Consider the following 57,671-nt stretch of genomic DNA (forward strand, 5'->3'; position numbering starts at 1 on the left):
CTCGGCTCCTTCTGCCTCGGGCGCCGTCGGCATGGGCCCTGCCTCTGGCACGGACTCAGTCTCGGCCTCGGCCGCGGCTGAGTCCATGTGCTCCGACGTGGGGGACGCCTCTGAGCCGGATGTCGCCACGGACTCGAGCGGCTGCTCGGATATGGCCTCGACCTCGGGCTCAGGGATCGGCTCAGTCCCGTCGTCTCTCGCGGGCTCTGATGCGACCTCGGCCGCTGGCTCGGGTGCGGCTCCCTCGTCTGTCGTGGGCTCGGGTCGCGGTTCCGGCCTGGCAACCGTGGCCTCCGCGCATGCATGGTCGCCCATGACGTCGGTCGCGACGGCCCGTGCGATCTTCTCGGATGCGAGGGTCACGAGCTCGGGGAACGAGAAGGGCGTCTTCATGGCGCGGAGCTCCTCGGCGACCTGCGGCTCGAGGGAGGCCATCGTCTGGCCGAGCGGTACCAGACGGCTCTCGGGGTCGTCGTCGGCGAGCATCGCCCTGCGGTAGGCGAGCGCGATGAGCGTCTGCTGGCTGTTGACGTGCGCCACGCCCTCAGGGGCCGGGATGGGCTCCCAGGTGCCCTCGGGGGTGAGCCTCCGTGCCTTGACGTTGTCAAGTACCTGCAGGTTCATGTACTGGATGACCATGTCGCGGCAGACGGGGTCGAGCACGGGGTAGCAGATCTCGACGCGGCGCTCGGTGTTGCGCGTCATCATGTCTGCGCTCGAGAGGTAGACCACGTCGGTGTCCGCGCCGAAGGCGTAGACGCGCGAGTGCTCGAGGAGCCGCCCCACGATCTGGTGCACGATGAGGCCGTCGGTCTTTCCGGGGACGCCTGCCCTTATGCAGCAGATGCCTCGGATGATCATGATGACCGTCACGCCGGCCTCGCAGGCCTCCGAGATCTTGTCGATGACGTCGCGGTCGGTGAGCGAGTTGAGCTTCATGAAGACCTTGGCGGGCTCTCCGGAGCGCGCGCGGCCGATCTCGCGGTCGAGGCCCCGCATGATGAGGGGCTTGAGGCCGATGGGTGCCACGCCGAGGAACTTGTAGGTGCCGGCGAGGTTGCCGATGGAGAGGTTCCGGAAGAAGGAGTTGCCGTCCTCGCCGATGCCCTCGTGCGCCGTGAGCAGCATGAAGTCAGAGTAGAGGCGGGCGGTCTTCTCGTTGAAGTTGCCCGTCCCGAGGCAGGTGATGCGGCGGATCTTGCCATCGGCGTGATAGGTGATCTGGCAGATCTTGGAGTGGCACTTGAACCCCTCCGAGCCATAGATCACCGTGCAGCCGGCGTTCTCGAGGCGCTCTGCCCACTCGATGTTGTTCTCCTCGTCGAAGCGGGCGCGCAGCTCCATGAGGACGGTGACGTCCTTGCCGTTCTCGGCGGCGGCGATGAGGCTCTCGCAGAGGCGTGACTGCTTGGCCACGCGGTACAGGGTGATCTTGACCGAGATGCACTCGTCGTCGGTCGAGGCCTCGTGGAGGAGGTTCAGCAGCGGGTTCATGCTCTCGTACGGGTAGAAGAGCAGGACGTCATGGTCGAGCACCTGGTCGCGCACGGGCTTGGAGGCATCGACCATGGGGGACTGCTGGGGCTCGAACGGCTCCTCGACGAGCGTCGACCGCCGGGCCGTGGGGATCTTGGGCTCGAGCCCGAAGACGTAGCCGAGGTCCATGGGGAAGTCCTGGCTCGTCACGCGCTCCGGTGCGAGCTCGAGCTCGTCGAGGATGAAGTCGCGTAGGGCGGGGTCAAGCTCGCCTTCCATCTCGAGGCGGACCGGCTGCAGGCGCTGGCGGCGCTTGAGGACCTTCTTCATGTGCTGGCGGTAGTCCTCCTCCTCCTCGACGCCCTCGCCGTCCGGGTCGATGTCGGCATTGCGGGTGACGCGGATGACGGCCGAGCTCGTGGGCTCGTACTGTCCGAAGAGCGTGCCGAGGCGCGCGATGATGATGTCCTCGATGAGGGTGTAGCGGTAGTGCTCCTCGGTGGAGGGGAGCTCGACCACGCGCGGCAGGGTAGGTGGCACCTCGACCATGCCGAGGACGCCTGACTCCTCTGGGCCGTCGAGCGAGGCCATCACGTAGAGCAGGCCGTTCCTCAGGTTGGGGAACGGGTGGCGCGGGTCGACGACCATGGGCGAGATGATGGGGGAGAGGGACGACTCGATCCAGGTGTCGATGGTGGCCTTGTCGGCCTCGGTGGCCTCTGCGGGATAGACGTGCTCGAGGCCTGCGTCCGCGAGCTCGCCCTCGATGCCGTGGAAGGCCTTCGACTGGCGCTCGATGAGGTCGGGGAGCATCTCGAAGAGGACGGCAAGCTGCTCGGAGGGCGTCTCGTTGGACTTGTTGTCGGCGGGCTGGTGCTTGAGGGTCGCCAGGTCCGAGAGGCCGCCCACGCGGATCATGAACCACTCGTCGAGGTTCGACGAGAAGATCGAGCAGAACTTGAGGCGCTCGAAGAGCGGCACCGTGGGGTCATAGGCCTCGTCGAGGACGCGGTTGTCGAACCTGAGCCAGCTCACCTCGCGGTTCTGGGTGTAGCTGAAGTCGTACTGCTCGCTCTCGTCGCGGTTGTCCGCGAAGCGGGCCGCCTTCTTGGCAAGGCTCGTGGCCGTCTGCTCGTACTCGGCCGCGACGCGGTCGTAGGCCTCGAGGGTCTCGTCGTCCAGGACCTTCGTGCGGGCCTTCTTGTCCTTCTTCTTGGCCATGCCAGGGTCTCCTCTCGAAATGTATCAGCGCCTATTCTACCGTCTTGCACCTCGCCGAAGGGCCTCCGTGGGCATTCCCTGACATTTCTTGATGCGCCGCGTGTCCTTGCGACGCATGCATGGGCAGGGCCTTCCTGCTAGGGTTCTTGAGGTACGCCTCTGAGAGGAGAAGGCCATGGCACGTCATACGGGGCTGCACGTCCCGAGCGAGATAAGCCCGCTGCGCAAGGTCTGCCTGCATCGGCCTGGCGAGGAGCTGCTGAACCTGCCGCCCGACGACCTGTCGGCCCTCCTGTTCGATGACATCCCCTTCCTCGAGGTCGCCCAGCAGGAGCACGACGCGTTTGCCGACATCCTCCGTGGCGAGGGGGTCGAGGTGGTCTACCTCGAGGACCTCGTGGCACAGGTCTTCGACGCGGTCCCTGGAACGAGGGAGCGCTTCCTCGACGAGTACCTCGACGAGTGCGGCCTCAAGGGCTCAGAGATGCTCGAGGCCGCCCGTGAGCGGCTCGAGGACATCCAAGACAACCGTGCCTTCGTCTGCAAGACCATGGCCGGCCTCACCAAGGGCGAGGTCGACCTTCCTCTCTCGGCGACCTCGACGCTCGCCGCGCTCGTGGGCGACATGGGCAGCGAGTCAGACCTCCTCGTCCCCCCGATGCCCAACCTCTACTTCACGCGCGACCCCTTCGCCGTCGTCGGCGCCGGGGTGACGCTCAACCACATGTACTCGCGGACGCGCCGTCGCGAGACGCTCTACGGGAAGTACGTCTTCACCTATCACCCCGACTACAAGGGGGTGCCGCTCTGGTTCAGGCGCGAGTCGGCGTTCCATCTCGAGGGTGGTGACGTCCTGAACCTCAACGAGCACACCCTTGCCGTGGGCATCTCGCAGCGCACGGAGCCTGCCGCCATCGACATCCTCGCGCAGAACCTCTTCTGGGGCCAGGTGCCGTCCCCCATAGACACCATCTATGCCTTCAAGATCCCGTCCTCGCGTGCCTTCATGCACCTCGACACCGTGTTCACGCAGATAGACGTCGACAAGTTCACCATCCATCCCGGAATCATGGGTGGACTGCAGGTGTTCCGCCTGAGGCGTGGGGCCCACCATGGCGAGGTCGAGATCGAGGAGCTGTTCGACCGTCTCCAGAACGTGCTGGCGACGGCCCTCGGCCTCGACTCGGTCAGGCTCATCCGGTGCGGCGGACGCGACCCGATCGCCGCGGCACGCGAGCAGTGGAACGACGGTTCCAACACGTTGGCCGTCTCACCTGGTACCATATGCGTCTATCAGAGGAACTCCGTCACGAACGACATCCTCGACCATGAGGGGATGCACCTGCTCGTGGTGCCGTCCTCGGAGCTCTCGCGCGGCCGAGGCGGCCCTCGCTGCATGAGCATGCCCCTCTGGCGTGACTAGCCCTGCACGCACCTCTCCAGAAAGGAACCCCCATGACCCCGGACCTCAACGGTCGCAGCTTCCTCAAGCTCCTCGACTACACCCCTGACGAGATTCGCTACCTGATCGACCTTGCCGCCGAGCTCAAGCGCAAGAAGCATGCCCACGAGGCCACGCGCTTCCTCGAGGGAAGGAACGTCGTGCTCCTCTTCGAGAAGACGTCCACGCGCACGAGGTGCTCCTTCGAGGTCGGCGCCATGGACCTTGGGATGGGCGTGACCTATCTCGAGCCGGGGTGCTCCCAGATGGGCAAGAAGGAGTCCATCGCCGACACCGCACGCGTGCTCGGGCGCATGTACGACGGTATCGAGTATCGCGGGTTCGCGCAGGCGAACGTCGAATGCCTCGCCGAGATGAGCGGCGTGCCGGTCTGGAACGGCCTCACGACCGAGTTCCACCCCACGCAGATGCTCGCCGACATGCTCACGGTGCGCGAGCACTTCGGCAGCCTTGCGGGACACAGGCTCACGTTCATGGGTGACGCCGGCAACAACGTGGGCAACTCGCTCATGGTGGTCTGCGCGAAGCTCGGCATCGACTTCTGCGCGTGTGGCCCCGAGGAGCAGATGCCTGCCCCCGCGCTCGTGGCGACCTGCCGCGAGGTCGCTGCGCAGTCGGGTTCAAGCATCACGCTGACCTCCGACGTGGCCGCCGGCGTCGCTGGCTCTGACGTCATCTACACCGACATCTGGGTCTCGATGGGCGAGGACGAGTCGGTCTGGCCCGAGCGCATCAAGCTGCTCGAGCCCTATCGCGTGACCGACGAGGTGATGGATGCCGCTGCCACCGATGCGGTCTTCCTCCACTGCCTGCCGAGCTACCACGACACGAACACCCAGGTGGGAAAGCATATCGCCGAAGCCTATGGCATCAAGGAGATGGAGGTCACCGACCACGTCTTCGAGTCGGGACGCTCCCTCGTGTTCGACGAGGCCGAGAACCGCATGCACACCATCAAGGCCGTCATGTACGCGACGCTCGGGCATCCCGTGTCCGATCTTGGCGACGCCTGGGTGGGTGCAGCTCAGGCCTAGGGGGTCTTTGGCGAGATGACGTCAATCGCGGTCGCATCGTGGGTCGTCTTCGGCATCCTTGCCACGTGGTTCGTGCTCTCGTTCGCTCATGAGCGCAGGCTCTATGCAAATGCGATCCTGCTCGGCGGGACGCTCCTCGTGCTGCTCGTGTGCCTGCTCCTCACATTCGACTCCTCACCTGCCAGGACGGTCGTCCTACTGCTCGTGGCATTCGGGATGCCGCTGTTCCTCGTGGTCTTCTCGGTCGTCTTCGTGGTCGACGGCATCACGACGGTCAGGCGTGAGGGAGCCTCGCTCTCGAGCATGGTCGGCTTCCTCTTCGTCGTGGGGATGTGGGGCGCCTTCGCGGTCGCGCTGTGGCTCCTCTTCGGCTCCTGGGGGGCGGGACGTCTGGGCACGTTCGTGGCGGCTGTGGGGGCACTCCTGCTCTGCGCCTGTGCCTACGTCCTCTTCACGTTCTTCTCGCTCGTCATCTATTCGTGGTTCTATCGGCTGCTGCCCCGCCGCAAGGACTATGACTACATCGTGGTGCTGGGGGCAGGCCTCATGCCTGACGGCACGCCGACGCCGCTCTTGGCCGACCGCCTCGCGCGTGCTCTCGACGTGTGGGAGGGCTGCGGGCGCAGACCCTCGTTCGTGACGAGCGGTGGCAAGGGGTCCGACGAGGCCATGAGCGAGGCGGCCTCGATGGCTGTCTGGCTCGAGCAGAGGGGGGTGGGCGTCGACGAGGTCATCCTCGAGGACCGGTCGACGACCACGCTCGAGAACATGCGCTTCTCGAAGGAGGTCATGGACGCGCGTGGCCCCGAGTACTCATGCGTCTTCGTGACCAACGACTTCCATGTCTTCAGGGCAGCGACCTGCGCCCGCATGGTCGGCCTCAAGGCCGAGGGCGTCGGCTGTCGTACGGCCGCGTGGTTCTGGCCGAGCGCGTTCGTACGGGAGTACGTGGCCATCATGAGGCGTCACCTCGTGCTGCCCGTCGTGCTGCTCGTCCTCTGGGCCCTTCTCCTCATGGCGGCGCTGGGCTAGCCGGCAGGTCGACCGCTCCCTTGCTAGTAGACCATGCCCATGGCGTTGCGGACCTCGTCCAGGGTCTTGTCCGCGATGACGTTGGCCTGGGCGTTGCCGGCCATGAGGATGTCGTGGACACGGTCGGGGTCGGCGGCGATCGCCTCGCGACGCTCGCGGATGGGGGCAAGGTAGGAGTTCACCGACTCCGTGACGTAGGACTTGAGGGCGCCGGCACCGGAGGCGCCGATCTCGTCGGCGATCTCCTCGGGGGTACGCCCGGTGCAGATGGCGGCCGTCGTGAGGAGGGCCGAGACGCCAGGACGTCCCTCGGGGTCATAGGTGATGATGCGCTCCGAGTCGGTGGGTGACTTCTTGATGCGCTTGGCGGTCTCGGCCGCGGTCATCGAGAGGTCGATGGCGTTGCCGTAGCTCTTGCTCATCTTGCGGCCGTCGAGTCCGGGCAGCAGGGGGACGTCGGAGAGGACGCCCGACACCTCGGGGAAGACCTTGCCATAGCGCTCGTTGAAACGGCGTGCGATGGTGCGGGTCAGCTCGATGTGGGGGAGCTGGTCACGGCCCACCGGCACGATGTCGCCCTTGCAGAACAGGATGTCGCAGGCCTGGTGCACGGGATAGGTGAGCAGGAGCCCTGTGAGGGCATGGCCCTGAGGCCTCCATCTCGGCCTTGACGGTGGGGTTCCTCTGGAGCTCGGCCTCGGTCACGAGCGAGAGGAACGGGAGCATCAGCTGGTTGGCGGCGGGAACCGCGGAGTGGCAGAAGATCATGGTCTTGTCGGGGTCGAGGCCGCAGGCCAGGTAGTCGACCACCATGTTGAAGACGTTGTCGGCGATGTGCTCGGTGGTGTCGCGGTCGGTGATGACCTGGTAGTCGGCGATGAGGACGTTCGTGTGGACCCCGAGGTCCTGGAGACGCACGCGCTCGGCGATGGTTCCGAAGTAGTGGCCGAGGTGGAGGCGTCCGGTGGGGCGGTCTCCTGTGAGCATGCAGTAGCGCTCGGGGTGTATCGGCAGGTCCTCCTGGATGCGACCGCTGCGTTCGAGTGCCGCCTCGTAGCTTCCCTCGTTGGGCATGAAGGTCCTCGCTTCCCTCTGGCAGGGGAGATGGTCCCCGGCGTGTTCGTGTTTGTGGCGACCTCGTGGCGAGGCCGCGCGTGTGGTCGCGGACATGAGTCCGCCACACGGTCTCCCATGGTACGCCAAGGCGGCATCCTGTATGCCGAAGGCGGCGCGAGGTCCCTGCTTCAGGGCATGCACGAGGTCTTGGCCGAGGCCACGGGCACATTCGATGTCAATGACGCCAACCACAACATGTTGTGCCCCGTTCACCGATTACACCCATCCGCTTGGATGTCAAGGCTACCCTTTGGAAATTCTCGCCGTATCATTGGGACCGTTGAATCGGAAGCGGGCATGACGCCTGCCGGACCATATGAAGAGGCAACCATGAAGATCATCAAGCGCAACGGCTCGGAGCGAGAGTTCGATGCCTCCAAGATCGTCGCTGCCGTCAAGAAGGCCAACATCACGGTGTCCCAGGCGCAGCGCCTGAGCGATGACCAGATCCGCGATGCCGCCGATGCCGTCGAGGTGGAGTGCTCGGCCTGCGGGCACACGCCCACGGTCGAGGAGGTCCAGGACATGGTCGAGGACCAGATCATGGCCAAGGGGGCCTTCACGGTCGCGCGGAACTACATCACGTACCGCTACGTGCAGAGCCTGAAGCGTACGTCCAACACCACCGACGACCGCATCCTCTCGCTCATCGAGTGCAACAACGAGGACGTCAAGCAGGAGAACTCCAACAAGAACCCCACCGTGAACTCCGTGCAGCGGGACTACATGGCCGGAGAGGTCTCGAAGGACCTCGCCATGCGCATGCTCCTTCCGGACGACGTGGTCGAGGCCCACAAGGAGGGCATCATCCACTTCCATGATGCCGACTACTACGCCCAGCACATGCACAACTGCGACCTCGTGAACCTCGAGGACATGCTGCAGAACGGCACGGTCATCTCGGGCACGCTCATCGAGAAGCCGCACAGCTTCAGCACCGCCTGCAACATCGCCACGCAGATAATCGCCCAGGTCGCCTCCAGCCAGTATGGCGGCCAGTCCATCTCGCTCACGCACCTCGCCCCCTTCGTCGACGTCTCCCGCAAGAAGATCAACCGTGACGTGGTGAAGGAGTTCGCGGAGGTCGGCATCGAGGCCACATCCGAGCAGGTCTCCGAGGTCGTCGAGGAGCGGCTGCTCGAGGAGATCCGTCGTGGCGTCCAGACCATCCAGTACCAGGTCGTCACCCTCATGACCACCAACGGACAGGCCCCGTTCGTGACGGTCTTCATGTACCTCAACGAGGCCCGGGACGCCCAGGAGAAGCACGACCTCGCCCTCATCATCAAGGAGATGCTCCGTCAGCGTTACCAGGGCGTGAAGAACGAGGCCGGCGTCTGGATCACGCCTGCCTTCCCCAAGCTCATCTATGTGCTCGAGGAGGACAACATCCGCCCCGGCTCCAAGTACTACTCGCTCACCGAGCTCGCTGCCAAGTGCACCGCCAAGCGCATGGTGCCCGACTACATCTCCGAGAAGAAGATGAAGGAGCTCAAGATCAACGGCAACGGCGAGGGCGACTGCTACACCTGCATGGGCTGCCGCAGCTTCCTCACCCCTGACAAGAGCGGGGACGGCTTCGACAACGTGGCGGGGGCCCTCAACTACGACCCGGCAAAGCCCAAGTACTACGGCCGCTTCAACCAGGGCGTCGTCACCATCAACCTTCCCGATGTGGCACTCTCCTCGGGCGGCGACATGGACTCCTTCTGGAAGATCTTCGACGAGCGGCTGGAGCTGTGCTACCGCGCGCTCATGTGCCGTCACGACCGTCTCATGGGTACCCTCTCGGACGCGGCACCCATCCTCTGGCAGTACGGTGCGCTCGCCCGTCTCAAGAAGGGCGAGAAGATCGACAAGCTTCTCTTCGGTGGCTACTCCACCATCAGCTTGGGCTATGCCGGCCTCTACGAGTGCGTCAAGTACATGACGGGCCACTCGCACACCGACCCCGAGGCCACGCCCTTCGCGCTTGAGGTCATGCAGCACATGAATGACAAGTGTGCCGAGTGGAAGGCCAAGGAGAACATCGACTTCTCCCTCTATGGCACACCCCTCGAGTCCACCACCTACACGTTTGCCAAGTCCCTCCAGCGCCGCTTCGGCGTCATCCCTGGCATCACGGACAAGGGCTACATCACCAACAGCTATCACGTCCACGTCACCGAGAAGATCGATGCCTTCACGAAGCTCAAGTTCGAGAGCGAGTTCCAACGCCTCAGCCCAGGTGGTGCCATCTCCTATGTCGAGGTCCCGAACATGCAGGACAACCTCGAGGCCGTGATGAGCGTCCTGGCGTTCATCTATGACAACATCATGTATGCCGAGCTCAACACCAAGTCCGACTACTGCCAGTGCTGCGGCTACGATGGCGAGATCAAGATCGTCGAGGACGACGGGAAGCTCGTCTGGGAGTGCCCCAAGTGCGGCAACCGTGACCAGACCAAGCTCAATGTGGCGCGCCGTACCTGTGGCTACATCGGGACTCAGTTCTGGAACCAGGGCCGCACCGAGGAGATCCGCGACCGCGTCATGCACCTGTAGACACGGCCCGGAGGCCTGTCGAACGATTCCGGGGCGGCCGAGCTGGTCGCCCCGACCTGTGAGGAGCACGCGTGAACTACGCGACCATCAAGTACTGTGACATCGCAAACGGCGCCGGGGTCAGGACGAGCCTGTTCGTCTCGGGGTGCACGCGTCACTGCAAGGACTGCTTCAATGCGGTCGCCTGGCCCTTCGACTACGGCGAACCCTTCGACGACGAGGTCGCTGACGAGGTCGTCAAGAGCCTCGATGCCCCGTATGTCGCCGGGCTGTCGCTCCTGGGCGGGGAGCCCATGGAGCCTCAGAACCAGGTCGGACTCGTGGGCCTCGTCGAGCGCGTCCGTCGCGAGCGCCCGGACAAGACCATCTGGTGCTACACGGGTGACGTCCTCGACGACGTGCTCGTGGGTGGGCGTCACCACACGGACGTGACCGACCGGTTCCTCTCGTGCATCGACGTCCTCGTGGATGGGGCCTTCGACACCGAGCGCCATGACATCTCGCTGAGGTTCAGGGGCTCCGCCAACCAGCGCATCATCGACCTGCCAAAGACGCTTGCGGCAGGCCACGTCGTGGTCTGGGCCGACGACCCGGTCTTCTCGACGCACACCGTCTAGGCAGGGGCGAGGGCCGCCCCCCACCACGCCTGGACGCTAATGGGTGAGTATCACGTACCCTGCGCCTTCGACCACTTCCGTGGCGTCCGTCAGCCTGTCGCTGACCTCGTCGTAATAGTCGGTCGGCAGGATGATCATGGCCTCGTCGTCCCCGAGGAACCCGGATATCCCAGACTGCTCTGCCGTGACGTCACCATAGAGCTCGGCGATGGCGAGGGTCCCCTGGGCCAGCCCCTTGGTGGTCTGGCCGCGCTCCAGCGACGAGCTGCTGGCATCCTCGTAATAGAGGTCCATCCCCTGCGCGAGGCTCCCTGACTCGAAGGAGTCCTCGAGGACTCCCTGGAGGGCCTCCTGATAGCTCCTGTCCTCTAACGAGTAGCCCCAGCTCGCCGGGAGCTCGTCGTAGACGACGATTCGATAGGTCTGGTAGAGCCCGAGCCCGGCCACCGCGCAGACCGCGGTGAGCATGAGGGCTGGGATGATCCGTCTCGCGCCCATACGCTCCCTGATGGCATGCATGATCCGGGCAGCCTCGATGCCGCCGAGCGCGAAGAGCGCGATCACGGTGGGGTAGACGTACCAGACGAGCTTCGTGGAAGCGATGGAGAACAGCAGGAAGGGCACCGCGAACCAGAGGAAGAGCCCCCAGACGGTCAAGGCGTCCGGCTCCCCTCCCGTGCTCGTCGGCGCCGCATGGCGGACGTGCGCTCTGATGCGCCGTATGAGGGTCCCCACCAGGAGCAGCGACGCCAGCGCCGCGGAGGCGAGGAACCCCGGGTCACGAAGCATGATGGCTGCGTAGGTGAGGAAGTTCCCGGAATTGCCCTCGAGTGCCGTGGTCGAGCGCGAGAGCAGGTCGTAGGAGACCATGCTCTCGAAGAACGTCGTCCCATCGAACGAGTACCGTGCGATGGCCCATATGGCTATCGGTGCCAGGCAGCAGCCGAGGTAGCCCAGCACATCCCGCGGCCTGAGGGCGCGCCAGCGGCGCGTCGTCAGGAGCCAGACGAGGACCACTGCGGGGATGATGCCGGCATGCCAGCTCTTCTCCAGGAAGGCCAACGAGAAGGAGAGGCCCGAAAGGCATGTCCAACGCGTACCTTCGTCAGAGAGGAGCATGCAGACAAGGGAGCAGGTGGTGAGGAGCACGAAGACCGAGTCCGCGTCCCCCGAGCGGACCATATGGAAGCCGAAGAGATGTGAGCAGGTCAGGCCGAGCGCCATGGAGCACAACGCCGCGGTCCTCCCGAAGCGATGCCGTACGAACAGGCCGAGGACGAGCATCGTGAGCACGTAGGCGAGGGCCGAGTAGCAACGGAAGGCGAAGGTGGTGAAGCCGAGGAGCCTATAGAAGCCCATGATGAGCCAGAAGCTCAAGGGGGGCTTGAGGTTCCAGTAGTCGAGGTCGCCGCCGTAGCTGTTCGCGATGAGGTTGCCGCTCCGGAGCATCTCGTAGGCGTTGACGGCATGGCGCGACTCGTCCGAGTCCCATACCACGCCTGCTCCGAGGTCATAGAAGCAGAAGAAGGCGGTCAGGGCGAGGAGGCCCAGGAAGAGCACGACATAGAGCACCGAGCCACGGGCGGGTGCCATATGTCTGGCGGCGCCGTTGGTGGCCGAGGGGCATGTCTTGTCATGCACTCGCATCGCGTCTCCAACGCCCGCTACGCCATTAATATTGTAATTATAGCGTCCCAAACTGAAAATGGGCACGAGGCATGGTGTCGCGCAGACCTTGGATGTGCCCTTCGCTTGGCAGGCCCTCAGACTTGTGCGACTCCTGAGGAAGCGTCCGCATGGTCCGATCGCTCGCGTTCGTGGTCCCGTCCCTGGGTATGTTTGAAGTCGAGCACACGAGGCGAGGGAGAGCGTCTATGTCCGATGGGTTCTGGAGTGCGGTCGCAGGGGTCGATCATGCCGGGGTCGCGCAGGCCTCGGAGGTGAGCTCCCACGGCGACGTCGGCATCGCCCATGGTGCTGACGGCCGCGAGGTCGTCGTCTCTGACGGGGTCGCATATGCCTCCGGCGACGATGGTCCCGCGTCCCCGCTTCCCAGGGACGCCTCCCTCGAATCGTGCCAGGTCGCCTTCTTCGACCATTACGCACCGGTCTTCCTCGCCAACGACCTCGCGAGCCTCTCGGACCTGTTCCGTTCGCTTGATGCCAGGAGGGTGGTCTCGCGGTCGCCTGAGGCGATCTTCGTCCTCATGGCCACCGGTTCGTTCGGTGAGGTGGACGTCAAGTGTGACGATGGTCGTGTGCTCGACTTCATCGGGCTGGAGGGGACCCTCGTCGGGGTCAGGATGCCGGTGTCCTTGGGTTCGGTGTCAAACGTGGGATGGCACCTGCACCTCCTCTCGCAGGGGAGGAAGATAGCGGGTCACCTTCTGGGATTCGACGGGGCGAGCCTGGCGTGCCAGGTCTGTCGCTATGACGAGTGCTCGGTCCGGCTCCCGTCTGCCAGGTGCGCCGCGAGGTCGCCGATGGCCTTCGCGTAGCCCTCGAGGCCAAGGCCCATGATGGTCTCGAAGCATGCCGCGCGTACGTATGAGACCTGCCTGAAGTCCTCGCGTTCGTCCACCTTCGAGATATGCACCTCGACGCAGGGGATGTCAACTGCCTTCAGGGCGTCGAGGAGCGCGATGGAGGTGTGCGTGAGGGCGCCTGGGTTGATGACGATGCCGTCATAGACCTTCCAAGCGGCTTGGATCTCGTCGATGAGGTCTCCCTCGTGGTTCGACTGGAAGCACGTGACCTCCGAGAAGCCTGTGGCTTGGCCTGCGGTGTGGCAGAGCGCCACGAGGGTCGCATAGTCTGCGTTGCCATAGATGGCGGGCTCGCGGATGCCGAGCATGTTGATGTTCGGGCCATTGATGACGAGGATGCGACGGTCCGGAGGGGTGGTGTCGGTGACCTCATGTGAGGGCGCGATGGTCTCCTCCTCGGCCTCGCGGTCATCTACGTCCGCCTGGCCGTCCGGGTCGTCCTCGAAGAGATGGCGCAAGGCGTCGACATCCGAGTCGTCCGGTGTCGCCTCGACGCTGGTCGAGGCGACTTGGGCCTCATAGCTCCGGCGCTGACCGGGGCTGATCTCGACCCTCAACGGGTCTGCCGACGACTCGCGTCCACCGAGGGCATCCTTGTGGCCGGACATCCCCATGCCGTGACCCGAGAGCCTCGAGAACTCGCGGGCGACCGCATCGACCGAAGAGGGCCCGAAGACCACCTCTATGCCTGACTGGCCCCTTCTGGTGAGGCCGAGGACGCTATGAAGTGCGTTGATGGCATCTGCGTCGACCTTCGAAGGGTCCAGGAGGGTGAGCCTGAGCCGGGTCATGCAGACGGAGTTGGAGATGATGTTGTCAGATCCACCAACCGCCTCGAGCACATCGCGTGCGATGAGGGCGTTGTTCATGTGAGAGATACCTTTCGAGATGATGCGAGCTAACGGTTACCACGTGCATACAGCTTCTTTCAGTGTCGCGCAACCACGGCCAGCGCCTCCGACCAAAGCGTGGGCGGCTCCGTATGGACCCGTTAACGGTCAGAACCGCAGCCTGACGATGGGATTATGTGCAGATGCTGTGTGCCGGCCCATCGTCGGGCCAAGCTCCCAGGAGCCGCACGATCTTCTCGGCATCCCCCTCGGCGGATCCCGTGCAGCGGATGACCAGGTCTGACCAGGAACGATAGAGTGGCATGCGAGATGCCGCGATCGAGTCGACCCCGCGTGCGGCCGTGACGGGCCTGCCGTCGCAGGCGAGCTCGTCGAGCGCGCGGTCGAGCATGACGACGAGCCCATTCTGCCTGAGGAGGTCGAGGTTCTCCGGACGTTCGACCACGCCACCCCCGCAGGCGATGACGAGACCTGACTGCCCGGCGTAGGTGGCAAGGACCTTGGTCTCGAGGTCACGGAAGGCGGCCTCGCCATGGCGCTCGAAGTACGACGGTATGTCACAGCCCGCCTCGAGCACGGCCGCGTCGTCGAGGTCCACGAAAGGACGGCTCAGGAGGCGCGCGAGCCTCCTGCCGGCACCGGTCTTGCCGGACCCGGGCATGCCTATCAGGAAGACGCTCGTGGTCTGCCTCATGATGTCACGCTCGATGGACGTGACGGCGTCGTCGGGCAGCGCGGTCCCCTGGAAGAGCTCGCTCGAGAAGCGCGCCTGCGCCACGAGCATCGCGAGGCCGCTCTCATACGGGATTCCGAGGTGTCCGGCAGCGAGGCAGATACCCGTGCGGTGTGGGTTGTAGACCACATCGAGCACGCCTTCGAGCTGGGGGAGGGCGGCAAGCGTGGCCTCGGGGAGGGCGCTTGCCGGACAGGCGGGATACATGCCTACCGGTGTGGCGTTCACGACGAGCAAGGCATCTCGATGCCTCTGGGCGAGGTCGGCATACGTGTCGGGGCCCTTCCGGGAGATCACGCTCACGCAGGCCCCGACGCCCTCGAGCGCGCACGTCACGGCTCGTGAGGCCCCGCCTGAACCGAGGACGAGCACCTGCCTGCCCGTCAGCACCTGGCTTGCGTCACCTTCGAGCTCGCGGGTGCAGAATCGTTGCAACATCCATGAGAACCCCGTCACGTCGGTGTTGTCCGCAAGGATGGTGCCGTCCGGGCGTCTTACGAGCGTGTTGGCGGCTCCCACCCGTCCGACCAAAGGCGTGACCTCGTCAGCGAGGGCGATGACGTCGCGCTTGTAGGGGATGGTCACGTTGAGGCCGCGCCAGGTGGCGTCCTCGCGGACGGCCGCCCGAAGTCCCGCTGGCTCCACCTCGCGGAGGTCATAGGGTGCGCTCCCGAGGGCGGCATGGATCTGGGGCGACCAGGAGTGCCCGAGCGTGCGACCGAGGAGCCCATAGGGTGCAGATGCGACCTGCGACGAGGGGTTGCTCTGCATCCCTAGACCTGCTCGGTATAGCTGCCGAGGTACCTGAACTCCTCGCAGACGTCGTCGAGCGAGGCCATCAGCGTGGCGAACTCGGGAGCGGCCACGGAGCAGGCGAGGTCGAAGTAGAACATGAACTCGAAGTCGCGTTCGGGGATGGGCCGGCTCTCGAGCTTGACGAGGTTGATGTCGAGCGAGTAGAAGCGTGCGAGCACCTTGTACAGGCTGCCGGGCTCGTTCGCGGTGACCATCATGAGGCTCGTGCGGTCAGCCCCAGGGAAGATCTGGAGGTCCTTGGTGATGCAGGCGAAGCGCGTGAAGTTGTTGCCCTCGTCCTGCACGGAGCGGGCAAGCGTGTCGAGGTCATAGAGGTCGGCGCAGCTGCGGCTGGCAAGGGCTGCGACGTCGGTGCGCTCGGAGGCGGCCACCATCTTGGCGGCCTCGGCGGTGTTCTCGCAGACGTGGACCCGCACGCCCTCGAGGGTGTCGAGGAAACCGCTGCACTGCTCGATGGCCTGTTGGTGGCTGTAGATGTCATGGACGTCCTCGAGCGTCGTCCCGTGCTTGGCGAGCAGGTTGTGGTCGACCTTCAGGCGCACGGTCCTCGCGATGTGGAAGTCGTGCTCCATCATGAGGTCATAGACCTGGTTGACCGTGCCGGCAGTCGAGTTCTCGACGGGGAGCACCCCGTAGGAGGCAAGTCCCTCGTCGACCGCTCGGAAGACACCCTCGAAGGTGTTGAGGTAGGTGATGGTGGGGTGCTTGAAGAGACGATCGGCCGCGATCTGCGAGTAGGCGCCCTCGACGCCCTGGCATGCCACGTATGCCCGCTGGGGGAAGAGCTCCGGTGTCGTCCTGACAGCCGATTCTATCTGGCTGGCAAGCTCGCTCGTGGCCCCGAGGCGTGCGCTCTGGTTGGCCTTGGAGACCTCGGTGAGTAGCCCGAAGACGAGACCGGCATAGGTCTGGAGGTCCTCGGGGACCTTGTCGCACACGTCCGAGAGGTGCTGACGCTCGCGGGTGCGATCGAGCACGGGGAGGTCATGGGCCCGCTTGTAGTCGGCGATGTCGTTCGTGACGCCCATCCGCTCGCAGAAGAGGGAGCGGATCTCGTCGTCGATGGAGTCGATGCGCGCACGGGCGCTCGTGAGGTCTTCCATGGGGGTCCTATTCTCGAGGGGACAGATGCTTCTGGGCCTAGCTTACCCCTCGCAGGAGGCTGGCTCGGCGTCGGTGTGGCGATCTGGGTCGGCAGGCCAGGTGAGCAGCGCGTCGAGGAGCGTGAGCGCGCAGACCGCCTCGACCACGGGCGCGGCGCGTGGCGCGATGCAGGGGTCGTGGCGTCCGTGGACGGCGAGTCGGCATGCCTCACCGGTGCGGAGGTCGACGGAGTCCTGTTCGCGCCCGATGCTTGCCGTCGGCTTCACGGCCACGCGGAAGCGGATGGGTGCCCCGGTGGTGATGCCTCCGAGGATGCCGCCGGCGTCGTTCTTGGCGGGGAGGGGACCCGAGGGCGAGGGAACGTAGGGGTCGTTGTGTGCGCTCCCACGCATCCCGGCCGCCTCGAAGCCGGCGCCGAACTCTATCGCCTTCACCGCAGGTATCGCGAAGGCCGCTCGGGACAGGAGGTTCTCGATGCCATCGGCCATGGGGGAGCCGACGCCGCAGGGCATCCCGCTGGCGACGCACTCGATGGTGCCCCCCACCGAGTCGGCATCCTTGCGGGCGGCCTCGATGGCCTCCCTCATACGCTCACCGGCCGACTCGTCGAGAACGGGGAAGGCCGCCTCCGAAAGAACGGTCATCTGCCGTGCGAGCCGGTCCTGCGAGTCGGGCGTGAGCTCGCGCCATGAGAGGGGCTCGTCGACCACCCCCGCGACCGACGAGAGGTGGGCCGCGACGCGCACGCCACGGGCCTCGAGCATCTGGAGGCAGATCCCCCCAGCCACACAGAGCGGAGCGGTGAGCCGCCCGGAGAAGTGGCCGCCGCCAGCCACGTCCTGGGCACCGTGCCACTTGGCCTGCGCGACGAGGTCGGCATGCCCAGGACGTGGGACGGATGCGACCTGGGCATAGTCCTGCGAGCGTGTGTCGGTGTTCTCGATCACGGCAGCGAGTGGCGCACCACAGGTGAGGCCCTCCCGGTCGAGGCCTGAGACGATGCGTGGGGTGTCGGCCTCGTGGCGCGTGGTCGCCCAGGGCCCCTGCCCGGGGGCCCTTCTCGCCATGAGGTGGGCAAGTGCGTCGAGGTCCACAGGGAACCCGGAGGGGAGTCCCTCTATGACGCATCCGATGGCAGGTGAGTGGGACTGTCCGAAGACGGAGACCCTCACGGTCGTACCGAGCATCGAAGGCATGTCAGGTCACGCTCCCAACGTCGTGACCGAGCCACCGAGGGTGGCAAGGTCCTGGAAGAACCCCGGATAGGACTTGGCCACGCACTCGGCATGGAGGATGGTCACCGGCGCGGATGAGCGCACGGAGCAGATGGCGGCCATCATGGCGATGCGGTGGTCGTTTGACGGGTCGATGGTGCCACCCGCGAGCGAGGGTACCCCGTGGATGGTGATGGTGTCAGCCGACGCCGTGATGTCCGCGCCGAGCGTGGACAGGACGTCGCAGACCGTGCTCACACGGTCGGACTCCTTGAGACGGAGTCGTCCGACGCCGTGAATCGCGGTGGTGCCCTCGGCCACGCTCGCCACGGCGGCGATGGGGGGCACGAGGTCGGGGATGTCAGATGCGTCGATGTCACTGCCGGCGAGGTGGTCGAAGCTCACCGCCGCCGTGGTGTGCTGTCGGCTCACGCGGGCCCCGAGCCGTGCAAGCGCCCCGAGGATCGCTCGGTCGCCTTGGGCACTCGAGAGGTCGAGGCCGGTGACGCCGACCCCATGCCCGGCCATGGCACCGGCGGCAAGCCAGAAGGCAGACCCGGACCAGTCCCCCTCGACCTCGCATGTTCCCGGTGAGGTGTAGGGGGTCGAAGGAGAGACGGCGAAACTCGTCTCCCCCTCGACCTGCTTGTCCTCGGCGACGATGACCCCGAACGACTCGAGCGCCGCGCGAGTGAGGCTCACGTACGGCCTGCTCTCGAGTCGGCCCGTGACCCTGAGCTCACTGGGGGAGGCCAGCAGCGGGAAGGCGAGCAGAAGGCCGCTCACGAACTGTGACGAGACGTCACCGGGAAGCACGTAGGCTCCCGGCCTGAGGCGTCCGGACACCGTGAGCGGGAGGGAACCCTCTGGGGAGAGCGTACAACCGTTGCGGACGAGCTCCTCGTAGAGGGGCGAGAGCGGACGGTCTGCGAGCCTGCCATGACCCGTGAGGGTCGCCCCATGTCCAAGGGCACACACCACGGGGAGCAGGAAGCGGAGGGTCGATCCCGACTCGCCGCAGTCGACGAGCGCGCCTGCGGCCGACGAGCGTAGGTTGTCGGTGGCACTCGTGCCGGGGATGGGGACGACGTCGAAGCCGTCAGGGGTGGGCCTGACCTTTGCGCCGAGTGCCTCGAGGGCACCTGATGTGGCCTCGATGTCTGCCGACGTCGTCCTGCAGCGTATGCGCGTGGGGCCTGAGGAGAGGGCGGCGCAGATCAGGAGGCGGTGCGCCATCGACTTCGAGGCGATGGCGTCGATGGTGCCGGCAAGCGTGCCGGGGGCGACGATGGCGTCCATATCAGCGCTCCTTGGTGCCGCAACCGGCATCGATGATGCTTGCGAGCCGCTCGCAGGAGACCTTCTCGACCGAGACCGAGCCGATGGCGTGGGGCACGACGATGTTGATCGAGTCTCCGTGGCGCTTCTTGTCCGAATGGGCGAGGCGGAGCAGCACGGAGTGGTCCACGTCCGTGTCGGTGGGGAGGCCATAGCGAGCGACGATGGTCGTTATGCGGCGCGCCACGTCCTCGTCCGTCTCCCCGAGTCGTGCGAGTCCCCGAGCCATGCAGCACATGCCCGCGGCCACGCTCGAACCATGCCCGAGGTGGTAGTCGCTTGCCGCCTCGATGGCGTGGCCGATCGTGTGGCCGAGGTTCAGGGTCTGTCTGAGACCCTGTTCGCGCTCGTCGGCGTCGACCACGTCTCGCTTGATCTCCACGTTCCTGGCGACGATGCGCACCAGTGCGTCGCGGCTGAGGTCTCCACCGTTCAGTGGCGTCCGTCCGAGCTCGTCGAACAGGGCGGGGTCTGACAGGACGGCATGCTTGATGACCTCACCGCAGGAGTCGGTGATGAGGTCGTGGCTGATCGTGTCGAGGCAGTCGACGTCGGCGACCACGATCGAAGGCTGGAAGAACGCTCCTGCGAGGTTCTTTCCAGCCTCGAGGTCCACCGCGGTCTTGCCGCCGACGGAGGAGTCGACCATGGCGAGGAGCGAGGTGGGGACCTGCGCCACCTCGCAGCCCCTGAGATAGGTTGCGGCGGCGAAGCCTGCCATGTCACCGGTGACGCCCCCTCCCAGCGCGACGATGCAGTCGTCCCGGGTGAGGCCTGCCGCGGCGAGGCCCTCGAGGAGCTTGCCATAGGTGGAGATGCGCTTTGAGGCCTCGCCGGCCGGGAATGTGAGCAATGCCGTCTTCCAACCTGCCGATGCGAGGGATGCTAGCACGCGGTCGGCGTAGAGCTGAGCGACCGTGGAGTCGGAGATGACGCAGGCGACCTCACCGGTGCAGGCCTCTCGGACGAGGGGGCCCACCTGCTCGAGCATCCCGCTCCCCACGTGCACGTCATAGGTGCGTGAGGGAGTGTCCACGGTGACGATGCGTTCCTGGACCGGCATGCCTGTCATCGGCGTTCGGCCTCCCTCTTGAGGCGGTCGCCCTCGGCGAGAAGACCGGTCAGGGCCTCCTCGTCGCGGGCGTCGATCGCATCCTTGAAGCGGCCGAGCTCGTCGATGAGATGCCCGACCTCGAAGGACAGGTTGTCGGCATCGTCGATGAACAGCTCGCTCCACATGGTCGGGTTGCAGCGTGCGACGCGTGTGAGGTCCTTGTAGGAGCCAGCCGAGAACCCACCCTGGTGGGCGGCGGTCGGGCTCTTCACGTAGGCGTTCGACACCACGTGCGCCAGCTGCGACGTGAATGCGATGAGCTCGTCATGACGCTTCGGCGTGGTGATCGAGAACTCGCCGAACCCGCAGGGCCCCAGCAGGCGCTCGAGGCGGTCGAGCACCTCGAGGCGGTCGACGTCGTCCATGTCCGTGGGCGGGCAGAGCACCATGGGTGCCCCATGGTAGAGGTTCGCACGTGAGTGAGCGTACCCGGCATACTGGGTGCCAGCCATGGGATGTGCGCCACAGAAGGTGAAGGGGTGCCCCTGGGCGACCTCGAAGCACCTCTCGCAGACCACGCGCTTCACCCCTGCCGCATCAATGACGATGGCGCCGGGGGCGATGTCGTCGACGTGCGCTGAGAGCCAGTCCACGCAGGCCTCCGGGAACAGGGAGACGATGACGAGCTCGCAGGTGGAAATCACCTCGTCGGTGAGCTCACCGGTGATGGTGTCTATGCATGCCAGCTCGGTGACCTCATGCGTGCGGTTCCAGGCATAGACATCCGAGCCGGCCTTGGCAAAGGCCTTGGCGAACGATCCCCCGATGAGGCCGAGCCCGACGACGCCCACGCGCCCGGGGACGTACGTGTCCGTGACGCCTTTCCCCATGCTAGTCAAGGTCCTTCGTGACGGCCTCGCGCACGAGTGCGATGCGCCTCATGAGGGCGGCGAACATCTCGGGAGTCAGTGCCTGGCCGCCATCGGACCATGCATGCGAGGGATCGTCATGGACCTCGATCTCGAGCGCATCCGCGCCGGCCGCGGTGGCCGCGAGTGCCATCGGCGAGACATAGCGGGTGTAGCCCGTGGAATGGCTGGGGTCCGCCACCACGGGGAGATGCGTGAGGTGGTGCAGCACGGGGACCGCGTTCAGGTCGAAGGTGTTCCTAGTGCGCGTCTCGAAGGTGCGGATACCCCTCTCGCAGAGGATGACGTTCTCATTGCCCTCGCTCATGATGTACTCGGCGGCCATGAGCAGCTCGTCTATCGTGCCGGCCATGCCGCGCTTCAGCAGGACGGGAATCTGGGTGCGTCCGACCTCCTTCAGGAGCGGGAAGTTCTGCGCGTTCCTGGCACCGATCTGCATGACGTCGATCTTCTTGTCTACGAAGAGCTGCACGTCACGCGGGTCCATGACCTCGGTGACGATGGGCATGTCGAGCTCCGCCGAGGCCTCGAGGAGCAGGTCGAGGCCGGCCTCTCCCATGCCCTGGCAGGCGTACGGCGAGGTCCTGGGCTTGAAGGCGCCGCCTCGGAGCATGGTGGCCCCGGCTGCATGGACCGCACGGGCGATGGTGATGAGGTTGTCGCCCTCGACCGAGCAGGGGCCCGCGATGACCTGGAAGTTGCCGCCGCCGATGGAGATGCCATGGCCGCAGTCGATGACGGAGTCCTCGGGATGGAACTTGCGGTTGGCCTTCTTGAACGGCTCCGAGACGCGTTGGACGCGCTCGACGATGTCCATGCTCTCGAGCAGGTAGGGGTCGATGACCGAGGTGTCACCGATGAGACCCACGATGATCTCGTTCTCGCCCTTCGAGATGTTGGTCGTGAGCCCCTTGTTCTCGACCCAGGTGATGAAGTGGTCGAGCTGCTCTTGGGTGGCGCTTTCCTTGATGACGGCAATCATGCGGTCTCCCGTCTGCGTCCCGAGGGCGCAGGTAGCTATGTGGCTTTGGCAGTCGATGGTACTACAAGATGGGCTGCGGTCGGTCGCCTTGCGTGCAAGCACGTCCGACCTAGGGCGTATGCGATGGCGGGGGAGGGGCTTTTGCCCTATACTCTGTGGCCGTCGCCCTCTTAGCTCAGTGGATTAGAGCGTTCGCCTCCGGAGCGAAAGGCCGTGGGTTCGAGCCCCACAGAGGGCACCAGACGCAACGTGACGGGCCTCCCCTCGGGGAGGTCCGCTTGATATGGGGACGCCATGCGCATCTTCCTACGTCCCCTCCGGGTCATGTCGGATCGCACGAGAGGACCAGATGTCTCAGACAGGTGAGCGGACAGGCTCGGCTACGGAGGACCCCGGCCTCACCTCGGCCGAGGTCGAGGCCCTCGTCGCGGCCGGGAAGACCAACGTCGACACCAACGTGAAGACGAAGTCCGTGGGCGCCATCGTGCGGGAGCATACCTGCACCCTCTTCAATGGGGTGAACGCCGCGCTCGCGCTCCTCGTCCTTACGACTGGCTCCTTGCGCAACCTCCTGTTCGTCTGGGTCGTCATCGCGAACCTCGTCATCGGCGTCGTGCAGGAGCTCCGGTCCAAGGCGACCGTCGACCGTCTCTCCGTCCTTGCGGCCCATGACGTGCGGGTCCGCCGCGACGGGGAGGTCACGCGCGTCCCGTCTGCCGGCGTCGTCCTTGGTGACCTCCTAGTCCTGGGGAGGGGCGAGCAGGTACCAGTCGATGCCGAGGTCGTCTCGGGCGAGGCCTCGCTCAACGAGAGCCTCCTCACAGGAGAGAGCACGCCCCTTCCCAAGGCCGTCGGGGACCAGCTCATGAGCGGGAGTTTCATCGACTCGGGGACCCTCGTGGCCCGGGTCACGAGGGTCGGTGCCGAGAGCTACGCGGCACGCATCAATGCCGAGGCCAAGTACGTGAAGACCCCGAACTCAGAGATCATGGCCACGCTGCGTGCGATCATACGGCTCGCGACCTACCTGCTGGCGCCTCTGGGCGTCGGCCTCTTCCTGAGGACGTTCCTGACTGGCGAGACCTTGAGCGGTGCCATCCTCACCACCGTGGCCGCCGTGGTGGGCATGATCCCCCAGGGGCTTGTGCTGCTCACCTCGACGGTGCTTGCCATCGCGACGATTCGCCTGGCCCGCCAGAAGGTGCTCATCCAGCAGTTCTACTGTATCGAGACCCTTGCGCGGGTCGATGTGCTGTGCCTCGACAAGACCGGCACCATCACATCGGGGGCCATGGAGGTCGAGCGCTGCGAGGCGGTGGTGCCATCGGATGGCCCTGGCGCCCTGGAAGGTGCGCTCTCGACCCTCGCCCATGCCCAGGACGACGATGCCAACGAGACCGCCGCCGCGATCCTCTCATATGTGGATGGCAAGGGGGTCTCCCCGATGCCGACGCTGCGCTGCGTGCCCTTCTCGTCCTCCCGGAAGTACTCCGGTTGCGTCACGGCCGATGGCTGCCTCGTCATGGGCGCGGCGCAGTTCGTCATGGGAGATGCCTCCGCCGATGTCTCAGACAGGCTTCGTTCCTTCGGCCCGATGTCCCGCGTCCTGGTGGTCTGCTCCTGCGACGGCTTCGACGACGAGGGCCTGATCGAGGGCGACGTCAGGCTCCTGGGGTTCGTGGCCATCCGCGACCAGATACGTCCCAATGCCGCCAAGACCATCTCCTACTTCTGCGAGCAGGGCGTCGCGCTCAATGTCATCTCGGGGGACGATCCCGCCACGGTCTCTGCGATCGCTTCCCACGTGGGGGTCCCGGGTGCCGAGCGGTGGGTCGATGCGACCACGCTTGACTCGCCGGAGAGGCTCGCCGCGTCCGTGGGGGAGTACCACGTGTTCGGACGCGTCACCCCCCAGCAGAAGCGCGACCTTCTCCGTGCCCTCAAGGAGCAGGGGCACACGGTCGCGATGACGGGCGACGGCGTCAACGACGTGCTGGCGCTCAAGGATGCCGACTGCTCGGTGGCGATGGCCTCCGGCTCCGACGCCGCCAGGAACGTCGCCGAGGTCGTCCTCGTCGACAACGACTTCGCTCACATGCCCGAGGTCGTGGCCGAGGGTCGTCGGTCCATCAACAACCTCCAGCGGTCGGCCTCGCTCTTCCTGGTGAAGACGCTCTTCTCGGCGGTGCTTGCCCTGGTGTGCATCGTGAACCCGCCGTATCCCTTCCTGCCGATACAGATGAGCCTGATCTCGGCAGCGATCATCGGCGTGCCTTCGTTCGTGCTCGCGCTCGAGCCCAACCATGAGCGCGTCACGGGAGACTTCCTCGTGAACGTCCTGTGCAGGTCGATCCCCGCAGCAATCGTCGTGTCCGTCGCGGTCGCGGTGACGACGTGCACATCCGGCATGACGGGGTTCTCGTATGGGGAGGTCTCCACCCTCTGCCTCATGATCACGGCGACGGTGGGCCTCTGCCTCATCGCGAGGATATCCTCCCCGCTGAACCCGCTCCGGTGCGCCCTGCTCGCCGTCTGCATCGCTATGGTCCTTGGTGGATGCACGGTGGCCAGGGACTTCTTCGAGGTCTCCTACCTGACGTTTCAGATGTGGGTCTTCTTGGCCGTCACGCTCTGTGTCGGCCTCGTCGCGTTTAATCTCTTGTACGACCGGTTCGCGAGGAGCGCCGAGGCCGGGACCGGCCTCATGCGCCTCGTGAGTGACTTGGAGGAGAAGTATGCCAGAGCAAGGTCTTAGCGCTGCCGTCAGGCAGGCCCGTTCGTATGACACGCTCGAAGCGGGCGGTCTGAGTCGACGCATCGTCGACGTCTCGCGCATCCCTGGTGCGGAGCGCCTCCCGCGAGCGCTCGTGTGCCTCCTCGAGAACGTGGTGCGTCGTGCGGACACGGACGAGCAGGCGGAGGAGCTGGCAGGCCGGGTCCTGGAGGCCGGCCTTGCAGGCGAGCAGGGCGACGAGATCGAGTTCATGCCCTCGCGCGTCCTGTTCCAGGACTTCACCGGCGTCCCGGTGTTCTGCGACTTCGCTGCCATGCGGGATGCGGTTGCCGCGCGAGGCAAGGACCCGGCCCTCGTGAACCCTCGCATCCCCTGCACGCTCGTCATAGACCACTCCGTCTGCGCGGACGAGGTCGGCACGCCTGATGCCGCCTCCGAGAACCTCTCCATCGAGGCCAGGCGCAACCAGGAACGCTTCGCCTTCCTCAAGTGGGCAAGCCACTCGTTCGACAACGTGAGGATCGTTCCTCCTGGAGGCGGAATCTGCCACCAGCTCAACTTCGAGCGGTTCTGCTCGGTCGTGGGGACCGACGCCCTCGCCACTGGGGATCCTGAGATGGCGTGCTACGACACGCTCGTGGGTACCGACTCCCATACGCCGACGGCCAACGGCATCGGCGTGCTCGGCTGGGGCGTGGGCGGTATCGAGGCTGAGGCCGCGGCATTGGGGCAGCCCATCAGCATGCGCGTCCCGGCCGTCGTGGGCCTTCGTCTCTCGGGTTCCATGCCGGACGGCATCTCTGGCATGGACCTGGCGCTCACCGTCGCCCAACGTCTCCGTTCGGAGGGCGTGGTGGGCTGCCTGGTCGAGGCCTTCGGGCCTGGCGTGGCCAACCTCTCGGTGACGCAGCGCGCCTGCGTCTCGAACATGACCCCCGAGTACGGTGCGACCTCGACGCTGTTCCCCGTCGACGAGGCCGTCCTCGACTACCTGCGTCTCACGGGGCGTGACGAGCACGAGGTCGACTTCGCCGAGGCCTACGTGCGCCGTCAGCGCACCTTCGGCTCGGAGGGTGACCGGACCTATGCCCGGATCGTCGACATCGACCTCTCCACGCTCGAGTGGAGCCTTGCCGGTCCCTCCCGTCCCCATGACCGCGTGACGCCTGCGGGGCTCAAGGCTCGGGTCGAGGAGGCCTGTGGCGCGCACGGGCATGCCGACCTCGGCGAAGGCTTCGACGTCACGTGCGTCGACGGCACCCACGAGCTCCATCACGGTGCGCTCGCCATCGCAGCCGTCACCAGCTGCACCACCGCGACCGACCCGGCCATGATGGTCGGCGCCGGCCTGCTGGCCCGCGAGGCCGCACGACGGGGCCTCGAGCCCAAGCCCTGGGTGAAGCGCATCCTCGCACCGGGAAGCCATGCGACGGAGCTCCTGCTCGAGCGTGCCGGCCTCATGGATGGCCTTCATGACCTTGGCTTCTATACCTGTGGGTTCGGCTGCATGAGCTGCATCGGCAACTCGGGCCCCATACTCCCATGCCTGCGCCCGGTGGCGGACGACCTCGAGCTCACGAGCGTCCTGTCGGGCAACCGCAACTTCGATGGCCGCATCAGCCCGGACGTGAGCCAGAACTACCTCTGCCAGCCGGCCATGGTCGTGGCCTACTCGATCGCAGGGACCATGGACGTCGACCTGACGACCGAGCCGCTGGGCATGGGCACGGACGGGCGTCCGGTCATGCTCTCCGACGTCATGCCCACGAATGCGCAGATAGAGAAGGTCTTGGCCACGGTGCTCGACCGAAGCCTGTACGAGGAGGGCATGGCCGGGCTCCTCGACGGTGACGCAACCTGGCAGGCCATCTCGGCGGGGGAGTCCTCCACCTATCCCTGGGACCCGAAGTCGACCTACGTCCGTCGCCCGCCCTACTTCGACATCGCACGCACGCAGGACACGATCGGCGTCACAGGTGCCCGTGCGCTCGTGCGCCTGGGCGACTTCGTCACGACGGACCACATCTCGCCGGCCGGGGCAATCGCTCCCGACTCTCCGGCGGCTCGCTACCTCCTCGAGCGCGGCGTCGACCAGAGCGACTTCAACACCTACGGAAGCAGGCGCGGGAACCATGAGGTCATGGCCCGTGGCACCTTTGCGAACGTCAAGCTCGAGAACCAGCTCGCCGCCCCGCGGCGCGGAGGATGGACGCGCGACCTCCTCACAGGTGGGGTCACCTCGGTATTCGAGGCTGCCGAGGACTATCGCGACCACGAGGTTCCGCTCGTCGTCGTCGCCGGGAAGATGTACGGGAGCGGCTCGTCGCGCGACTGGGCCGCGAAGGGACCGCTCCTCCTCGGGGTCACCTGCGTCATCGCCGAGAGCCTCGAGCGCATCCATCGGTCGAACCTCGTGCAGATGGGCATCCTCCCCCTCGAGCTCGCCGACGGTGCGACCGCCGATTCGCTCGGGCTCGACGGCACCGAGACCTATGACGTGTCACCGGTCGACCTGAGCGGCGGGCTTCCTGCCCGTCCGCGGACGACCGTCACCGCCAGGCGTGCGGACGGGACCTCGGTCTCGTTCGAATGCGTCGTCCGTGTGGACACGCCGACCGAGGGGGAGTACCTGCGCGCCGGCGGCATCCTTCCCTTCGTCCTCGACCTCATGGCATAGGGGATTAGGGCGACCTGGGCTTATCGTGTGTGTCGTACCCAGGTCGCGCGTGACCCGGGCGAGGGGCTAGAATGTCGAGACGACCATCACGAGTTCGCCAAGGAGACCACTCTTGATCTGCCCCTCCTGCGGAAGCCATATCCCAGACGATGCGCTCGTCTGTCCCGCCTGTCACGCCGACCTGGCGCTGACGAGCATGCTGCCACGCCTCCGAGGCACGTACTGTGCCTCCTGCGGCGCGCTCGTTCCTACGGGCGCCGCACGCTGCCCCGTCTGCGGCATGCCGGTGGCAGGTGCCTCCCAGAAGGACCCGTCGTCGAGGTCGACCCCGTCCGAGGAGGACCTCCCTGACGTCGGGGAGGACGAGGAGGATGACGGAGACCAGGAGTCGCCTACGTCGGTCCTCGACCTGGATGCCGAGAAGACCAACGCGCTCCCGCGCATCGAGAGCTCGATTCCCTCCGAGGAGGACGTCCGTGAGGGCGTGTTCGAGCACGAGAAGACCCCACACCGTCGTGTCGTCGTGCTGGTGGTGCTCGCATCGCTCATCGTGGTGGGCGGCGTCACCCTGTTCATAGCCCACCCATGGGACCCCAACTTCTTCTCGGCCCAGCCTACGGCCGATGCCGACATGAGCAAGGCCGGTTTCCCCGGCACCATCGAGAAGCTGCAGGGCCAGGACTCGGAGACGGCCCAGACCTCGGACGCTGCCACGGACGCCGCCACGACGTCGTCGGGCGACCCGATCTTCGACTCCCTCTCGTCTGACTATGCGCAGCTCGCTGACCTTCGAGACCAGGTGGATGCCAACGAGTCGACCTTTGACCAGAGCGCGATCACGGGTGACCTGGCTACGCGCGTCGCGGGCAAGAATGATGCCGATGCGCTTGGCATCACGATATCCAACCTCATCACCGACATCAAGAAGATCGACGTGTCTTCGACCCCATATGCCGAGGACCAGGAGCATCTCACGACCCTTGCCAACTGGCTGCGCAACCGTACCGACGCCCTCTCGGAGGCTTGGGCGCTCGACGTGGCAAGTGATGACCCGAGTGCCGACGAGGCCAAGATCAAGGCCCCCCTCGACCGGAACGCGGGGTCGGATGGTACGAGCTCCTATGCGACGCTCTTCTCCGAGAACTACTCGGCCTGGGAGCCTGTCAAGAGCTCTTCTTGACCCTCTGGCATGGCCTTTCCCATGGCATTCGCCGTGGTTTTGCATGCCGAAAGTGTGAATGGGCGTATGTGCTGATAGAATAGCGGCTGCTATGTAGACTCCGCGTGTGCCGTGTGGCGCGCGCTCTTTGTAGGGAGGCATGATGGGGTTTTTCGAGGATCCCCTCTATACGCCAGAGTACCAGGTAAAAGGTGACGAGGTCGCGGTCATCTCCACCAGCAAGGGCACGATCGAGGTCTCGCTTGACGGTGCCGGCGCCCCCGTCCATGTGGCCAACTTCTGCGAGCTCGCTAGCTCGGGCTTCTATGATGGGCTGAAGTTCCATCGCTACGTGCCCGGTTTCGTCATCCAGGGCGGATGCCCCAACACGCGCGACATGACGCCCTCTGACGTCGCCCAAGGCCATCGTGGGCCTGACGGGATGCCGGGTACCGGCGGTCCCGGTTACCGCATCAAGCAGGAGTACACCACTAACCCTCGCAACAGCCACGAGGACGGTGCACTCGCCATGGCGAGGTCACAGTCCCCCGACTCCGCCGGGTCACAGTTCTACTTCTGCCTCGGCGCTCAGCATGGCCTCGACTCCGGGTATACCGTCTTCGGCTCGACCATCGGCGGCAAGGATGTCATCGACAAGCTCCGTGCCGGCGATACCATAGAGTCCGTGCGCATCGAGCACCGGGCCGCGTAGCCCATCCGTCAAGACACGGCAACGGGCCAGCCCGTCCAGAGCATTCAGAGCAAAAGGAGCAATCGTGGATCAACAGGCATATCTTGCTGCTAAGAACGCCTATCAACAGGGCGACATGGCAGCTGCCGCAAATGCTGCACGCTCCTGCAAGCAGCCGGGCGAGATCTCGGGTTGTGCTGACCACCTCCTCGGGAACGCCCTCATGAAGATGGGCCGCTATGCCGAGGCGGCCGACGCCTATGGCTCGGCCCTCGAGGACACCTCCTACGGCAAGTCAGGGGCCCTCTCCTGCAACCGTGGCCGTGCGCTCCTTGCCGCCGGCCAGGTCGACGGTGCCATAACCGCGCTCACGCAGGCATCCTCAGATGCGAGCTATCCGACCCCATACAAGGCGCAGATGGCGCTCGGCAAGGCGTATACCAGGAAGGGCGACCTGCGCCAGGCGGGTGTCGCCTTCAGGAACGCCGCCATCGACGAGTCGAACCCGGACCCTTCCGTCGCGCTCATGCGCCTCGGGCGTTGCTTCATGGACCTCGGTCGCCCCGTCGACGCTGTCGAGGCGTACCGCACCGCCCTGGACTTCTCGACCCCGCTCGAGAGCCAGAACTCCATCTATGCCGAGCTCGGACGTGCCTATGTGGCGGCCAACCGCATGACCGAGGCCATCGATGCCTTCGGACATGCCACGGCTGACGGTACCTATCAGCTCTCTCCCGAGGCCGCGGTCGCGTTCCAGTCCGCCCAGCATGCGGTCGCGGCCATGACGGGTGGTGGTCCGTCCTCCACGGACGCCATGCTTGCGGCCGCCGGCTATGGCGAGGGCGGGACCGGCTCCTACGACCCGCTCGACCCCATGGGCAAGTCTGGCGAGATGATGCCGTCGCCCGAGGATACCGGGTTCTTCTCGGTGTCGGAGCAGGAGCTTGTCGAGAACGACAAGAAGGATCGGAAGAAGAAGCGCCATACGGGCAGGCACATCCTCATAGCGCTTCTGGTCATCCTGCTCCTCCTTGCTGCCGTCGCGGGCTTCGGCTACTACAAGGGTTACGGCTGGCCGACGCAGGAGGCGACCGTCGAGGCCATGTTCAAGGCCAACACGGACTCCGGTGACATCGGCAGCTACCTCGCCGGGAGCGTCACGAGCGGCACGCGCTCCGATATCGAGGCCGTGCTTCCCGTCAACGCCACCGTCAAGGTCGACGGCGTCGACCGCTCCATGAGCTCGTCCAAGGTCACCGCGACGGCCACGCTCGAGGCCGGTGGGACCCAGTCCTACACGATCTCGCTCGTGCGTGACGGCATCGGCTGGAAGGTCGACAACGTCACCGTCGACTATGCGTCACAGGGCGGCACGACCGCCTCGCTGAGCGGGACCGCGAAGACGTCCGCTGCGACGACTTCCACTGCCACGACGACCACCGGCACCCTCGCGAGTGCCACGACGGCATCCTCCCAGGATGCCCAGACCACCAACTAGCGGCTGGAGACCCGTAGATGTCGTTCTTTGACTCCATGTTCGGCGAATATGGTGGCGACCTTGCCATCGACCTCGGGACGGCCAACACGCTCGTCTCCGTGCGAGGCGAGGGCATCGTCCTGAACGAGCCCTCCGTCGTTGCCATCGACAAGAGCGAGGAGCGCGTGCTCGCCGTGGGTGCCGACGCCAAGCGCATGGTGGGCCGCACCCCAGGCTCGATCCTTGCCATACGTCCCCTCAAGGACGGCGTCATCGCCGACTTCGACGTGACCGAGGTCATGCTCCGCTATTTCATCGAGAAGGCACGCGAGCGACGCTACCCGTGGTCGCCGCGTCCGCGTGTGGTCGTCTGCGTCCCATCGGGCGTGACCTCCGTCGAGAAGCGCGCGGTTTTCGAGGCGACCATACAGGCAGGTGCGCGTCAGGCCTACCTCATCGAGGAGCCGATGGCGGCAGCCATCGGGGCCGACCTGCCCATAGAGGACCCCACCGGCTCCATGGTGGTCGACATCGGCGGCGGCACGACCGAGGTCGCCGTGATCGCCATGGGCGGGATCGTGGTCTCGCAGTCCATCAGGACCGCCGGTGACGAGTTCGACCAGACCATCCTCGAGCACGTGCGCGACGCCTACGGCCTCTCGATCGGTGAGCGCACCGCCGAGGACATCAAGATCAAGGTCGGGTCCGCGGCTCCCCTGAAGGAGGAGCTCGATGTGGAGGTCAACGGCCGTGATGTCATCTCCGGCCTCCCGAAGACCGTGCGCATCGAGAGCGAGGAGATCAGGCGAGCCCTCAACAGGCCGCTCGACGAGGTCACCAAGGCAGTGAAGGATGCGCTTGACATGACGCCTCCTGACCTGGCAAGCGACCTCATGTACTATGGCATCCTGCTCACCGGTGGTGGCGGTTTCCTGCGGGGCCTCGACCAGAGGCTCCGAGAGGAGACGGGTGTTCCTGTCAACGTGAGTCCCACCGCCCTCGAGAACGTCGTCAACGGATGCGCGAAGGTTCTCGAGGCGAATGCGCTCTCGGGTGGGTTCGTCCAGAGTGCGGCGCAGTAACTGGTGGCTCGTCTCTCGCAAAAGGGCCTGGGATCGGTCAACTCGTACAAGAGGGGGAACGGGCCAGGTCCCCTGGTGCGCCCCCTCATATTGTGCTGCGTCGTCTCGATAGCCCTCCTTGGGGTCTCCTCGGCCGAGGGCGACTCGGGCCCGATCCATGCTGCTCGGGGCGTCTTCCAGACGATCACGATGCCGGTGCGTTATCTCGGCTCGGCCGTGGCGTCGCCCTTCGCCGGCCTCGGGAACGTATTCACGAACCTCACGGCGAACCAGGAGTCCCTCTCTGAGCTCGAGGCCGAGAACGAGCAACTCAAGAGCCAGGTCGCCGAGCTGACCGAATCCGATCAGACGGCGACGAGGCTCGAGGACCTTCTCCAGCTCAAGAGCACCTATAGCCTCCAGTCGACGGCCGCCCGCATCGTCTCGGGGTCTGGGGACTCGTGGTCGACCTCGGTCACGATCGACAAGGGGACCACATCCGGGTTCGCCGTGGGCATGCCCGTGACGGACTCGATGGGAGTCATCGGCCAGATCACCGAGTGTGGGCCGTCGACCTCGGTCGTGCGCCTCATATCTGACGAGAGCTCGGGCGTCTCGGCCATGGTCCAGTCGAGCCGCGCCCAAGGCCAGCTCACGGGATCTGCCGATGGCACGCTGCACCTCACGCTCATCAAGTGCGACCAACAGGTGGCGGTCGGTGACACCGTGGTCACGAGCGGCCTCGGGGGAGTGTATCCGAAGGGTCTCCCGATCGGTACGGTCACGAGCGTCGAGAAGTCTGACGGCGCGCTCTACTATGACATCACGGTAAGCCAGCTCGCCTCGACCGAGAACCTCGAGGAGGTCCTGGTCATAACCTCGCTCTCCGAGGACCAGCAGGCCTCGACCGACGAGGTCAGTGCCGCTGACTCGCAGGAGCGCTCCGAGGCGACGACGGCGGACACGGCCAGCGCGACGACCACCGCTGCTACCACGACGAGCGCCACGACGGACGAGGGGTAGGCGAAGATGCTCGTCAACGACAAGAACAACGACCGTAGGTCCTTCATCATCCTCTGCGTGGTGTGCGGCGTCCTCCAGCTCGCCCTCGCGCCGAACGTCTGCATCGCAGACGGGCGTGCCAACTTCGCCCTCGTGCTCGCCGCCTGTGTGGCGTTCGGCATCGGTGGGGGAAGGGGAGTGGTATGCGGCTTCGCTGCCGGTCTGTTCTTCGACCTCGCCACGACAGGGCCCATCGGCCTCATGGCCCTCGAGCTCACGGTCTTCTCGTTCGTCGCTGGTTCCCAGGAGCGCAACCGACTTTCCGAGAATCCCGTGGTCACCTTCGAGCTCTTTGCGGCCGGCGCCCTCGTGGTCTCGCTCTTCTATAACCTCTGCATGGTCATCGTCGGCCAGGCCTCGATCGTCGATGCACTCGTGTTCCGGACACTCCCCACGACGCTCCTGACCTGCCTCGCCTTCCTCCCGTTCCTCTACCTCCTCTCGAGGGGCATGGGCTCGAGCCCCCGCCTCTCGAGGTCCTCCCTCGGGTCCTCGTCCTACAAGGGCGCACGGCGCGGTGCCGGTCACCTGCGTACCAAGGGATTGTAGGAGGCGCCATGAGCCTCACCACCATCGTCATCGTCTGCCTGCTCGTCGCTGCCTTGGCGGCCCTCTGCGCCTATCTCTATCTGCGTTCCAACTCTGGCAAGATGCACTTCGACATCGGCGGGCAGACTCCCAAGGCATCGGGCGGCAACGACACGTCGCCCGAGACGGGCTTCAAGACGCGGATCCACGGCGTGGGCATCTTCTGCGGTGGTGTCATCGCCGCCCTCCTCGCCCGTCTCTGGAGCATGCAGCTCGTCTCGAGTGACACCTACACCGAGCAGGCCGAGCAGAACCGCACGCGCACCATCTCGACCATCGCCCCCCGTGGACGGATCCTGGACCGCAACGGTGCCGAGCTCGTCACCAACCGGTCGAGCCTGACGGCCGTCGCCTATGAGTCGGTGGCGGACGACGACATCGAGCTGCAGCTCCTCGCCAACCTCCTCGGCATGCCCGTGACGGCGGTGAAGAGGAAGATACAGGATGAGACCGAGGGTGCGCAGAGCGCCCATACCGTCGCCGTGGACGTCTCTCGGCGGGTGGTCGCGTTCATACAGGAGCATCCGGACGCCTTCTCGCAGGTCTCCATCGAGCAGCGGACGCAGAGGTATTATCCCCTCGGCAACGTCGCCGCCCATCTCCTCGGGTATACCGGCACCGTGACCTCCGACCAGCTCAACTCCACGAGCGACGACGAGTCTGCCATCTCCTACGAGTCCGGTGACACCGTGGGCCAGGCAGGCATCGAGTACCAGTATGAGTCGGTCCTCCAAGGGGTTCGTGGGGAACAGACGGTCTATGTCGATGCCTCAGGCAACGTGACCGGGTATTCGACCTCCATCGACCCGACGAGCGGGAGTGACATAGAGCTCACGCTCGATGCCTCGATTCAGCAGGCCGCCGAGAGCGGGCTTGCGCATGCCATCCAGGCATCCAAGGACAAGGGTAATGCCGACTGCAAGTCGGGGGCCATCGTCGTCCTGGATGCCACCAATGGAGAGGTGCTTGCCATGGCAAGCGCGCCGCAGTTCAACCCCTCCATCTTCGTCGGTGGCATATCCAACGACGACTGGGAGGCCCTCTCTTCGGACGATTCGGGGAACCCCCTCATGAACAGGGCCGTCGCTGGCCAGTACATGTCGGCCTCGACCATCAAGCCCATCGGGGCGCTCGCTGCCCTCGACCACGGCATCGCCACCGCAGACACGGGTTACGACTGCACGGGCTATTGGACGGGCTTCGGAGACGCCTACGGGCAGTACTGCTGGCTCCATACGGGGCATGGCTACATGACGCTCCAGACGGGCATCACCTACTCGTGCGACACCGTCTTCTACGAGATCGGCAAAGACTTCTACTACTCCTCCACCCCCGAGGGCCTGCAGGAGACCTACCGCAAGTGGGGACTTGGCACCGCCACTGGCATCGACCTCCCCGCCGAGGGCTCGGGAAGGGTCCCCGATGCCGAGTGGAAGGCCGACTACTTCTCGAGCTACTCCGATGACCAGCGTGCCTGGCAGGGCGGCGACATGACGAACCTCGCCATCGGCCAGGGCGACCTGCTCGTGACCCCGCTGCAGATGGCCTGCGCCTATGCGGGAATCGCCACGAGGGGCACCATCTGGCAGCCCCATGTGCTGAAGGGGATCCTGGCACGAGGCTCCTCCGGGACCATCTCCGAGTATGCCTGCGCCGCGCTCCATACGCCTTCCGAGTCAGAGGACTACTTCGACCTTGTGAGGACCGGGCTCAAGGGGGTCATATACGAGGAGAGCGATTCGCTCGCGAGCCATTTCACCAACCTCGACGTGACCGTCGCGGGAAAGACGGGGTCGGGCGAGAAGACCAACGAGGCGGCGACGGGTTGGTTCTGCGCGTTCGCACCGTTCGACGACCCGAAGTACGCCCTTGCGGCCGTGGTCGAGCAAGGCGGCTTCGGTGCGACCTCGGCCATGTATGCGGTCCGCGACACGCTCGGGGGCATCTATGACGAACCGGACACGTCCACGGTCACCATGGACGACAGCACGAGATAGGGGAGGGGCATGGGCGAGTCGGGCTACTCAGGAAATCTTCGTGACATCGGCTTCGGGGGGCTCGTCTCGTCCCTCTTCGGCGGGGATGCCGGCAAGCGACCGGGTGCCGCGCGCATGCGGCAGCGCAAGGGGCTTCTCGGCGACCTCTACTTCCCGGTCCTGATCCCCGCGCTCGCGCTCATCGTCTACGGGCTCATCGTCATCTGGTCGGCATCCCTCTCCATATCGGAGGCCTCGTTCCCTCGCCAGCTCCTCGGGGCCTGCATCGGCCTCGTGGCTGCCGGCGTCGTGTGGCGCCATGACTATCGGAACCTTGCCAACATGACGACGGCCCTGCTCGTCATCGATATCGTGCTCATGCTGCTCCCCCATGTTCCTGGCATCTCCTACTCCGCGAAGGGTCTCACGGGATGGATCAAGATCCCCCTCATCAACCTGACCTTCCAGCCTGCCGAGCTTGCCAAGCTGGTGACGATCTACCTCATGGCGGCCCTGGCGGCCCAGTACAACGGGAAGATCAAGACCCTCTCCGACTATCTCAAGCTCTGCGGCATCCTCTGCGTGCCGTTCGCGCTGATCCTCATGCAACCCGACCTCGGGACCGGCCTCGTGGTCCTCTTCCTCGGTGCCGTCATCATCGTCTGCGGCGGTGCGCGACGGAGCTGGGTGCTTGTGACGCTTGCCGTGGTGGTGGCGGGTGCTGCGTTGGTCGTCATCACCTCCTCAACGGACGGGTTGCCGCATATACTCAAGGAGTACCAGCTCAAGCGCCTCATGGTCTTCATCGACCCCTCCGTCGACCCGACAGGTGATGGCTACAACCTGCAACAGGCTGAGATCGCCGTGGGAAGCGGCGGCTTCTTCGGTAAGGGTATCGGCAACGCGACCCAGGCGGGCCAGGGCTTCCTGCCCGAGGCCCACACCGACTTCGTGTTCGCGCTCGTGGCCGAGGAGTTCGGGTTCCTGGGGGTCATCGTGCTCCTCGGACTCTTCGGGTGGCTCTTCTTCGCGACCCTGAAGCTCGCGCTCAAGGTGGACGCCCCCTTCGCCAAGCTCGTGCTCGTAGGCGTCGTGGCCATGTGGAGCTTCCAGCTGCTCGAGAACGTCGGGATGTGCATCGGCATCATGCCGATCACAGGTATCCCGCTTCCCTTCATCAGCTATGGGTCCTCTTCGATGATATGCCAGGTCATGGCTGTGGGTATGGTCCAGTCCGTCTGGTTCCATCGGACAAAGTCAGCCTGATGGTCGCCTGAGGCTTGGGTATACGTTGACTGTCATGCAACCCTAGTTGGGGGATGAACGCAATGCCGTCCTTTGGTAACAATCTCGTCGGGAAGGCGCTCGGGGTCCTCGATGCCGGACGGTCTGCCGAGTCACTCCGGCACGAGCCCGTGCGCATCGCCATCGTCCTTGACCCAAGGGCCTCGCGCGACCTCGTCTGCTCCATACGGGACGCGTTCGTCCCAGAGCAACCTTCGGGCCTCGTTCACGTGGCGCGCCTCGAGGAAGGCGCCTCGGTCGCCATCAACCCGGCCACCGACCTTGCCATCGTGGTGGTGGGCCCTTCGGCCAACCTCTGCGCTCGTGCGGCGCGCTCCTTCTCGGATGCGGGGATACCGTGCGTCCTCGTCGCCGAGACGAGCCTCGACGCGCCTGAGATCACGGGCTCGGCAACGGGTGGGCGCATCTCGCTCGTCGTGGCCTCGAGCCGTGCCGTGCTTCTCGACAAGCTCGCCCGCTGGCTCTGCGACACCTCCGAGAAGGACCTCGCGCTCGCGGCCTGCTTCCCCTTCGTGCGCCATCCCAAGGCCTCGCAGATCATCGACACCTGCTCGGCCGAGAATGCCGGCGTCGCGGCGCTCCCGTTCCTCTCGGGCTCGGCCGACCTGCCGATCATGTGCGCCAACGAGGCCAAGATGGCCCTGCAGATGGCGGCCGTCTATGGGCAGGACCTGAGCCTGTGGCGCATCCCCGAGGTCATTGGGGTCGTTGCCGGTGGCTTCGGCCTCCGCGGGGCTGCTCGCCAGGCTGACTTGCTCCTGCCTGGCCTCGGTCGTCTCACCAGCGTCGGCGTGGGCTACGTGGGAACGCAGGCCATCGGGCATGCGCTCCTGTCCTGGTTCGAGCTTGCGTCGGACCCTGAGGCCCTCGCCGAGCTCGTCAGTGACCTGCGGGCCCACGTGAGCCATGGTGCCGAGGTCGGCGGATCGGCTGCGGAGCCTGCCCGTGCCCTCATCGACTGAGGCACCCCTCCCTGATTCGGTCGCTTTCGTGCTAATGCGGTCGAGCTGGGAAGTCGTGAGTTGATTTTGCTCCACCTTCTGGTAACATTCCTAACGTTTGCACTCACCTCAGCACCGAAGGGCTTACACATGTACGCAATCGTATCCACGGGCGGCAAGCAGTACAAGGTCGCCAAGGGCGACGTCATCGACGTCGAGAAGCTCGACGCGGCAGCTGGCGACAAGGTCAAGCTGGACGTCATCATGCTCAACGACGGCAAGACGTGCGTCGTCGATCCTGAGACGGTCGGCAAGATGAAGGTCACCGCGAAGGTCGTCGAGCAGTTCAAGGGCGAGAAGCAGCTGGTCTTCAAGTTCGAGAAGCGCAAGCGCTATCGTCGCACCAACGGGCATCGTCAGAACCTCACCAAGCTTGAGGTCACCACGCTGCCGAGCGCCAAGACGGCGGCCAAGAAGGCCACGACCGCTTCTGAGGCCGAGGCCGCAGAGTAGCACGGTCGGATGTCACACTCCATAGGTATCGTGAGGATAGGCAGGTTCTAAGATGGCACACAAGAAGGGTCAGGGCACCTCGCGTAACGGTCGCGACTCCAACGCCCAGCGCCTCGGCACCAAGCGCTTCGATGGCCAGGTCGTCTCCACGGGCGAAATCCTCGTCCGTCAGCGCGGCACGCACATCACCCCAGGCGAGAACGTCGGCCGCGGCAAGGACGACACCCTGTTCGCGCTTGCTGATGGCACCGTCGAGTTCACCAAGGGCGAGAAGCACAAGGTCCACGTGCGTCCCATCGAGGCCTAGCACCTCATCCCATAGGGGAATCCGTAGGGCCCTCGGCATCGCCGGGGGTCCTTTTCATGCCAGGTGGCCGGGAGCGCTCACTTGGCGCTACGATGTCATGAGGAGGTGGCCCATGTCAGAGTTCACAGACCTATGCCATATCAACGTCAAGGGCGGCGACGGCGGTGCCGGATGCATGTCCTTCAGGCGTGAGGCCTACGTTCCCAAGGGCGGGCCTGACGGAGGCGACGGAGGCCGTGGCGGCGACGTCGTCATCGAGGCTGACGCGCAGCTGTCCAGCCTCATCGACTTCCGTTACAAGCATCACTTCCGTGCCGAGCGCGGCAGTCACGGTCAGGGCGCTCGTCGCCACGGCCGTGACGGCGAGGACCTCGTCCTGAAGGTCCCGCTCGGTACGGTGGTGCGCGAGCTCGACCCTGACACCCAGAAGCCGCTCTTCGACATCGCCGACCTCACGCATCCAGGCGAGCGTGTGGTCGTGGGGCCCGGTGGCGTCTCGGGACGAGGCAACATCCACTTCGTCACCTCGGTGCGGCGCGCGCCCGCCTTCGCCGAGAAGGGCGAGCCAGCCACCGAGCACTGGATCGAGCTCGAGATGAAGCTCATGGCCGATGCCGCGCTGGTGGGCCTTCCCTCGGTGGGGAAGTCCTCGCTCATAGCCCATATGAGCGCGGCTCGTCCCAAGATTGCCGACTACCCGTTCACCACGCTCGTCCCCAACCTCGGCGTCGTGCGCGCCCCGAACGACCATTCGTTCGTCGTGGCGGACGTGCCTGGGCTCATAGAGGGTGCCAGCGAGGGCAAGGGGCTCGGCCACGAGTTCCTCCGGCACATAGAGCGGACGGCCCTCATCATGCATGTGGTCGACCTCACCGGCGGCTTCGAGTCCCGTGACGTCGTCGACGACTACCACACCATCAATGGCGAGCTCGCCGCCTATGCCACCGACCTCGCCGTGAGGCCCCAGGTCGTCGTGGGCAACAAGTGTGACATGCCCGGGACCGACGAGGCCTCCGAGCGTCTGCGCAAGGCCGCAGAGGAGGATGGGCGGGCGTACTTCCCCGTCTCCGCCGTCACCGGCAAGGGACTCGACCCGCTCGTGCGGCATGTGGCCGAGCAGGTGGCCACGCTCAGGGCCGAGCGTGTGGTCGAGGCCGAGGAGCCTGACCAGACGAACCTATGGGCTGCCGGCCGGGAGCGACGGGACCGTGCCTATGCCATCGAGAACCAGGGCGGCCACGTCTGGCGCATCCATGGGAAGGCGCTCGAGCGCATGGTCGTCCAGACCGACTGGGACAACGAGGATGCCGTCCTGTTCCTGCAGCACCGCTTCGAGCGGATGGGTCTCGACGATGCCCTGGCGAAGGCCGGCTGCAAGTCGGGCGACGAGGTCAGGATCCTCGGGTACGCCTTCGAGTACCAGGGGGACCAGGACGAGGATGACTTCTCCGAGCTCGATGATGCGGATGACGAGGTCTTGGGCGAGCTGATCGACCCAGAGGACGACGCCCCCATCACGGTAGGCCAGATCTCGCGGCAGACGTCCGACGAGGGGGGTGCCGAGGAGTGAGCCATCCGGAGCAGATCGACGGGCTCGTCGTCGTCAAGGTGGGCTCCAACATCCTCACGGGTGCGGACGGTGCCCTCGATCGGTCCTTCGTCTCCGGGCTCTGCGACCAGGTGGCCTCGCTCGAGCATTCTGGCCGACGTGTCATAGTGGTCTCGAGCGGCGCGGTGGCCGCGGGCATGGAGCGTCTCGGCATGTCGGCACGACCGCTTGACCTCCCGGGCATCCAGGCCTGTTCGGCCGCCGGCCAGGCCGCCCTCATCGAGACCTATGCCAAGGGGCTGGCAACTCATGGGCTCACCTGCGGTCAGGTCCTCTTCTGTCGTCGTGACGTCGTAGACCGCGAGGGCTACCTCAACGCGCGCAACACCCTCGACCGTCTCCTCGAGCTCGGCGTCGTTCCCATCGTGAACGAGAACGACACGGTCGCGACGGGGGAGCTCACCTTCGGTGACAACGACATGCTCGGTGCCATCGTCTCGACCCTCGTGGGGGCCTCGCTCTACGTGATCCTCTCTGACGTCGACGGCCTGCACGAGTGCGACCCACGTCTGGACCCGGCATCCCCGCTGATCAGGCGCGTGGAGTCTGTAGACCGCTCAATCATGTCCATGGCCGGCGGGTCTGGTTCGGCTGTCGGCACAGGCGGCATGGCCTCGAAGGTCAGGGCTGGCCGTGCCATGCTGGCTGCGGGGGTCCCCATGGTCATCTGCCAGGGGCGCCATCCCTCCGCGCTCGTCGGTGCCGTCTCGGGCCAGATGATGGGGACCAGGTTCGAGGGGTCCTCTGGGAACTCCCGTGAGGGTGCGCGTAAGCTCTGGATAGGCCTTGCGGGTGTCTCGCAGGGTTCCGTGGTCATCGACGAGGGCGCAGAGCGTGCCCTCGAGGAGGACGGTGCGTCACTGCTGCCCGTGGGGGTCGTCGGCGTCTCGGGCGAGTTCTCCTCTGGTGACGTGGTGAGCGTGGTCGACAGGGCCGGCATGCTCCTCGCACGGGGTGTCGTGCGCTATTCCTCCGCCGAGCTCATGCGGGTGAGAGGTCTCTCGACGGACGTCATCGTCCGGTTCTATCCTGACAAGGCGGAGACGCCTTGCATCCACCGAGACGAGCTTCTCGTCTTCTAGCATTACCCTACCTGCGAAGGAGCGCCCATGTCGGAGTCCGAGTCCAAGGCACGTCTGGCCCATGAGGCCGCGCCAGTGGTGGCGCACCTCTCTGCCCAGGTCCGTAGCGAGGCGATCCGCGCCGCAGCAGGTGCGCTCCTCTCGTCGTCAGAGGCGATCCTCGAGGCGAACGGGCGCGACATGGCGAGGGCCCGCGAGGCGGGGATGGCCGACTCGCTCCTTGACCGTCTCATGCTCGACGAGGGGCGTGTCAAGTCGATCGCCTCGTCGATGTCCGAGGTGGCCGACCAGCCTGACCCGCTTGCGCGTACCCTGGCCGGCTCGACGCTCCCGTCTGGGGTCCGTGTCGAGCGAGTCACCGTACCGCTGGGCGTCGTCGCCATCGTCTACGAGGCCCGCCCCAACGTCACGGCTGACGCGATCGCGCTGTGCCTGCGCTCCGGGAACGCCTGCGTGCTGCGCGGGGGCTCCGCCGCGCACGACTCGTGCATCGCCATCACCGAGGCCGCGCGGGCGGGGGCGGTGGGGTGCGGTGTCCCGCCCGAGGCCATCGCCATCATCGAGGCCCCCGGCCATGACGAGACCCAGTGCCTGATGCGCGCCACCGGCCTCGTCGACCTGCTCATCCCGCGCGGGGGAGCCTCCCTCATACGCGCCTGCGTGGAGGGGGCCACGGTCCCCACCATCCAGACCGGCGTGGGTAACTGCCACATCTACCTGGAGCGCACCGCGGACGTCCAGAAGGCGATCAACATCGTCGTCAACGCCAAGACCTCGCGGCCGGGTGTCTGCAACGCTGCCGAGTCCCTCCTGGTCGATTCCGACGTCGCCGGGACCTTGCTCCCGCCCGTCCTCGAGGCCCTGGCCGACAAGGGTGTCGAGCTCGTGGGTGACGAGCGTGCCTGCATGGCGGCAGCCTCGTGCGGCGTGGACATGGGGCATGCCTCCGTGGAGGACTGGGGGCGTGAGTACCTTGGCCTCAAGATGAGCGTCCGCTGCGTCGATGGGGTCGTGGCGGCCATCGACCACATCAACCGGTATGGCACCGGGCATTCGGAGGCCATCGTCACCGAGAGCTACGAGGCCTCCGAACGCTTCCTCGCCGACGTGGATGCCGCGGTCGTGTATGTGAACGCCTCGACGCGCTTCACCGATGGCGGGATGTTCGGACTCGGCTGTGAGATCGGCATCTCGACCCAGAAGCTGCATGTGCGTGGTCCCATGGGTGCAGAGGCTCTCACGTCCACCAAGTACCTCGCCAGGGGAGACGGGCAGATACGATGACGCCTCCTTGCGTCGAGGAACCCATGGCAGGACTGCCTGACCTCGCTCGTGACCCGAGCCGCACCTATCGGCTCGGCATCATGGGTGGTACCTTCGACCCGATCCATAACGGGCACCTGGTCGCGGCACAGCAGGCGGCTGGCGACCTCGGGCTCGACCTCGTGCTCTTCATGCCTGCCGGACATCCGGCGTTCAAGCAGGACCGTTCGGTCTCGTCATGCGAGGACCGCTATGCGATGGCGCTCCTCGCGACTTCCGACAACCCCCTCTTCGTTGCCAGTCGATTCGAGGTCGACCGGCCGGGGATCACCTATACCGCGGATACCCTCGAGGCCATCAGGGACTACTATCCCCCCAACGTGAAGCTCTACTTCATCACGGGCGCAGATGCCATCATCAGCATCGTCACCTGGCACGACGCTGCCAAGATCGCACGGCTGGCCACGCTCGTGGGGGCCACGCGGCCGGGGTATGACCTCGCACGGGCACGTGCCGTTCTGGATTCCTCACCCATCGACTTCGACGTCAGGTATCTCGAGGTGCCTGCCCTTGCCATCTCGTCGAGCTACCTGAGGGCACGCGTGAAGGAGGGGCAATCCCTGCGCTACCTCACTCCTGAGTCGGTGCGGGGTTACGTCCAGAAGCGTCATCTGTATGGTGCCAACCAGGAGGATGCATGAGCAAGGTCGCCAAGAGGAAGGGTCAGGTCAAGAGAATCGCCCCGACCAAGGGGACGAAGGCCGCGGGATGGAAGGAGCTCCTCGGCCATAGGGCTCGGTTCACGCCGCTGCAGTGCGCTCGGATCGAGCGGCTCGAGGATGACCTTGCCGAGCGGCTCGAGTCCCTGCCGAAGAGGCTCGCCCACTCGCTCTCGGTGGGACGCAGCGCCGAGGCGCTCGCCCTCCTCTATGGCGTCGACCCCTATAAGGCCCGCGTGGCCGGAATCCTCCATGACTGGGACAAGGTGGTGCCCCATGACGAGCTCATCGCTCGCGCCCATGAACTCGGCATCGACCTCGGGGTCGAGCCGACCCTCGTGGTCTCCCTGCTGCATGGCATGGTCGCCGAGCGCGAGCTGCCGGACGTCTACCCCGACCTGCCCCCTGACATCCTGCAGGCGATCGGTCGCCATACCATCGGCGCCGCCGACATGACGCCGCTCGATGACGTCATCTTCGTCGCGGACGGGATCGAGCCGCTCCGACCGTCCTCGCCTGGCATCGACGAGGTGAGGCATCTGGTCGGGAGCGTGACGCTGCCGAACCTCTTCTGGGTCTCGTTCACGGGTGGCATCACGTACGTGGTGGGACGCGGCCGCTACCTCTACCCTGGTACCATCGACATATACAATGGGATCGTGGCCCGTGGAAACCACGGGTACGAGTGATCGTACGAACACGACAGGAGACTTCATGACGACACCGCTCGAGATGGCACGAATCGCTGCAAGCGCCGCGGACGACAAGAAGGCGGAGGACATCGTCCTCCTCGACCTCGAGGGGGTGTCAGACGTCTGCGACTACTTCCTCATCTGCACCGCAGCCAACGCCCGCCGTTCGTCCTCCGTCGTCGACGAGGTCATCGACCGGGTCCGTGCCAATTGCGGGGTGCGTCCCATCTCAAGCGAGGGGCGGGACGATTCGACCTGGGTGCTCCTCGACTATGGCTCGCTCGTCGTGCACGTCTTTCTCCCCGAGACACGTGACTTCTATCGGCTCGAGCGTCTCTGGGGCGACTGCTCGCAGGTCGATCTCGGCCTCGCTCATGGTGCCGACAAGGGGGACGATGGGGGAGTGCAGGACTAGTCGTCCTGCTTGTGGGCGGGTGTCGTGTTCGTGGTGCGGCCCGAGAGCCTGAGGTCGCGGCCGAGCGCCACGGCCTGGTCTCCGAATCGCTCCCGGACCTCGTCGCAGGTCCGATGGAGCTCGTGCCGTTGCGTGGCTGAGGCCTGGTCATCGAAGAGGCCGAGCTGCTCGGGCTCCTCCGTGTCGGCGAACCCCGAAATGCCGACGCCGACCAGGCGTACGTGCATGCCCCTTGCCCAGAGACCTGCCGCCAGGTCCTGCGCCATGGGTCCGAAGTCCCCCTCGTCGTCGGTCGGATGGGTGAGGCTCGTCTGTGCCGTGCTCGCATGGTCGAGGTCATAGCGCACCTTCACGGTCACGCAGGTGCCCTTGAGGCCCTTCCGGCGAAGCCTGGTCGCCACCATGGACGCCATGGCGCCCGCTGCGGCCCTCACGTCAGCCTCGGTCGTGAGGTCCGTTGCATACGTGCGCTCGTTCGAGACGGACTTCGGGTCTGGCCTCGATGCCTGCTCCGAGACGACCGACTGCTCGAGGCCGGCGGCCCTGAGTGCGAACGAGGTCGCCTGCGATCCGAGGACCGACGTGAGCAGCCCTCGGTCCGCTGCTGCGAGCTGTCCCAACGTCGTGATGCCGAGCGCCGAGAGCCGCCGCTCGGCCGACGCCCCGATGCCGCTCATCGAACGCACCGGCAGAGGGGCCAGGAAGGCCTGCTCGGAGCCTGGGAGGACGATCGTGAGGCCTCGTGGCTTGTCTCGCTCGGAGGCGATCTTCGCGACGGTCTTGTTGGATCCGAGCCCGATGGAGCACGTGACTCCGAGCGCGGCCACGCGCTCCTGTATGCGCCCGCATATCGCGAGCGGGCTCTCGTGCGAGAACCTCCCTGGCGTCACGTCGAAGAAGGCCTCGTCTATGGACACCTGTTCCACATAGGGGCTCTCTTGGCCGATGAGCGACATGACCTGCCCGCTCACGCAGCGGTAGCGGTCGAAGTGGCCGTTGGTCCAGACGGCATCGGGGCAGAGACGGCGTGCGGTGGCGGCTGGCATGGCAGAATGGACGCCGAAGGTGCGGGCCTCATAGGAGGCCGTGGAGACGACGCCTCGCCGGTCGGCGTCCCCGCCTACGATGACGGGACGTCCGCGCCACTCCGGGTGGTCGAGCTGCTCGACGGAGGCAAAGAACGCGTCGAGGTCTAGCAGACCTATGGCAGGGCCCTCCCAGGGGAGGTCGTCCGTATCGTCTGATGTGGTCTCTCGGTCCATGGACCCAGTATAGGGTGATCAAAGGCCTCAGAAGGTCACCGAGAAGCAGGTGCCTGCGGCGGCAGAGCTCGTGCAGGAGATCTTTCCATGGTGCGCGTCGACGATCCCCTTCGCGATGGCCAGGCCGAGGCCATAGCCGCCGGTCTCCTTGCCGTTCTTGCGCGTGCGGGCCTTGTCGGAGCGATAGAAGCGGTCGAACACGTGGTCGATGTCCTCCTGGTCCATCGGGACGCCCTTGTTGGTGACGCTGAGGCGCGGGTGCGAGCCCTCAGTGGCCAGGCGCACCTTCACCGTGGACTCCGCCTCGGCGTACTTGCAGGCGTTGTCGACGAGGATCTTGACGAGGCGTTCCAGGGCTGCGGGGTCTCCCTTGACATGCTCGCCCTCAGTGACGGATGCGTCGATCTGACAACCCCGCTCGAAGGCGACGGCATCGAACTCGAGGGAGACGTTGTCCACCAGAGCCGAGAGGTCGACGTCGACGCACTGGAAGGCGCCGCCGTCACCGACGGAGGTCTCATCGGTTCGTGCAAGTTCGAGGAGGTCGTTCACGAGCCCCTTCATGCGTTCCGACTCGTCCGAGGTGGACTCGATCCAACGCCGGTCCTCCTCTGGTATGTCGGTCCGTTCGGTGAGGATCTGCGAGTTCGCAAGAATCACCGAGAGGGGCGTCTTGAGCTCGTGGGACGCGTCGGCGACGAATCTGCGCTGCTCGTTCCAGGCGCGCTCGACAGGCGCAAGGGCCCATTTGGAGAGGAACCATGTGATGACGAAGAGGACGCCCATGCCGGCCCCGAAGACGAGCAGGGCCGATGTCGCCTGGTTCTTGAGGGTCGCATCTATGCCGGACGTGTCGGCTATGGCGATGCGGTATCCGTCATCCGTGGAGGCCCGCTTCCAGGCGAGGTGCTGGGCCGAGATGGTGCCTGAGGAGCTGTCCGAGGTGAGCGCCTCAGACAGCACGCTTGCAAGCGTGTCCTGCGAGATGGCGACTGACGCGCCGTTGGAGTGGAGGACGAGGCCGTCGGAGTCGACGTCCACCCAGAACACGACCATGTGACCGCCGCCGAGCTGCTCCATGCTCGAGTTGCCGTCGTCGGCCACCGAACCGTTCTCCGGCGAGGTGGCTGACATGGCATCGAGCGAACGGTCGAGCGAACGGTCGAGCATCTCGTCGAGCGAGCGGTACGTCGTCACGTACGACGAACCCAGCACGCAGGCAAGCACGATGCCGACGAGGATCATCGTCGTGAGGATGAACTTCCTCTTCAGTCCCTTGAGCATCTCGGCCTCTTCCCTTGGCAGCGCAGGTTACTGGTCGAGCTCCTCGAGGCGGTAGCCGAGCATGCGAAGGGTCGTGATCTGGACCCGCGAGTGCAGGAAGGTGAGCTTCTTGCGCAGGAAGGAGATATAGGCCTCGGCCGAGTTCTCGTTGGTCTCGCCCTCGGTGCCCCAGACCCTCGTGAGCAGGTCCTGCTTCGAGACGACCCTGTTGGTCCCGCTCATGAGCATGCGGAGGACCTCGAACTCCTTCTGCGAGAGGTGCACGTGGTGCTCGTCGCACTTGAGGTCGTGCGTGTTGAGGTCGAGCGTGAGGTCACCGAAGGAGGCCTCGTCGACCACGACCTCGCCCTGGCGGCGGGTGAGCGCACGGACGCGTGCGAGCAGCTCGGCTGACTCGAAGGGCTTGGTCATGTAGTCGTCGGCCCCACAGTCGAGCCCCTCGACCTTGTCGGTCGTGGCGGTGCGGGCGGTCAGCATCATGACGGGGATGGAGTTGTTCTCCTTGCGGAGGGTGTGGACGACCTCGAAGCCGTCGATGCCGGGTAGCATCACGTCGAGGACGACGGCGTCGTACATGCCGCTCTGTGCATAGGAAAGGCCCGTCTTGCCGTCATAGGCCGCCTCGGCGTTGTATCCGTCCTCCTTGAGGATGTGGCAGATCGCGTCAGCCAGGTTCCGTTCGTCCTCTACTACGAGTACGTTCATCGTGGGTCCCTTCCGCTGGTGTTTGACTTACCTTGTGCTTGCCCAAAATGTACGCATAGCCACTGAACTGGGGCTGAAGCTTTCAGGAACCTGCAGATAGGAGCTCTAGCTGGGTTTTCCGTTCACAAAAACTGCACTTCAAAGACATGCTGCCATGGCGTATGATGAACAGCGTTCTGTGTGGGTATGCGGTGCATTTCACAGCTTCTATCCCAGCGCCGCTCGTATGGAGGAGTTTTCATTGGCAGTCAAGATTCGCCTGGCCCGTCACGGTGCCAAGAAGCGTCCGTATTACCGCGTCGTCGTCGCTGACGGCCGCAAGCCGCGCGACGGCAGGCTCATCGAGGAGGTCGGTCGTTACAACCCGCTGACCGAGCCCAAGACCATCACGCTCGACCTCGAGAAGATCGATGCCTGGATCGCCAAGGGCGCTCAGCCCTCCAACGCGGTCTCGCACCTCATCGACATCGCTCGCGAGGGCGACAAGCCCGCGCCCGAGAAGAAGTCCAAGAAGTCGAAGAAGCAGGCTGCCAAGGACGCTGCTGCCAAGGAGGAGGCGGCTGCCGCCGCCGAGCCCGAGGCAGCCGAGGCCGCTGAGTAGCATGTCTGATACCGAGGCTGGACCCATCGAGGACGCTTCGTCTGACGCCACCGGCGAGCTCCCCTCCGATCGCGTCGCCGACCTGGTGGAGCTCATCGTCTGCGGTCTCGTCGATGACGAGGACGCGGTCTCTCTCGATGTCACCGACTCCGAGGCAGGTACCCTCATCGAGGTCTCCTGCGCCGAGGACGATGCCGGCAAGGTCATCGGGAGGCGTGGCCGCTCGATCAAGGCCATCCGTACGATCGCGCGGGCCTTGGGCCAGCGCGTGGGGACGGCCGTCGAGGTCGAGGTCGTCGGCTAGTCGTCGTGCAGCCTGACTATCGTGTCATAGCATGCGTCACCAAGACGCATGGGAGGAAAGGGGAGGTCGTCGCGGTTCCCGCGGACGGCCTTCCCTTGCTCATGCGCGAGGGGCTTCGCGTCTGCGTCGTTCCTCCCTTGCTCAAGGGTGACCGGTGGCATGAGGTCCTCGATGTGGACGATGGTCCTCATGGCCAGCTGGTCGCCCTCTCGGGGGTCACGGACCAGGGCGCCGCGTCCAAGATCGTGGGAAGGTCCCTGCTGGCCTCCGTGGCCGACCTCCCGGAGGATCTCACCCTGCATGACGGTGCGCGCCTCGTGGGGAGGGATGTCGTCGACTCCCGGCTCGGTGCCATCGGCCACGTCGAGGAGGTCATGTTCGGTACGGCCCAGGACGTCTGGGTCGTCCGCGGCGGCGACCTCGGTGAGGTGCTCGTGCCTGCCGTCGACGCCATCGTCACCTCCGTCCCTGCGGACGGGCCTATTCAGGTCACGCTTCCTCCCGGCTTGCTCGACCCCGCCGGGATGGGGGAGTAGCCATGGCCCTCACCGTGGACGTGCTCTCCGTCTTCCCGGAGGTCTTCGCGTCATACGTGGACGCCTCGATCCTGGGCCGTGCGCAGCGCTCGGGCCTCTTCGAGTTCCATGCGCATGACCTCAGGGACTGGACGCATGACCGGCATCGGACGGTCGACGATGCCCCCTTCGGCGGAGGCCAGGGGATGCTCATGAAGCCAGCACCCATCTTCGACGCCGTCCGTGACCTCTCGTCTTCTGGCGTGGTCCCACATGTCGTGTTCTTCTCGCCTGTCGGGACGCCGTTTCGCCAGGCGGATGCCGAGCGACTCTCGCGCGAGGAGCGGGTCCTCTTCGTCTGCGGACGCTACGAGGGCATGGACGAGCGGGTCTATGAGCTGGCCGACGAGGTCGTCTCGTTGGGCGACTACGTGCTCACGGGAGGCGAGCTCGCCGCGCTGGTGGTCACGGATGCCATGGTGAGGCTCATCCCTGGTGCCCTGGGTGACGACAAGAGCGCGGTGGACGAATCGTTTTCCTGTGGGATGCTCGAGTACGCGCAATATACGAGGCCGGCGGACTATGATGGGCGCCGTGTGCCTGACGTCCTGCTCTCGGGCGATCATGCCGCGGTCGATGCCTGGAGGCGCAGGTCCGCCATCACGAGGACAGCGCTCCGGAGGCCTGACCTCATCGAAGGGGCCGGTCTCACGGCAGACGAGCGAGCGGCGGCGCACCAGATCGAGCAACGTCAGCAGACCGACCATGACAGGGAGGACTCATGAGCGACTCAGGCCACGAGCGTCTGTCCAGTGCGCTGGAGTGGGTGCTCATCATCGTCGCGGCCGTCGGATTTGCCCTCCTCATCAGGACCTTCGTAGCCGAGCCCTTCGAGATCCCCTCTGGTTCCATGCAAGACACCCTCGAGGTAGGCGACCGGATCCTCGGCGAGAAGGTCAGCTACCACTTCAGGTCTCCCCAGGCTGGCGACATTGTCACCTTCACCGACCCCGACGACGAGGGCACCACGCTCATCAAGCGGGTCATCGCCACCGAGGGGCAGACGGTCGACCTCGAGGACGGCGTGGTCTACGTCGATGGGCAGGCACTCTCCGAGTCCTACACTGAGGGCAAGCGGAGCGACCCCATCTCGTCCCATGCGAAGGGACTCGACCAGGACGTCACATACCCATACGTGGTGCCCGAGGGCTCGATCTGGGTCATGGGGGACAACCGTACCAACTCGCTCGATTCGAGGTATTTCGGGGCAATCCCGGTCTCCAACGTCACCACGCGGGCCTTGGCGACGTTCTGGCCCCTCTCGGACTGGAAGGTCCTCTAGGACATCCCCGCTCACGGCAAACCAAGGCAACGGAAGGCGTCAACGAACATGGACCATACAGGCGGCACGTTCCAGGACATGATCCTCACCCTCGAGCACTACTGGGCCGACCACGGATGCACGGTCATGCAGCCCTATGACTCCGAGGTCGGAGCCGGTACGTTCCATACCGCGACCCTCCTGCGCTCCTTGGGCCCTGCCTCCTGGAGCGCCTGCTACCCGCAGCCGTGCCGCAGGCCTGCTGACGGGCGCTACGGGGAGAACCCCAACCGGCTGCAGCACTACTACCAGTTCCAGGTCCTCATCAAGCCGAGCCCGGTCGACTCCCAGGACCTCTATCTCGGGAGCCTCGCGGCCATCGGCCTCGACCCCGCGAAGCACGACGTGCGCTTCGTCGAGGACGACTGGGAGAGTCCCACGCTCGGGGCATGGGGCCTGGGATGGGAGGTCTGGCTCAACGGCATGGAGGTCACGCAGTTCACGTACTTCCAGCAGGTGGGTGGTATCGAGGTCGATCCCGTCCCCGTGGAGATCACCTATGGCCTCGAGCGCATCGCCATGTACGCGCAGGGCGTCAACTCGGTATATGACCTCGTGTGGAGCTACCTGCCTGACGGCACGCCCATGACCTACGGCGAGGTCTTCCTCGAGAACGAGCGCGAGTTCTCGGCCTACAACTTCGAGGTGGCGAACGTCGACATGATGCGCTCGAAGTTCGACGACTACGAGCGCGAGTGCCATAGCTGCCTCGACGCGCACCTCCCCCTGCCCGGCTATGACTGCGTCCTCAAGTGCAGCCATGCGTTCAACCTGCTCGACAGCAGGGGAGCGCTCTCGGCGACCGAGAGGACCAACTACATCCTCAGGGTCAGGACGCTCGCGAAGGCCTCGTGCGAGGCCTACCTGGCCGACGTGGCCAGCTCTGACGGATCTTCCCAGAAGGGTCAGGTGGCCTAACGATGGCGACGACACACGAACTCCTGCTCGAGATCGGGTGCGAGGAGCTTCCCTCCGCGCCTCTCATGAAGGCCGTCGTCCAGCTCGGCAAGCTCATGGATGCCGGGCTCGACGAGGCTGGGCTTACCCATGGTGAGGTCCGCACGCTGTCGACCCCCCGCAGGCTCGCCGTTATGGTGGCGGATGTGGCAGACGCGACCGAGGAGGTCCATACGTGCGCGCGTGGTCCCCAGGCGCGCATCGCGTTCGATGCCGATGGCAACCCGACCAAGGCGGCCCTCGGGTTCGCACGTGGCAAGGGTGTCGACGCCTCTGACCTCGTGACGCGCGAGGCCGAGGACGGGAAGACCTATGTCTTCGCCGACGTCAACGTGGCGTCACGGCCTGCGGCGGGTCTCATCACCGAGCTCGCCGAGCGCACCATCGCCTCGCTGGACTTTCCGCGGAGTCAGCGTTGGGGCTCCACGCACGAGCGCTTCTGCCGCCCGGTCAGGTGGATCTGCTGCCTGCTCGGCAGCGACGTCATCCCGGTACGCTATGCGGATGTCACCTCGGGTAACGTGACGCGAGGGCATCGAGTCCTGGCGCCTGGCGACCATGTCGTGGGCGAGGCCTCGGCCTACGAGGACGTCCTCGAGAGGGCCTTCGTGCTTGGCGAGGACCGTAGGCGGGCGGTGATCGAGGAGGGCATCAAGGGCCTCGAGGCCCGTCTCGCCTGTCACGTCGACACACCGAAGCGTACCTTCGACGAGGTGGTTAACCTCTGCGAGTGGCCGACCGTCCTCGTCGGTCACTTCGACGACGAGTTCCTTGCCGTCCCGCATGAGATCATCTGCGAGTCCATGCTCTCCAACCAGCGCTATTTCCCCGTCTATGATGCCGACGGAAAGCTCACCACGTCATTCGTCGTGGTCTCGAACGCGGACCCAGCCGTGTCTGACACCGTCGTCGATGGCAACGAGCGCGTCGTCCGTGCCCGTCTCGACGATGCGAAGTTCTTCTACGAGGAGGACCTCAAGACCCCTCTCGACGACCTGCTTCCCCGACTCGACAAGGTCACCTTCCAGGAGCGCCTGGGGACGGTCCTGCAGAAGGTCCGCCGCATGGAGGTGGTCGCTCCCGTGGTCGCTCGGGAGGCCTCGGCCGATGTCGCCTGCCAACATGAGGCCGAGCGTGCCGCCCATCTCGCGAAGGCTGACCTCGTGAGCCAGGCTGTGGTGGAGTTCACGAGCCAGCAAGGTGTCATGGGCGGTTACTATGCGGCCGCAGCTGGAGAGCCGACGGAGGTCTGCGACGCCATCCGTGACCAGTATCGCCCACGCTTCGCCGGGGACGACCTGCCCGAGGGGCTGGTCGGCAAGTGCGTGGCCGTCTCCGACAAGCTCGACACCATCTGTGGAATGTTCGCCATCGACGAGCCTCCCACTGGCAGCTCGGATCCGTTCGCCGTCCGCAGGAGCGCAATCGGCGTCCTCAACATCCTCGAGACCCTCCCCGCGGTCTCCCTCTCGGCCCTGGTCGACGCGTCTCTCGATGCCTATGCGAGGCAGGGCATCGACTTCGACCTGCCTGCCGTGTCGCATGCGGTGTGCGACTACTTCGCGGGTCGTCTCGCCGTCATGGCCAAGGATGCGGGAGTTCGTCCCGACACGATAGAGGCCGTCGAGGCCACCGGTGTCATCGACCCGGCGGAGTTCCTCCGTCGTGCCCGTGCGCTCGACGTCGCCCGTGCCAGCCAGGCAGACCTGTTCGATGATCTCGCGACCGCCTATGCGCGTGCCTCCCACCTTGCTGATGCCTCGCTTGGCACCGACGTCGACGAGGCACTTCTCACAGACCCTGAGCGTGCGCTCGACGATGCGTGCTCCGAGGGACAGGACCAGGTGGCGCAGGCCCTTGAGAAGGGCGACTACGAGTCCGCTCTCGCCTCGCTCGCCTCCCTGCGTGCGCCCATCGACACCTTCTTCGAGGACGTCCTCGTGATGGATGACGACCCCGCCATCCGCGAGAACAGACTCCGACTGCTCAACCGGTTTGCCGGCGTCTTCGCTGACGTCGCGGACTTCGGGGCGCTCGCCCGGGCGTAGCTCCCACCCGAAGTGCTTCTCGTCCCCTGGCATTCGAGAGTATGGAGGCACCATGGCCGTCACGTTCAAGCAGGCTATCGACACGCCCAACGAGGACGCTGCCGTCGCGTATGTGATCTCGGACTCGCTCGGAGGCACGGCGAGCGGCGTCGTGAGCGCCGCCGCCGCCCAGTTCGAGCGGGGGAGTGTCGAGGTCATCAGGCTCACGAAGGTCGAGTCCGTCGATGACGTGCGCGCCTACCTCGATGCCCATTTCGACCCCGAGCGTCCGTGCGCGGTCTTCCATACGATCGCTGACCCCGAGCTGAGGCAGCAGATAAAGGAGGAGCTCGAGGGCCGCATGATTCCCTCGATCGACCTCATCGGTCCCTCCATCTCGATCCTGTCGGTGCTGACGGGCTCGGCCCCCTCTCGCGCCGCAGGTCAGACCCATGTGGCGGACGACCGCTACTTCCGTCGCATCTCGGCCATGGAGTTCTTCGTCGACCACGACGACGGTCGCAACCCCGAGGGCCTCAAGGACGCCGAGATCGTGCTCGTGGGCGTCTCGCGCACATCAAAGACACCCCTCTCCATGTACCTCGCGTTCCTGGGATATGACGTCGCCAACGTACCGCTTGCCCATGGGATGGAGCCACCCGCCCAGCTCCTCGACGAGGTGGACCCAGGAAGGATCTTCGGCCTGCTCTCCACGGTCGACGTGCTCTCCGAGATCCGTGACAGCCGGCTCTCGGATGATGCGACCTATGCTGCCGCGGGGAGCTATGCCGACCCGGCACAGATCTCCGACGAGCAGCGTGAGGCGCGCGCGTACATGAAGAAGCTGGGCTGCCTCGTCATCCATACCGAGCACAAGTCCGTCGAGGAGACCGCCTCCGAGATCGTCGAGCATATCGAGGCGCTCGAGCGGGCCCGCGGCGAGAGGAGCTAGCGCGGCCATAGGTCCTCGCGAGCCTGTCCCCGCTGTGGAGATGGCTTGGTGATGTCGGCGCCATCATCCGTTTGCGGATGTATTTCGCCGCCCGACCGCATTCTCGGCCTTCTTTGGGAACATTCCACCACAATGGTGCGAGTGAGTCGGGGGCGTGGGATGCGTTCTCGGGCACTCGTCTCATACAAGGGTGGGTAACTGTTGGTGCGCCCATGGGCGCTCATGAGAAGGAGAGACATGGCTGAAACCAAGCATGTGTACCGCTTTGGTGCGGACGCCTCGGGTAAGGACGTGACCGAGGGAGCATCCAAGATGAACTTCATCCTGGGTGGCAAGGGTGCGAACCTCGCCGAGATGGCTAAGATCGGCCTTCCTGTTCCTCCGGGATTCACGATCACCTGCCAGACCTGCGTCCAGTACTCGAGCGCGAACAACACCTGGGGTGCCGGCGTGCTCGACGAGATCGAGGCCGCCCGTAAGGACCTCGAGCAGCGTATGGGCAAGAAGCTCGGCGACAACGAGGACCCGCTGCTCGTCTCCGTCCGCTCCGGTGCGCCCTTCTCGATGCCCGGCATGATGGATACCGTCCTGAACCTCGGCCTCAACGACACCTCGGTCCAGGGCCTCATCAAGCAGACCGGCAATGAGCGCTTCAGCTGGGACTCGTATCGTCGCTTCGTGCAGATGTTCTCGAGCGTCGTCATGGGCGTCGACGGCGACCTCTTCGAGAACGCCATCAACGAGCGCAAGCTCGCGAAGGGCGTCAAGAACGATACCGAGCTCACGGCCGACGACCTGAAGGCGCTCGTCGACGTCTTCAAGGGCATCTTCTCCCAGAACGTCTCAGGCTCCGAGCATCCCGAGGTCGTGACCGACGGGAAGGTTACCTTCCCGCAGGATCCCTACGTCCAGCTGAAGCTGGCCATCGAGGCCGTCTTCGGGAGCTGGAACAACGAGCGCGCCATCCTCTATCGCAAGCAGAACAAAATCTCGGACGACCTCGGCACTGCCGTGAACGTCCAGGTCATGGTCTTCGGCAACAAGGGTGACACCTCCGCCACCGGCGTTGCGTTCACGCGCAACCCCGCCACCGGCGAGAAGGAGTACTACGGCGACTTCCTGGTCAACGCACAGGGCGAGGACGTCGTGGCCGGCATCCGCAACACGGAGCCCATCGCAGACCTCAAGAAGACCCCCGGTCTCGAGTCCGCCGGCCAGGAGCTCGAGGACATCTTCGTCATCCTCGAGAAGCACTACCGCGACATGATGGACATCGAGTTCACGATCGAGCAGTCGAAGCTCTGGATGCTCCAGACGCGCGTGGGCAAGCGCACCGCCCAGTCCGCGCTCAAGTGCGCCATAGACATGGAGAAGGAGGGCTTCATCTCGAAGGAGGAGGCCGTCTGCCGTGTCAATCCCGCCCAGCTCGACCAGCTCCTGCACCCGCAGCTCGACCCGAAGGCCAAGCTCGACGTCCTAGCCACTGGCCTGAACGCGAGCCCCGGCGCGGCAGTCGGCGGCGTCGTCTTCTCGTCCTCCGATGCCGTCGAGTGGCATGAGGCCGGCAAGCCCTGCCTCCTCGTCCGCTGGGAGACCAATCCCGACGACCTCAAGGGCATGGTAGCCGCCGAGGGCATCCTCACGAGCCATGGTGGCAAGACGAGCCACGCGGCGGTCATCGCCCGTGGCATGGGTGCGCCCTGCGTCTGCGGCGTCGAGGCGCTGAAGATCGACCCGACCCAGAAGGAGGTCAAGGTCTCCGGCACCGACGTCGTGCTCCACGAGGGCGACGTCCTCACCATCGACGGCACCACCGGCAACGTCTTCATGGGTGCCGTCGACCTTATCCGTCCGGAGCTCACGGGCGACCTCGAGACCATCCTCGAGTGGGCCGACGAGATTCGTAACGACCCCTCGCGCGGCCGCGTCATCGGCGTCCGTGCAAATGCGGACAACCCCGCCGATGCCCAGCTCTCGCGCGACTTCGGTGCCGAGGGCATCGGCCTGTGCCGTACCGAGCACATGTTCCTGGGCGACCGCAAGCACATCATCCAGGACTACATCCTCGCTGACGACGAGGACACCAAGAAGCGTGCCCTCTCGCAGCTTCTCGAGGCCCAGACCGGTGACTTCCTCGGCATGTTCAAGGCCATGGACTCCCGCACGGTCATCGTCCGCCTCCTCGACCCGCCCCTGCACGAGTTCCTCGACAACCCCCGCGACCTCGCCATCAAGATCGCCGTCGCCGAGGCCAAGGGTGCCACCGAGGCAGAGCTCGCTCCGCAGCGTGACCTCCTCGCCCGCATCGACTCGATGACCGAGGCGAACCCCATGCTCGGCCTTCGAGGCTGCCGTCTGGGCATCGTCTATCCCGAGCTCACCGACATGCAGGTCAAGGCCATCGCCACGGCTGCCGCAGAGCTCAAGGGCCAGGGCCTGTTCCCGATGCCCGAGATCATGATCCCGCTCGTCTCGGTCGCCGAGGAGCTCAAGTTCCTGCGCGCCCAGGTCGAGGCTGACATCAAGCAGGTCGAGGAGGAGAAGGGCGTCGAGCTCGACATCCCCATCGGCACCATGATCGAGCTGCCTCGTGCGGCGGTCACGGCCGACGAGATCGGCAAGTACGCCGACTTCTTCTCGTTCGGCACCAACGACCTTACGCAGACGACCTTCGGCTTCTCACGCGACGACGTGGAGAGCGCGTTCATCCCCACGTACCTGCGCAAGAAGCTCCTCCCCGTCAACCCCTTCGAGACCATCGACGACGGTGTCGTCAAGATGGTGAAGATGGGCGTCGAGGGCGGCCGCTCCGCCAACGACCGCCTGCAGACCGGGGTCTGTGGCGAGCATGGCGGCGACCCTGACTCGATCTTCAAGTTCTACAAGGTCGGCGTAGACTACGTGAGCTGCTCGCCCTACCGCGTGCCCATCGCCCGCCTCACTGCCTGCCAGGCAAAGATCAAGTACAGCGGCGCGGCCGGGTTCCAGGACAAGTAACACGGAGGTTCTCCCAGAGGGATCCTTGAGACGGGGAGGTCGGACCAGGTCCGGCCTTCCCGTCTTGCCAAAGAAGCGTCTATCATGGACCGCAAGCGCGTCAAGCTGTGCGCGTGGGAAGGAGCCACCATGGAACGCCTGAGCCGAGAGGAGCTCGAACGTCGCGAGGACGAGCTCCTCGGGCCGCTCGCGACTCGTGCCGCAGACTCCCGTGGGCGCCTCCGCCCCGAGGTGCCAGACCCGCTCCGGACCTGCTTCCAACGTGACCGGGACCGGATCCTGCACTGCAAGAGCTTCCGCAGGATGGCCCACAAGACGCAGGTGTTCCTCGCCCCCGAGGGAGATC

General features: G+C 65.6%; 48 protein-coding genes, 1 tRNA gene and 1 pseudogene (2 of these 50 only partly in view). 36 read left to right on the forward strand and 14 right to left on the reverse strand.

What is annotated here, in order from left to right; translation table 11 throughout:
- Window positions 1-2,697: the 5' portion of a polyphosphate kinase 1 gene (gene ppk1, locus LKE50_06380; GenBank protein ID MCH3968227.1), read on the reverse strand. 240 nt of this gene lie to the left of the window's left edge; only the first 2,697 of its 2,937 coding nucleotides appear in the window; the start codon lies at window positions 2,695-2,697; its stop codon lies off the left edge, out of view.
- 175 nt (window positions 2,698-2,872) lie between these two features.
- Between ppk1 and LKE50_06385 the strand changes: the two genes are divergently transcribed.
- From LKE50_06385 to LKE50_06395, 3 genes are read left to right on the forward strand one after another with little or no spacing between them, the layout of a single operon-like run.
- Complete coding sequence (locus LKE50_06385; protein MCH3968228.1) at window positions 2,873-4,120, forward strand: arginine deiminase; 1,248 nt, start codon at window positions 2,873-2,875, stop codon at window positions 4,118-4,120.
- Between the two features lie 32 nt (window positions 4,121-4,152).
- Window positions 4,153-5,193 carry an ornithine carbamoyltransferase gene (gene argF, locus LKE50_06390; protein MCH3968229.1) on the forward strand — a complete coding sequence of 347 codons (1,041 nt, stop codon included), beginning with the start codon at window positions 4,153-4,155 and terminating at the stop codon, window positions 5,191-5,193.
- Window positions 5,194-5,208: 15 nt separating this feature from the next.
- On the forward strand, window positions 5,209-6,225 hold the full coding sequence (locus LKE50_06395; GenBank protein MCH3968230.1) for a YdcF family protein: 1,017 nt from the start codon (window positions 5,209-5,211) through the stop codon (window positions 6,223-6,225).
- Window positions 6,226-6,248: 23 nt separating this feature from the next.
- Here the strand turns inward: LKE50_06395 and trpS are convergent.
- Window positions 6,249-7,299: pseudogene (gene trpS, locus LKE50_06400) on the reverse strand (tryptophan--tRNA ligase).
- 372 nt (window positions 7,300-7,671) lie between these two features.
- Between trpS and nrdD the strand changes: the two are divergent.
- Together nrdD and nrdG are read left to right on the forward strand one after the other, a co-directional pair.
- The gene (gene nrdD / locus LKE50_06405; protein MCH3968231.1) at window positions 7,672-9,885 is read left to right on the forward strand and encodes an anaerobic ribonucleoside-triphosphate reductase; all 2,214 of its coding nucleotides are present in this window, start codon (window positions 7,672-7,674) and stop codon (window positions 9,883-9,885) included.
- 71 nt (window positions 9,886-9,956) lie between these two features.
- Entirely contained in the window at window positions 9,957-10,502 is a 546-nt protein-coding gene (gene nrdG / locus LKE50_06410) for an anaerobic ribonucleoside-triphosphate reductase activating protein (protein MCH3968232.1), read from the forward strand.
- 36 nt (window positions 10,503-10,538) lie between these two features.
- On the opposite strand, the gene LKE50_06415 is transcribed toward nrdG, so the two are convergent.
- Window positions 10,539-12,149 (reverse strand): glycosyltransferase family 39 protein, encoded by a 1,611-nt coding sequence (locus LKE50_06415; protein ID MCH3968233.1) that lies wholly within the window; start codon window positions 12,147-12,149, stop codon window positions 10,539-10,541.
- 227 nt (window positions 12,150-12,376) lie between these two features.
- Between LKE50_06415 and LKE50_06420 the strand changes: the two genes are divergently transcribed.
- Window positions 12,377-13,000, forward strand: coding sequence for an acetolactate decarboxylase (locus LKE50_06420; GenBank protein ID MCH3968234.1), 624 nt, complete (start codon window positions 12,377-12,379; stop codon window positions 12,998-13,000).
- On the opposite strand, the gene aroQ is transcribed toward LKE50_06420, so the two are convergent.
- From aroQ to aroF, 8 genes are all read right to left on the reverse strand, one after another.
- A complete protein-coding gene (gene aroQ, locus LKE50_06425) occupies window positions 12,931-13,917 on the reverse strand; it encodes a type II 3-dehydroquinate dehydratase (protein ID MCH3968235.1) in 987 nt (328 codons plus the stop codon). The genes LKE50_06420 and aroQ overlap by 70 nt on opposite strands.
- A 154-nt stretch (window positions 13,918-14,071) precedes the next feature.
- Window positions 14,072-15,403, reverse strand: coding sequence for a shikimate kinase (locus LKE50_06430; protein ID MCH3968236.1), 1,332 nt, complete (start codon window positions 15,401-15,403; stop codon window positions 14,072-14,074).
- Window positions 15,404-15,405: 2 nt separating this feature from the next.
- Window positions 15,406-16,551: a chorismate mutase gene (locus LKE50_06435; GenBank protein MCH3968237.1), complete on the reverse strand. Its 1,146-nt coding sequence runs from the start codon at window positions 16,549-16,551 to the stop codon at window positions 15,406-15,408.
- A gap of 42 nt (window positions 16,552-16,593) precedes the next feature.
- Complete coding sequence (gene aroC / locus LKE50_06440; GenBank protein ID MCH3968238.1) at window positions 16,594-17,748, reverse strand: chorismate synthase; 1,155 nt, start codon at window positions 17,746-17,748, stop codon at window positions 16,594-16,596.
- 6 nt (window positions 17,749-17,754) lie between these two features.
- Entirely contained in the window at window positions 17,755-19,065 is a 1,311-nt protein-coding gene (gene aroA / locus LKE50_06445) for a 3-phosphoshikimate 1-carboxyvinyltransferase (GenBank protein ID MCH3968239.1), read from the reverse strand.
- A 1-nt stretch (window position 19,066) separates the two neighbouring features.
- The gene (aroB, locus tag LKE50_06450; protein MCH3968240.1) at window positions 19,067-20,176 is read right to left on the reverse strand and encodes a 3-dehydroquinate synthase; all 1,110 of its coding nucleotides are present in this window, start codon (window positions 20,174-20,176) and stop codon (window positions 19,067-19,069) included.
- Window positions 20,173-21,048: a prephenate dehydrogenase gene (locus LKE50_06455; protein ID MCH3968241.1), complete on the reverse strand. Its 876-nt coding sequence runs from the start codon at window positions 21,046-21,048 to the stop codon at window positions 20,173-20,175. Before LKE50_06455 ends, aroB begins: the two co-directional genes overlap by 4 nt.
- Window position 21,049: 1 nt before the next feature.
- Window positions 21,050-22,069, reverse strand: coding sequence for a 3-deoxy-7-phosphoheptulonate synthase (gene aroF, locus LKE50_06460; protein MCH3968242.1), 1,020 nt, complete (start codon window positions 22,067-22,069; stop codon window positions 21,050-21,052).
- 164 nt (window positions 22,070-22,233) lie between these two features.
- On the opposite strand from aroF, the gene LKE50_06465 reads away from it, so the two are divergent.
- The 20 genes from LKE50_06465 to rsfS all read left to right on the forward strand — a co-directional run bounded on the left by LKE50_06465 (window position 22,234) and on the right by rsfS (window position 44,340).
- Window positions 22,234-22,310: transfer RNA gene (locus LKE50_06465), tRNA-Arg, on the forward strand.
- A 108-nt stretch (window positions 22,311-22,418) separates the two neighbouring features.
- Window positions 22,419-24,824 (forward strand): HAD-IC family P-type ATPase, encoded by a 2,406-nt coding sequence (locus LKE50_06470; protein MCH3968243.1) that lies wholly within the window; start codon window positions 22,419-22,421, stop codon window positions 24,822-24,824.
- Window positions 24,805-27,480, forward strand: a complete 2,676-nt coding sequence (gene acnA / locus LKE50_06475; protein ID MCH3968244.1) for an aconitate hydratase AcnA — start codon at window positions 24,805-24,807, stop codon at window positions 27,478-27,480. The genes LKE50_06470 and acnA overlap by 20 nt, the downstream gene beginning before the upstream one ends.
- 112 nt (window positions 27,481-27,592) lie before the next feature.
- Window positions 27,593-28,660, forward strand: coding sequence for a zinc ribbon domain-containing protein (locus tag LKE50_06480; GenBank protein ID MCH3968245.1), 1,068 nt, complete (start codon window positions 27,593-27,595; stop codon window positions 28,658-28,660).
- A gap of 142 nt (window positions 28,661-28,802) precedes the next feature.
- Window positions 28,803-29,351: a peptidylprolyl isomerase gene (locus LKE50_06485; protein MCH3968246.1), complete on the forward strand. Its 549-nt coding sequence runs from the start codon at window positions 28,803-28,805 to the stop codon at window positions 29,349-29,351.
- Window positions 29,352-29,415: 64 nt separating this feature from the next.
- Window positions 29,416-30,828: a tetratricopeptide repeat protein gene (locus tag LKE50_06490; protein ID MCH3968247.1), complete on the forward strand. Its 1,413-nt coding sequence runs from the start codon at window positions 29,416-29,418 to the stop codon at window positions 30,826-30,828.
- A 17-nt stretch (window positions 30,829-30,845) separates the two neighbouring features.
- Window positions 30,846-31,889, forward strand: a complete 1,044-nt coding sequence (locus LKE50_06495; protein ID MCH3968248.1) for a rod shape-determining protein — start codon at window positions 30,846-30,848, stop codon at window positions 31,887-31,889.
- 3 nt (window positions 31,890-31,892) lie between these two features.
- Window positions 31,893-32,891 carry a rod shape-determining protein MreC gene (gene mreC, locus LKE50_06500; GenBank protein MCH3968249.1) on the forward strand — a complete coding sequence of 333 codons (999 nt, stop codon included), beginning with the start codon at window positions 31,893-31,895 and terminating at the stop codon, window positions 32,889-32,891.
- 6 nt (window positions 32,892-32,897) lie between these two features.
- The gene (mreD, locus tag LKE50_06505; GenBank protein ID MCH3968250.1) at window positions 32,898-33,479 is read left to right on the forward strand and encodes a rod shape-determining protein MreD; all 582 of its coding nucleotides are present in this window, start codon (window positions 32,898-32,900) and stop codon (window positions 33,477-33,479) included.
- Between the two features lie 8 nt (window positions 33,480-33,487).
- On the forward strand, window positions 33,488-35,515 hold the full coding sequence (gene mrdA, locus LKE50_06510) for a penicillin-binding protein 2 (GenBank protein MCH3968251.1): 2,028 nt from the start codon (window positions 33,488-33,490) through the stop codon (window positions 35,513-35,515).
- Window positions 35,516-35,629: 114 nt separating this feature from the next.
- Window positions 35,630-36,760, forward strand: coding sequence for a rod shape-determining protein RodA (locus LKE50_06515; protein ID MCH3968252.1), 1,131 nt, complete (start codon window positions 35,630-35,632; stop codon window positions 36,758-36,760).
- A 62-nt stretch (window positions 36,761-36,822) separates the two neighbouring features.
- Complete coding sequence (locus tag LKE50_06520; GenBank protein ID MCH3968253.1) at window positions 36,823-37,761, forward strand: hypothetical protein; 939 nt, start codon at window positions 36,823-36,825, stop codon at window positions 37,759-37,761.
- A 129-nt stretch (window positions 37,762-37,890) separates the two neighbouring features.
- Window positions 37,891-38,253 carry a 50S ribosomal protein L21 gene (rplU, locus tag LKE50_06525; GenBank protein ID MCH3968254.1) on the forward strand — a complete coding sequence of 121 codons (363 nt, stop codon included), beginning with the start codon at window positions 37,891-37,893 and terminating at the stop codon, window positions 38,251-38,253.
- Window positions 38,254-38,305: 52 nt separating this feature from the next.
- Window positions 38,306-38,560: a 50S ribosomal protein L27 gene (gene rpmA, locus LKE50_06530; GenBank protein MCH3968255.1), complete on the forward strand. Its 255-nt coding sequence runs from the start codon at window positions 38,306-38,308 to the stop codon at window positions 38,558-38,560.
- A 112-nt stretch (window positions 38,561-38,672) separates the two neighbouring features.
- A complete protein-coding gene (gene obgE / locus LKE50_06535; protein MCH3968256.1) occupies window positions 38,673-40,130 on the forward strand; it encodes a GTPase ObgE in 1,458 nt (485 codons plus the stop codon).
- Window positions 40,127-41,251: a glutamate 5-kinase gene (proB, locus tag LKE50_06540; protein ID MCH3968257.1), complete on the forward strand. Its 1,125-nt coding sequence runs from the start codon at window positions 40,127-40,129 to the stop codon at window positions 41,249-41,251. Before obgE ends, proB begins: the two co-directional genes overlap by 4 nt.
- A gap of 27 nt (window positions 41,252-41,278) precedes the next feature.
- Window positions 41,279-42,535, forward strand: coding sequence for a glutamate-5-semialdehyde dehydrogenase (locus tag LKE50_06545; GenBank protein MCH3968258.1), 1,257 nt, complete (start codon window positions 41,279-41,281; stop codon window positions 42,533-42,535).
- 23 nt (window positions 42,536-42,558) lie between these two features.
- Window positions 42,559-43,215: a nicotinate-nucleotide adenylyltransferase gene (gene nadD, locus LKE50_06550; GenBank protein ID MCH3968259.1), complete on the forward strand. Its 657-nt coding sequence runs from the start codon at window positions 42,559-42,561 to the stop codon at window positions 43,213-43,215.
- Window positions 43,212-43,922 (forward strand): bis(5'-nucleosyl)-tetraphosphatase (symmetrical) YqeK, encoded by a 711-nt coding sequence (gene yqeK / locus LKE50_06555; protein ID MCH3968260.1) that lies wholly within the window; start codon window positions 43,212-43,214, stop codon window positions 43,920-43,922. The genes nadD and yqeK overlap by 4 nt, the downstream gene beginning before the upstream one ends.
- A 25-nt stretch (window positions 43,923-43,947) precedes the next feature.
- Window positions 43,948-44,340: a ribosome silencing factor gene (gene rsfS / locus LKE50_06560; protein ID MCH3968261.1), complete on the forward strand. Its 393-nt coding sequence runs from the start codon at window positions 43,948-43,950 to the stop codon at window positions 44,338-44,340.
- On the opposite strand, the gene dinB is transcribed toward rsfS, so the two are convergent.
- The 3 genes from dinB to LKE50_06575 are packed head-to-tail and all read right to left on the reverse strand — an operon-like array spanning window position 44,337 to window position 47,591.
- Window positions 44,337-45,602, reverse strand: coding sequence for a DNA polymerase IV (gene dinB, locus LKE50_06565; protein ID MCH3968262.1), 1,266 nt, complete (start codon window positions 45,600-45,602; stop codon window positions 44,337-44,339). The two genes, rsfS and dinB, sit on opposite strands and share 4 nt — an antisense overlap.
- 27 nt (window positions 45,603-45,629) lie before the next feature.
- On the reverse strand, window positions 45,630-46,886 hold the full coding sequence (locus tag LKE50_06570; GenBank protein MCH3968263.1) for a HAMP domain-containing histidine kinase: 1,257 nt from the start codon (window positions 46,884-46,886) through the stop codon (window positions 45,630-45,632).
- A gap of 27 nt (window positions 46,887-46,913) precedes the next feature.
- Window positions 46,914-47,591, reverse strand: a complete 678-nt coding sequence (locus LKE50_06575) for a response regulator transcription factor (GenBank protein ID MCH3968264.1) — start codon at window positions 47,589-47,591, stop codon at window positions 46,914-46,916.
- 241 nt (window positions 47,592-47,832) lie between these two features.
- On the opposite strand from LKE50_06575, the gene rpsP reads away from it, so the two are divergent.
- From rpsP to LKE50_06625, 10 genes are all read left to right on the forward strand, one after another.
- Window positions 47,833-48,192, forward strand: a complete 360-nt coding sequence (gene rpsP, locus LKE50_06580; GenBank protein MCH3968265.1) for a 30S ribosomal protein S16 — start codon at window positions 47,833-47,835, stop codon at window positions 48,190-48,192.
- 1 nt (window position 48,193) lies between these two features.
- Complete coding sequence (locus LKE50_06585) at window positions 48,194-48,496, forward strand: KH domain-containing protein (GenBank protein MCH3968266.1); 303 nt, start codon at window positions 48,194-48,196, stop codon at window positions 48,494-48,496.
- 5 nt (window positions 48,497-48,501) lie between these two features.
- Entirely contained in the window at window positions 48,502-49,032 is a 531-nt protein-coding gene (locus tag LKE50_06590; protein ID MCH3968267.1) for a 16S rRNA processing protein RimM, read from the forward strand.
- 2 nt (window positions 49,033-49,034) lie between these two features.
- Complete coding sequence (gene trmD / locus LKE50_06595) at window positions 49,035-49,796, forward strand: tRNA (guanosine(37)-N1)-methyltransferase TrmD (GenBank protein MCH3968268.1); 762 nt, start codon at window positions 49,035-49,037, stop codon at window positions 49,794-49,796.
- Window positions 49,793-50,353, forward strand: a complete 561-nt coding sequence (gene lepB / locus LKE50_06600; GenBank protein ID MCH3968269.1) for a signal peptidase I — start codon at window positions 49,793-49,795, stop codon at window positions 50,351-50,353. Before trmD ends, lepB begins: the two co-directional genes overlap by 4 nt.
- Window positions 50,354-50,401: 48 nt before the next feature.
- Window positions 50,402-51,310 (forward strand): glycine--tRNA ligase subunit alpha, encoded by a 909-nt coding sequence (locus tag LKE50_06605; GenBank protein ID MCH3968270.1) that lies wholly within the window; start codon window positions 50,402-50,404, stop codon window positions 51,308-51,310.
- Window positions 51,311-51,312: 2 nt separating this feature from the next.
- Window positions 51,313-53,397, forward strand: a complete 2,085-nt coding sequence (gene glyS, locus LKE50_06610; protein MCH3968271.1) for a glycine--tRNA ligase subunit beta — start codon at window positions 51,313-51,315, stop codon at window positions 53,395-53,397.
- 52 nt (window positions 53,398-53,449) lie between these two features.
- Window positions 53,450-54,328, forward strand: a complete 879-nt coding sequence (locus LKE50_06615; GenBank protein ID MCH3968272.1) for a kinase/pyrophosphorylase — start codon at window positions 53,450-53,452, stop codon at window positions 54,326-54,328.
- 237 nt (window positions 54,329-54,565) lie between these two features.
- A complete protein-coding gene (gene ppdK, locus LKE50_06620) occupies window positions 54,566-57,325 on the forward strand; it encodes a pyruvate, phosphate dikinase (protein MCH3968273.1) in 2,760 nt (919 codons plus the stop codon).
- Window positions 57,326-57,454: 129 nt separating this feature from the next.
- On the forward strand, window positions 57,455-57,671 hold the start of the coding sequence (locus tag LKE50_06625) for a deoxyguanosinetriphosphate triphosphohydrolase (GenBank protein MCH3968274.1). 839 nt of this gene lie beyond the right edge of the window; the window shows 217 of its 1,056 coding nt (coding positions 1-217); its start codon is at window positions 57,455-57,457; its stop codon lies off the right edge, out of view.

Source organism: Atopobiaceae bacterium, assembly GCA_022483015.1.
Classification (GTDB): Bacteria; Actinomycetota; Coriobacteriia; order Coriobacteriales; family Atopobiaceae; genus JALCUE01.

Bases quoted from the DNA above. Each gene is read 5' to 3' on its own strand.
- LKE50_06385 (MCH3968228.1), top strand. From the start codon at position 2,873: ATGGCACGTCATACGGGGCTGCACGTCCCGAGCGAGATAAGCCCGCTG.
- argF (MCH3968229.1), top strand. From the start codon at position 4,153: ATGACCCCGGACCTCAACGGTCGCAGCTTCCTCAAGCTCCTCGACTAC.
- LKE50_06395 (MCH3968230.1), top strand. From the start codon at position 5,209: ATGACGTCAATCGCGGTCGCATCGTGGGTCGTCTTCGGCATCCTTGCC.
- nrdD (MCH3968231.1), top strand. From the start codon at position 7,672: ATGAAGATCATCAAGCGCAACGGCTCGGAGCGAGAGTTCGATGCCTCC.
- LKE50_06415 (MCH3968233.1), bottom strand. From the start codon at position 12,149: ATGCGAGTGCATGACAAGACATGCCCCTCGGCCACCAACGGCGCCGCC.
- LKE50_06420 (MCH3968234.1), top strand. From the start codon at position 12,377: ATGTCCGATGGGTTCTGGAGTGCGGTCGCAGGGGTCGATCATGCCGGG.
- aroQ (MCH3968235.1), bottom strand. From the start codon at position 13,917: ATGAACAACGCCCTCATCGCACGCGATGTGCTCGAGGCGGTTGGTGGA.
- LKE50_06430 (MCH3968236.1), bottom strand. From the start codon at position 15,403: ATGCAGAGCAACCCCTCGTCGCAGGTCGCATCTGCACCCTATGGGCTC.
- LKE50_06435 (MCH3968237.1), bottom strand. From the start codon at position 16,551: ATGGAAGACCTCACGAGCGCCCGTGCGCGCATCGACTCCATCGACGAC.
- aroC (MCH3968238.1), bottom strand. From the start codon at position 17,748: ATGCCTTCGATGCTCGGTACGACCGTGAGGGTCTCCGTCTTCGGACAG.
- aroA (MCH3968239.1), bottom strand. From the start codon at position 19,065: ATGGACGCCATCGTCGCCCCCGGCACGCTTGCCGGCACCATCGACGCC.
- aroB (MCH3968240.1), bottom strand. From the start codon at position 20,176: ATGACAGGCATGCCGGTCCAGGAACGCATCGTCACCGTGGACACTCCC.
- LKE50_06455 (MCH3968241.1), bottom strand. From the start codon at position 21,048: ATGGGGAAAGGCGTCACGGACACGTACGTCCCCGGGCGCGTGGGCGTC.
- aroF (MCH3968242.1), bottom strand. From the start codon at position 22,069: ATGATTGCCGTCATCAAGGAAAGCGCCACCCAAGAGCAGCTCGACCAC.
- LKE50_06470 (MCH3968243.1), top strand. From the start codon at position 22,419: ATGTCTCAGACAGGTGAGCGGACAGGCTCGGCTACGGAGGACCCCGGC.
- acnA (MCH3968244.1), top strand. From the start codon at position 24,805: ATGCCAGAGCAAGGTCTTAGCGCTGCCGTCAGGCAGGCCCGTTCGTAT.
- LKE50_06485 (MCH3968246.1), top strand. From the start codon at position 28,803: ATGGGGTTTTTCGAGGATCCCCTCTATACGCCAGAGTACCAGGTAAAA.
- LKE50_06495 (MCH3968248.1), top strand. From the start codon at position 30,846: ATGTCGTTCTTTGACTCCATGTTCGGCGAATATGGTGGCGACCTTGCC.
- mreD (MCH3968250.1), top strand. From the start codon at position 32,898: ATGCTCGTCAACGACAAGAACAACGACCGTAGGTCCTTCATCATCCTC.
- mrdA (MCH3968251.1), top strand. From the start codon at position 33,488: ATGAGCCTCACCACCATCGTCATCGTCTGCCTGCTCGTCGCTGCCTTG.
- LKE50_06515 (MCH3968252.1), top strand. From the start codon at position 35,630: ATGCGGCAGCGCAAGGGGCTTCTCGGCGACCTCTACTTCCCGGTCCTG.
- LKE50_06520 (MCH3968253.1), top strand. From the start codon at position 36,823: ATGCCGTCCTTTGGTAACAATCTCGTCGGGAAGGCGCTCGGGGTCCTC.
- rplU (MCH3968254.1), top strand. From the start codon at position 37,891: ATGTACGCAATCGTATCCACGGGCGGCAAGCAGTACAAGGTCGCCAAG.
- rpmA (MCH3968255.1), top strand. From the start codon at position 38,306: ATGGCACACAAGAAGGGTCAGGGCACCTCGCGTAACGGTCGCGACTCC.
- obgE (MCH3968256.1), top strand. From the start codon at position 38,673: ATGTCAGAGTTCACAGACCTATGCCATATCAACGTCAAGGGCGGCGAC.
- LKE50_06545 (MCH3968258.1), top strand. From the start codon at position 41,279: ATGTCGGAGTCCGAGTCCAAGGCACGTCTGGCCCATGAGGCCGCGCCA.
- nadD (MCH3968259.1), top strand. From the start codon at position 42,559: ATGGCAGGACTGCCTGACCTCGCTCGTGACCCGAGCCGCACCTATCGG.
- yqeK (MCH3968260.1), top strand. From the start codon at position 43,212: ATGAGCAAGGTCGCCAAGAGGAAGGGTCAGGTCAAGAGAATCGCCCCG.
- rsfS (MCH3968261.1), top strand. From the start codon at position 43,948: ATGACGACACCGCTCGAGATGGCACGAATCGCTGCAAGCGCCGCGGAC.
- dinB (MCH3968262.1), bottom strand. From the start codon at position 45,602: ATGGACCGAGAGACCACATCAGACGATACGGACGACCTCCCCTGGGAG.
- LKE50_06570 (MCH3968263.1), bottom strand. From the start codon at position 46,886: ATGCTCAAGGGACTGAAGAGGAAGTTCATCCTCACGACGATGATCCTC.
- LKE50_06575 (MCH3968264.1), bottom strand. From the start codon at position 47,591: ATGAACGTACTCGTAGTAGAGGACGAACGGAACCTGGCTGACGCGATC.
- LKE50_06585 (MCH3968266.1), top strand. From the start codon at position 48,194: ATGTCTGATACCGAGGCTGGACCCATCGAGGACGCTTCGTCTGACGCC.
- trmD (MCH3968268.1), top strand. From the start codon at position 49,035: ATGGCCCTCACCGTGGACGTGCTCTCCGTCTTCCCGGAGGTCTTCGCG.
- lepB (MCH3968269.1), top strand. From the start codon at position 49,793: ATGAGCGACTCAGGCCACGAGCGTCTGTCCAGTGCGCTGGAGTGGGTG.
- LKE50_06605 (MCH3968270.1), top strand. From the start codon at position 50,402: ATGGACCATACAGGCGGCACGTTCCAGGACATGATCCTCACCCTCGAG.
- glyS (MCH3968271.1), top strand. From the start codon at position 51,313: ATGGCGACGACACACGAACTCCTGCTCGAGATCGGGTGCGAGGAGCTT.
- LKE50_06615 (MCH3968272.1), top strand. From the start codon at position 53,450: ATGGCCGTCACGTTCAAGCAGGCTATCGACACGCCCAACGAGGACGCT.
- ppdK (MCH3968273.1), top strand. From the start codon at position 54,566: ATGGCTGAAACCAAGCATGTGTACCGCTTTGGTGCGGACGCCTCGGGT.